This is a genomic window from Streptomyces sp. NPDC031445 (assembly GCF_055581365.1).
Genome location: NZ_JBVIJO010000011.1, coordinates 54,591 through 111,397, shown reverse-complemented (window position 1 = coordinate 111,397; position 56,807 = coordinate 54,591). Strand labels below are relative to the sequence as shown.

The 56,807-nt window shown below is 73.3% G+C and carries 48 protein-coding genes (2 of these 48 cut by a window edge); 15 read left to right on the top strand and 33 right to left on the bottom strand.

Annotated features, from left to right (window positions below; translation table 11 throughout):
* From ACZ5DC_RS27000 to ACZ5DC_RS26990, 3 genes are all read right to left on the bottom strand, one after another.
* Nucleotides 1-150, bottom strand: the 5' portion of a protein-coding gene (locus tag ACZ5DC_RS27000; RefSeq protein ID WP_468656874.1) for a hypothetical protein. It extends 24 nt beyond the left edge of the window; 150 of the gene's 174 nt are visible here — the first part of the coding sequence; its start codon is at nt 148-150; its stop codon lies off the left edge, out of view.
* A gap of 499 nt (nt 151-649) precedes the next feature.
* Complete coding sequence (locus ACZ5DC_RS26995; RefSeq protein WP_468656872.1) at nt 650-1,111, bottom strand: molybdenum cofactor biosynthesis protein MoaE; 462 nt, start codon at nt 1,109-1,111, stop codon at nt 650-652.
* 115 nt (nt 1,112-1,226) lie between these two features.
* A complete protein-coding gene (locus ACZ5DC_RS26990) occupies nt 1,227-2,339 on the bottom strand; it encodes an SDR family oxidoreductase (protein WP_468656870.1) in 1,113 nt (370 codons plus the stop codon).
* A gap of 192 nt (nt 2,340-2,531) precedes the next feature.
* On the opposite strand from ACZ5DC_RS26990, the gene ACZ5DC_RS26985 reads away from it, so the two are divergent.
* Both ACZ5DC_RS26985 and ACZ5DC_RS26980 read left to right on the top strand, forming a co-directional pair.
* Nucleotides 2,532-4,031, top strand: a complete 1,500-nt coding sequence (locus ACZ5DC_RS26985; protein ID WP_468656867.1) for a zinc-dependent metalloprotease — start codon at nt 2,532-2,534, stop codon at nt 4,029-4,031.
* On the top strand, nt 4,028-4,549 hold the full coding sequence (locus tag ACZ5DC_RS26980) for an NUDIX hydrolase (protein ID WP_468656865.1): 522 nt from the start codon (nt 4,028-4,030) through the stop codon (nt 4,547-4,549). The genes ACZ5DC_RS26985 and ACZ5DC_RS26980 overlap by 4 nt, the downstream gene beginning before the upstream one ends.
* Before the next feature lie 48 nt (nt 4,550-4,597).
* Here the strand turns inward: ACZ5DC_RS26980 and ACZ5DC_RS26975 are convergent, their stop codons facing one another.
* From ACZ5DC_RS26975 to ACZ5DC_RS26960, 4 genes are all read right to left on the bottom strand, one after another.
* The gene (locus ACZ5DC_RS26975) at nt 4,598-5,353 is read right to left on the bottom strand and encodes an AIM24 family protein (protein WP_366752016.1); all 756 of its coding nucleotides are present in this window, start codon (nt 5,351-5,353) and stop codon (nt 4,598-4,600) included.
* Between the two features lie 17 nt (nt 5,354-5,370).
* Nucleotides 5,371-6,051: an AIM24 family protein gene (locus ACZ5DC_RS26970; protein ID WP_366752017.1), complete on the bottom strand. Its 681-nt coding sequence runs from the start codon at nt 6,049-6,051 to the stop codon at nt 5,371-5,373.
* 11 nt (nt 6,052-6,062) lie between these two features.
* Nucleotides 6,063-7,715: a TerD family protein gene (locus ACZ5DC_RS26965; protein WP_468656863.1), complete on the bottom strand. Its 1,653-nt coding sequence runs from the start codon at nt 7,713-7,715 to the stop codon at nt 6,063-6,065.
* Between the two features lie 194 nt (nt 7,716-7,909).
* The gene (locus tag ACZ5DC_RS26960) at nt 7,910-8,515 is read right to left on the bottom strand and encodes a M48 metallopeptidase family protein (RefSeq protein ID WP_468656861.1); all 606 of its coding nucleotides are present in this window, start codon (nt 8,513-8,515) and stop codon (nt 7,910-7,912) included.
* A 232-nt stretch (nt 8,516-8,747) separates the two neighbouring features.
* On the opposite strand from ACZ5DC_RS26960, the gene ACZ5DC_RS26955 reads away from it, so the two are divergent.
* Together ACZ5DC_RS26955 and ACZ5DC_RS26950 are read left to right on the top strand one after the other, a co-directional pair.
* On the top strand, nt 8,748-9,962 hold the full coding sequence (locus tag ACZ5DC_RS26955; RefSeq protein WP_468656859.1) for a TOMM precursor leader peptide-binding protein: 1,215 nt from the start codon (nt 8,748-8,750) through the stop codon (nt 9,960-9,962).
* Nucleotides 9,955-11,343 (top strand): ABC1 kinase family protein, encoded by a 1,389-nt coding sequence (locus ACZ5DC_RS26950; protein ID WP_468656857.1) that lies wholly within the window; start codon nt 9,955-9,957, stop codon nt 11,341-11,343. The genes ACZ5DC_RS26955 and ACZ5DC_RS26950 overlap by 8 nt, the downstream gene beginning before the upstream one ends.
* 66 nt (nt 11,344-11,409) lie before the next feature.
* Here ACZ5DC_RS26950 and ACZ5DC_RS26945 read toward each other — a convergent pair whose 3' ends face one another.
* The 5 genes from ACZ5DC_RS26945 to ACZ5DC_RS26925 form a co-directional block, all read right to left on the bottom strand.
* The gene (locus ACZ5DC_RS26945; RefSeq protein WP_468656855.1) at nt 11,410-11,622 is read right to left on the bottom strand and encodes a hypothetical protein; all 213 of its coding nucleotides are present in this window, start codon (nt 11,620-11,622) and stop codon (nt 11,410-11,412) included.
* A 137-nt stretch (nt 11,623-11,759) separates the two neighbouring features.
* On the bottom strand, nt 11,760-12,083 hold the full coding sequence (locus ACZ5DC_RS26940; protein WP_171153015.1) for a hypothetical protein: 324 nt from the start codon (nt 12,081-12,083) through the stop codon (nt 11,760-11,762).
* Nucleotides 12,080-12,448 carry a WhiB family transcriptional regulator gene (locus tag ACZ5DC_RS26935; protein ID WP_103817702.1) on the bottom strand — a complete coding sequence of 123 codons (369 nt, stop codon included), beginning with the start codon at nt 12,446-12,448 and terminating at the stop codon, nt 12,080-12,082. The genes ACZ5DC_RS26940 and ACZ5DC_RS26935 overlap by 4 nt, the downstream gene beginning before the upstream one ends.
* A gap of 174 nt (nt 12,449-12,622) precedes the next feature.
* A complete protein-coding gene (locus ACZ5DC_RS26930) occupies nt 12,623-12,946 on the bottom strand; it encodes a hypothetical protein (protein ID WP_078865124.1) in 324 nt (107 codons plus the stop codon).
* Nucleotides 12,947-13,112: 166 nt separating this feature from the next.
* Nucleotides 13,113-15,335, bottom strand: coding sequence for an ATP-dependent DNA helicase UvrD2 (locus ACZ5DC_RS26925; RefSeq protein WP_468656853.1), 2,223 nt, complete (start codon nt 15,333-15,335; stop codon nt 13,113-13,115).
* Between the two features lie 461 nt (nt 15,336-15,796).
* Here ACZ5DC_RS26925 and ACZ5DC_RS26920 point away from each other — a divergent pair, with 461 nt between their 5' ends.
* Nucleotides 15,797-16,039: a mycoredoxin gene (locus ACZ5DC_RS26920; protein WP_103817699.1), complete on the top strand. Its 243-nt coding sequence runs from the start codon at nt 15,797-15,799 to the stop codon at nt 16,037-16,039.
* 64 nt (nt 16,040-16,103) lie between these two features.
* On the opposite strand, the gene nudC is transcribed toward ACZ5DC_RS26920, so the two are convergent.
* The 5 genes from nudC to ACZ5DC_RS26895 form a co-directional block, all read right to left on the bottom strand.
* Nucleotides 16,104-17,048, bottom strand: a complete 945-nt coding sequence (gene nudC, locus ACZ5DC_RS26915; protein ID WP_468656850.1) for an NAD(+) diphosphatase — start codon at nt 17,046-17,048, stop codon at nt 16,104-16,106.
* A 163-nt stretch (nt 17,049-17,211) separates the two neighbouring features.
* The gene (locus tag ACZ5DC_RS26910) at nt 17,212-18,615 is read right to left on the bottom strand and encodes a dipeptidase (protein ID WP_468656848.1); all 1,404 of its coding nucleotides are present in this window, start codon (nt 18,613-18,615) and stop codon (nt 17,212-17,214) included.
* A gap of 53 nt (nt 18,616-18,668) precedes the next feature.
* A complete protein-coding gene (locus tag ACZ5DC_RS26905; protein WP_468656846.1) occupies nt 18,669-22,259 on the bottom strand; it encodes an ATP-dependent helicase in 3,591 nt (1,196 codons plus the stop codon).
* Between the two features lie 111 nt (nt 22,260-22,370).
* Nucleotides 22,371-25,787, bottom strand: coding sequence for an ATP-dependent helicase (locus tag ACZ5DC_RS26900; protein ID WP_468656844.1), 3,417 nt, complete (start codon nt 25,785-25,787; stop codon nt 22,371-22,373).
* Between the two features lie 257 nt (nt 25,788-26,044).
* Nucleotides 26,045-26,452, bottom strand: a complete 408-nt coding sequence (locus ACZ5DC_RS26895) for an MGMT family protein (protein WP_468656842.1) — start codon at nt 26,450-26,452, stop codon at nt 26,045-26,047.
* Between the two features lie 186 nt (nt 26,453-26,638).
* On the opposite strand from ACZ5DC_RS26895, the gene ACZ5DC_RS26890 reads away from it, so the two are divergent.
* The 3 genes from ACZ5DC_RS26890 to ACZ5DC_RS26880 all read left to right on the top strand — a co-directional run bounded on the left by ACZ5DC_RS26890 (nt 26,639) and on the right by ACZ5DC_RS26880 (nt 32,854).
* A complete protein-coding gene (locus ACZ5DC_RS26890; protein WP_468656840.1) occupies nt 26,639-29,506 on the top strand; it encodes a lysylphosphatidylglycerol synthase transmembrane domain-containing protein in 2,868 nt (955 codons plus the stop codon).
* Nucleotides 29,507-29,601: 95 nt separating this feature from the next.
* A complete protein-coding gene (locus ACZ5DC_RS26885) occupies nt 29,602-31,146 on the top strand; it encodes an alpha/beta hydrolase (protein WP_468656838.1) in 1,545 nt (514 codons plus the stop codon).
* Nucleotides 31,147-31,294: 148 nt separating this feature from the next.
* Entirely contained in the window at nt 31,295-32,854 is a 1,560-nt protein-coding gene (locus ACZ5DC_RS26880; protein ID WP_468656836.1) for an alpha/beta hydrolase, read from the top strand.
* A gap of 65 nt (nt 32,855-32,919) precedes the next feature.
* On the opposite strand, the gene moeZ is transcribed toward ACZ5DC_RS26880, so the two are convergent.
* From moeZ to ACZ5DC_RS26815, 13 genes are all read right to left on the bottom strand, one after another.
* Entirely contained in the window at nt 32,920-34,098 is a 1,179-nt protein-coding gene (gene moeZ / locus ACZ5DC_RS26875) for an adenylyltransferase/sulfurtransferase MoeZ (protein WP_171153032.1), read from the bottom strand.
* Between the two features lie 63 nt (nt 34,099-34,161).
* Entirely contained in the window at nt 34,162-34,911 is a 750-nt protein-coding gene (locus ACZ5DC_RS26870; RefSeq protein ID WP_468656834.1) for a spherulation-specific family 4 protein, read from the bottom strand.
* The gene (locus ACZ5DC_RS26865) at nt 34,899-35,852 is read right to left on the bottom strand and encodes an NAD-dependent epimerase/dehydratase family protein (RefSeq protein ID WP_366752034.1); all 954 of its coding nucleotides are present in this window, start codon (nt 35,850-35,852) and stop codon (nt 34,899-34,901) included. The genes ACZ5DC_RS26870 and ACZ5DC_RS26865 overlap by 13 nt, the downstream gene beginning before the upstream one ends.
* Nucleotides 35,849-35,971, bottom strand: a complete 123-nt coding sequence (locus ACZ5DC_RS26860) for a hypothetical protein (RefSeq protein ID WP_263982449.1) — start codon at nt 35,969-35,971, stop codon at nt 35,849-35,851. Before ACZ5DC_RS26860 ends, ACZ5DC_RS26865 begins: the two co-directional genes overlap by 4 nt.
* Before the next feature lie 66 nt (nt 35,972-36,037).
* On the bottom strand, nt 36,038-37,117 hold the full coding sequence (locus tag ACZ5DC_RS26855; RefSeq protein WP_468656831.1) for a hypothetical protein: 1,080 nt from the start codon (nt 37,115-37,117) through the stop codon (nt 36,038-36,040).
* 350 nt (nt 37,118-37,467) lie between these two features.
* A complete protein-coding gene (locus ACZ5DC_RS26850) occupies nt 37,468-39,249 on the bottom strand; it encodes a DUF3492 domain-containing protein (RefSeq protein WP_468656829.1) in 1,782 nt (593 codons plus the stop codon).
* A gap of 250 nt (nt 39,250-39,499) precedes the next feature.
* Nucleotides 39,500-41,137: a dipeptide ABC transporter ATP-binding protein gene (locus ACZ5DC_RS26845; RefSeq protein WP_468656827.1), complete on the bottom strand. Its 1,638-nt coding sequence runs from the start codon at nt 41,135-41,137 to the stop codon at nt 39,500-39,502.
* Nucleotides 41,134-42,132 (bottom strand): ABC transporter permease, encoded by a 999-nt coding sequence (locus tag ACZ5DC_RS26840; RefSeq protein ID WP_468656825.1) that lies wholly within the window; start codon nt 42,130-42,132, stop codon nt 41,134-41,136. The genes ACZ5DC_RS26845 and ACZ5DC_RS26840 overlap by 4 nt, the downstream gene beginning before the upstream one ends.
* Nucleotides 42,129-43,163, bottom strand: a complete 1,035-nt coding sequence (locus tag ACZ5DC_RS26835) for an ABC transporter permease (RefSeq protein WP_468656823.1) — start codon at nt 43,161-43,163, stop codon at nt 42,129-42,131. Before ACZ5DC_RS26835 ends, ACZ5DC_RS26840 begins: the two co-directional genes overlap by 4 nt.
* A 4-nt stretch (nt 43,164-43,167) precedes the next feature.
* The gene (locus tag ACZ5DC_RS26830) at nt 43,168-44,886 is read right to left on the bottom strand and encodes an ABC transporter substrate-binding protein (RefSeq protein ID WP_468656821.1); all 1,719 of its coding nucleotides are present in this window, start codon (nt 44,884-44,886) and stop codon (nt 43,168-43,170) included.
* Nucleotides 44,887-45,076: 190 nt separating this feature from the next.
* Entirely contained in the window at nt 45,077-45,172 is a 96-nt protein-coding gene (locus tag ACZ5DC_RS26825) for an Ms4533A family Cys-rich leader peptide (RefSeq protein WP_309550493.1), read from the bottom strand.
* Between the two features lie 56 nt (nt 45,173-45,228).
* The gene (locus ACZ5DC_RS26820; protein WP_468656819.1) at nt 45,229-46,695 is read right to left on the bottom strand and encodes a DUF3152 domain-containing protein; all 1,467 of its coding nucleotides are present in this window, start codon (nt 46,693-46,695) and stop codon (nt 45,229-45,231) included.
* An 8-nt stretch (nt 46,696-46,703) separates the two neighbouring features.
* On the bottom strand, nt 46,704-47,702 hold the full coding sequence (locus ACZ5DC_RS26815) for an alpha/beta fold hydrolase (RefSeq protein WP_468656817.1): 999 nt from the start codon (nt 47,700-47,702) through the stop codon (nt 46,704-46,706).
* A 197-nt stretch (nt 47,703-47,899) separates the two neighbouring features.
* On the opposite strand from ACZ5DC_RS26815, the gene ACZ5DC_RS26810 reads away from it, so the two are divergent.
* From ACZ5DC_RS26810 to ACZ5DC_RS26795, 4 genes are all read left to right on the top strand, one after another.
* Nucleotides 47,900-48,142 carry a hypothetical protein gene (locus tag ACZ5DC_RS26810; protein ID WP_468656815.1) on the top strand — a complete coding sequence of 81 codons (243 nt, stop codon included), beginning with the start codon at nt 47,900-47,902 and terminating at the stop codon, nt 48,140-48,142.
* 301 nt (nt 48,143-48,443) lie between these two features.
* Nucleotides 48,444-49,085 carry a TetR/AcrR family transcriptional regulator gene (locus tag ACZ5DC_RS26805; RefSeq protein WP_366752043.1) on the top strand — a complete coding sequence of 214 codons (642 nt, stop codon included), beginning with the start codon at nt 48,444-48,446 and terminating at the stop codon, nt 49,083-49,085.
* Nucleotides 49,086-49,220: 135 nt separating this feature from the next.
* Nucleotides 49,221-49,448 carry a DUF3107 domain-containing protein gene (locus ACZ5DC_RS26800; protein ID WP_366752044.1) on the top strand — a complete coding sequence of 76 codons (228 nt, stop codon included), beginning with the start codon at nt 49,221-49,223 and terminating at the stop codon, nt 49,446-49,448.
* A 167-nt stretch (nt 49,449-49,615) separates the two neighbouring features.
* Nucleotides 49,616-49,885 (top strand): hypothetical protein, encoded by a 270-nt coding sequence (locus tag ACZ5DC_RS26795; RefSeq protein ID WP_014674831.1) that lies wholly within the window; start codon nt 49,616-49,618, stop codon nt 49,883-49,885.
* A gap of 39 nt (nt 49,886-49,924) precedes the next feature.
* On the opposite strand, the gene ACZ5DC_RS26790 is transcribed toward ACZ5DC_RS26795, so the two are convergent.
* Complete coding sequence (locus ACZ5DC_RS26790) at nt 49,925-50,671, bottom strand: ferritin-like fold-containing protein (RefSeq protein ID WP_468656812.1); 747 nt, start codon at nt 50,669-50,671, stop codon at nt 49,925-49,927.
* A gap of 504 nt (nt 50,672-51,175) precedes the next feature.
* Between ACZ5DC_RS26790 and ACZ5DC_RS26785 the strand changes: the two genes are divergently transcribed.
* Entirely contained in the window at nt 51,176-53,899 is a 2,724-nt protein-coding gene (locus tag ACZ5DC_RS26785) for a DEAD/DEAH box helicase (RefSeq protein ID WP_468657195.1), read from the top strand.
* Nucleotides 53,900-54,026: 127 nt separating this feature from the next.
* Complete coding sequence (locus tag ACZ5DC_RS26780; RefSeq protein WP_468656810.1) at nt 54,027-54,914, top strand: alpha/beta fold hydrolase; 888 nt, start codon at nt 54,027-54,029, stop codon at nt 54,912-54,914.
* Between the two features lie 22 nt (nt 54,915-54,936).
* Here the strand turns inward: ACZ5DC_RS26780 and ACZ5DC_RS26775 are convergent, their stop codons facing one another.
* Nucleotides 54,937-55,833 (bottom strand): NYN domain-containing protein, encoded by an 897-nt coding sequence (locus tag ACZ5DC_RS26775; RefSeq protein WP_468656808.1) that lies wholly within the window; start codon nt 55,831-55,833, stop codon nt 54,937-54,939.
* 227 nt (nt 55,834-56,060) lie between these two features.
* On the opposite strand from ACZ5DC_RS26775, the gene ACZ5DC_RS26770 reads away from it, so the two are divergent.
* Nucleotides 56,061-56,213, top strand: coding sequence for a hypothetical protein (locus ACZ5DC_RS26770; RefSeq protein ID WP_171153060.1), 153 nt, complete (start codon nt 56,061-56,063; stop codon nt 56,211-56,213).
* Between the two features lie 73 nt (nt 56,214-56,286).
* Here the strand turns inward: ACZ5DC_RS26770 and ACZ5DC_RS26765 are convergent, their stop codons facing one another.
* On the bottom strand, nt 56,287-56,807 hold the 3' portion of the coding sequence (locus tag ACZ5DC_RS26765; protein ID WP_468656806.1) for a MarC family protein. The gene runs 85 nt beyond the window's last position; the window shows 521 of its 606 coding nt (coding positions 86-606); its start codon lies off the right edge, out of view; its stop codon occupies nt 56,287-56,289.

Here is a 56,807-nt window from a genome sequence, read left to right as displayed (position 1 = left end):
GGACTTCTCCATGGCCTCGCGGAACCGGGCGTATCCGTCCAGCTCAGGGCCGTCGCCCCGCGTCTTGCGAGTCCGATTGGCCCAGGTGCCCCACAGCCCGCCGCCGATCGCGGCCAGAAGCGGGATCAGCAGCCAGACAAGCACCCCCATGCCGACCTCCCATACGCCATGAGCGTCCGCAAATGACTGATCAGCAGATTAACGGTCTGCACGGACAACGCTCACGCTAGGGTCCCGGTTACGCAACCGGAGCAAAGCGTGTGCCGCGTGTGACGCCTTCGGGGGACCCACGACAGCCCAGACGGATCAGCGGACGGGTGTGAGACAGGGGCTGAAACAGGGGTTCGGGCGGGCCGGGCCGGCACCGGGCGGGGCCGCGGGCGCCAGCTCGGGGGGCACCCGGCGGGGGCTGCGGGCGCCGGGGGGGGTCACCGGCGTCGCGCGCAGGACACCGAGCGCAGGCCGCCGGACCAGCGGGCCTCCCGGTCCGGGACCAGCCCGCCGGTCCCGGACCGGGAGGCGTCACAGCGCGCCGGACGGGCAACCGGCTGCCGCCGAGCCCGGGATCGGCGGGCGGCCGTCCGGCGGCGGAGTGCTCCGGACATCCAGCGGGTGCCCGCGCCGGGAGGCGCCGGCGACGGGCCAGGGCTCAGCAGGCGCCGACCCACTCCTCCGTGCCGTCCGAGAACTTCTGCTGCTTCCAGATGGGCACCTCGTGCTTGAGGTCGTCGATCAGCTTGCGGCAGGCGTCGAAGGCCTCCGCGCGGTGCGGGCAGGCCACGGCGACGACGACGGCGAGGTCCCCGATCCGCAGGTCCCCCACCCGGTGCACGGCGGCCAGCGCCCGCACGGGGTGGTCCGCGACGACCTTCTCGGCGACCCGCCGCATCTCGGCCTCGGCGCTCGGGTGGCAGGAGTACCCGAGCGCGTCCACGTCGGCACCCCCGTCGTGGTTCCGCACGGTCCCCACGAACAGCGCGATCCCCCCGGCCGCGTCGTCCCCGACGGCCTGGAACACCTCGTCGACGGAGAGCGGGGTCTCCCGGATGCCGATCAGCTTGATGGGGTCCTGAGCCGCCTGCTCACCGGGGTGATCGTTCGAAAGCGCCATGCCCCCATCGTGCCCCACCGGTGTGACAACACGGAACACGAGTTTCCGCAGGCACGCGCGCGGGCCGTTTGGAGGCTCCTACAGCGGAGCTTCCGCATCGGCTGCTCCCCGCACGTCAGACGCGTCGCCGGGCCTTCCGGGCGCGCCGTACGACGGCTGCCGCGCCCAGCAGGGCGACCGTCGCCCCCGCCGCACCGGCGGCCGTCGCGTCCTTGCGGCCCAGCCGCCGCCCGGCCACCGTGTGCCGGCCGGCCACCTCCTCCAGCAGCTCGGCGAGCACCTGCTCGTTGGTCCACTTCGGCCGCCACCCGGACTCGTGCAGCCGGCTGCCGCTGACCACCCAGGGGTACATCGTGTAGGCGAGGTCCCCCGCCGGGGACGGGGTGAGCCCGATCCGGTGCAGCCGGGCCGCCGCGCCGAGCGCGACCGTCGAGGGCAGCTCCATCCGCCGGATGCCGCTCAGCTCCTCGACCTCCTCCTGCTCCAGCCACCCGTCGCAGCCGACGGCCAGTTCCCCGTCGACCTTCTCCAGCACGGCGTACTCCAGGGCGCTGCACAGGTCCTCGACGTGGCAGAACTGCCACGCGGGCCGCGACCCGGCCACGACCAGCAGCCGCGGCGACTCGAAGTACCTGGTCAGGGCGGTGTCCGTGCCGCCGACCAGAACGGCCGGCCGCACCACGGTGACGTTCAGGCCCGGGTGCGCGCGCGGGGCGCGCCGCGCCAGGCGCTCGATCTCCAGCAGGTCCCCGACGCCGGTCGCCTCGGCGGTGGCGCGCAGCTCGGCGTCCTCCGACAGCGGCAGCTCGTTGTCGGGCAGCGCGCCGTAGACCATCGCGGAGGTGCACAGCACCACCCGGTGCACGCCGGCCGCGGCGGCGGCGGTCAGGACGGTCTGCGTCCCCCGGACGTTGTAAGCGGTGCGCGCGGCCGGATCGGTCTCCAGGTCGAGGTCGAGCGCGAGGTGGACGACGACGTCGGCGCCGCGCAGCTTGTCCGCGATGGCGGGGTCGCGGACGTCGAGGACGTGCCACTGCGCGTCGGCGCACTCGCCGCGCCGTTCGTCGATGGCGAGGACCTGTCTGATCTCCTCGGACGCGGCGAGTCGCTCGGTGAGCAGGGCGCCGACCCCGGTGGCGGCGCCGGTCACCGCGACGACGGGCCCGCGCACGGCGGGAGAGGTTGAGAGGTTTCGCGCTGCGCGAACCTGCGGATCTGGGGAACTCACCGGGCGTCTCCAGCGGTTGTCTTCAGTACGGGCGCGAGTGACGCGCACGTACCAGGTGCATCCATCCTGCCGCAGGCGTTCCGTGGGCGAAGCACCGAGGCCCGATCGGGTCGGGGTGTCTACGCTGGGTGGTGTTGTCGGGCAGCCGCGCCACCGGAGCGAAACCGGTGGCCTTACCAGCCGAGGATTCCCGTGAGTGACACCCCATTCGGTTTCGGCCTTCCGCCGGAGGAGCCGGAAGACGGCGACGAGGGCAAGAAGAAGGACCAGCAGAGCGGTGGTGGGCAGGGACCGGCCAATCCGTTCGGTTTCGGCGGCCTGCCCGGAGCCGGCGGCTTGGGCGGCCCCGGCGCCGACAACCCGCTCGCAGCCATGTTCGGTTCCCTGAACCCCACCGACCTGGGCGCCGCGTTCCAGCAGCTCGGCCAGATGCTCTCGTACGAGGGCGGCCCGGTGAACTGGGACATGGCCAAGCAGATCGCCCGCCAGACAGTCGCCCAGGGCACGGCGGACGGCACGAAGGACGCGAGCGTCGGCCCGTCCGAGCGCAGGGCGGTGGAGGAGGCCGTCCGCCTGGCCGACCTGTGGCTGGACGACGCGACGTCCCTGCCGTCGGGCTCCGGCTCGGCGGTGGCCTGGTCGCGCGCGGAGTGGGTCGAGGCGACCCTGCCCGCCTGGCAGGAGCTGGTCGACCCGGTCGCCGAGCGGGTCGGCGCGGCCATGGGCGACGTCCTGCCCGAGGAGATGCAGGCCATGGCGGGCCCGCTGATCGGCATGATGCGCTCGATGGGCGGCGCCATGTTCGGCACCCAGATCGGGCAGGCCGTGGGCGTGCTCGCGGGCGAGGTCGTCGGCTCGACCGACATCGGCCTGCCGCTGGGCCCGGCCGGCAAGGCCGGGCTGCTCCCGGCCAACGTGGCGGCGTTCGGCAAGGACCTGGGCGTCCCGCAGGAGGAGGTGCGGCTGTACCTGGCGCTGCGCGAGGCCGCGCACCAGCGGCTGTTCGCGCACGTGCCGTGGCTGCGCTCGCACCTGTTCGGCGCGGTCGACGGCTACGCGCGCGGCATCAAGGTCGACACGGCCAAGCTGGAGGACGTGGTCGGCCAGTTCGACCCGCAGAACCCGGAGCAGTTGCAGGACGCACTCCAGCAGGGCATGTTCCAGCCGGAGGACACGCCCGAGCAGAAGGCCGCCCTGGCCCGTCTGGAGACCGCTCTGGCGCTCGTGGAGGGCTGGGTGGACGCGGTGGTCCACGCCGCCGCGAAGCCGCGCCTGTCGTCCGCCGACGCCCTGCGCGAGACGCTGCGCCGCCGCCGCGCGACCGGTGGCCCGGCGGAGCAGACGTTCGCCACGCTGATCGGCCTGGAGCTGCGTCCGCGCCGGCTGCGCGACGCCTCCCGGCTGTGGGCCTCGCTCACGGACGCGCGCGGGGTCGACGGCCGGGACGGCCTGTGGGCGCACCCGGACATGCTGCCGACCGCGACCGACCTGGACGACCCGGACGGCTTCGTCCACCGCGAGCAGCTGGACTTCTCCGAGCTGGACAAGATGCTCGGCGAGGCGGCGGGCGGCTCCGCGGGCAAGCCCGACCTGAACAAGAAGGACGGCGACGAGAAGGACGTGGCCGACGGCGACGGCGACGGGAAGGGCGGCTCCGACGGCGCCGGGGGCAAGGGCGACGACGCCGAGTGAGCCTGTACGACGACGCGGTCCTCGTCCTGAAGGGGTACGAGGGCCAGGAGGAACTGCGCCAGGCCTACCTGGACCATCTGGCGGCCCACCCGGACGGCCTGTGGAAGGCCTGCCACGCGGGTCATCTCACGGCGAGCGCCCTGGTGGTCGACCCGGAGCGCGGCCGGGTGCTGCTCACACTGCACCGCAAGCTGCGGATGTGGCTCCAGATGGGCGGCCACTGCGAGCCGGGCGACCCGACGCTCGAGGCGGCGGCCCTGCGGGAGGCGACCGAGGAGTCCGGGATCACCGGGCTGACGGTGCTCCCCGGCGGGCCGGTGCGGCTGGACCGGCATCCGATCCCGGCGCCGTGCCACTGGCACTTCGACGTCCAGTACGCGGTCCTGGCCCCGCCCGGCGCGGTGCACGGGATCAGCGACGAGTCGCTCGACGTGCGCTGGTACGCCTACGACGAGGTGGCGGGCGTGGCCGACGCGTCGGTCGTCCGCCTGCTGGACGCCACGCGCGCCCGGCTCTGAGCGTGCGGGGGGTGGCCGCCGGGGCGGTCACCCCCCGCCTCGCGCCGCTCAGCTCCAGACGTTGCCCTGGTTCTGCCCGCGCGCGCCCTGCTGCCCCATGCCGAACTGGGCGGCGAGGCCCTGCCCGATCACCGCGTTCTGCGGCGGCAGCAGCTCGCTGGGCTGGACCAGCGCGAACCCGGTGCCCATGAAGCTCAGCTCCCAGCCCTCACCGGTGCTGCCGCGCCGGCGCCACACACCGGAGGAGTGCGTCTGGGCCTGCATCTGCACGCGCAGCCCGGTGGACCAGGCCACGATCGCGTCGGCGTCGCAGTTGACGTACCGGTCGGGTGTGACCTGCATCAGCAGCGGCGCCCCGGAGGTCATGAGGGCGACCCGGCCGCGGCCGGTGATGTTGAGCTGGTACTTCCCGGAGCCGGAGATGCCGTAGAGACTGTCGACGGCGACGACCTCGTGGTGCAGCGAGGAGTCCATGGCGAGGACGTAGGAGCTGTCGACGGTCAGCCCGTCCGGCTCGACGTCCATGATGTGCACGTGCTGGGCGAGGTTCGCGAGGTAGACGGTGCCCTGTCCGTGACAGCGCATCAGGTCCAGGCCCTCGCCGGTGTACGCACGCGCGCGTGCCTGGCCGTTGCTGCGGTACTCGGCGTCGAACTCGACCAGGCCCTGGTAGGCGACCATGGTGCCCTTGCGGGCGAGCAGGTCGTCCTGGCCCTCCAGGGTGACCCGGAGCATCTGCGGGTTCTGCAGGCTCCAGCGCTCCTGCGTCTGGACGTCGTTGTGTGCGAAAAGCGGGCTCTGCATGGTGTTCTGGTTCCCCCTCAGCCCCGGAACCGGAGGCGGTCGGTGCTGTCCTCGCTGGGCTGGACGACGACGATGCCCTGGCCGGAGAAGGCCATCTGGTAGGCCTCGCCGCTGCCCCGGCCGATCAGCGACTGGGCCTTGAAGCTGCGCTTGCCCTTGACCTTCAGGTTCGGCGACCAGGCGACGAGCGCGTCCGGGTCGACGTACGTCTCGTCCTCGCCGCCACCGCAGTCCACGACGATCGGCTTGCCCCGGGAGGTCAGCGCGACCCAGCCCTGTCCGGAGATCCTCGTGTTCCACAGGCCCTGGCCGGCGAACTTCGCGAGCCCCTTCACCCGCTCCACGCCCCAGGTCAGGTGCGCGTCGAAGGCGAGGAGGTTGGTGGCGTTGACGGAGATGCCGTCGCCGTCGAGGTTGATCACGACGACGTCGGCGCCGTAGTCGGCGAGGTAGAGCAGGCCGTCGCCGGAGCACTTCATCAGCGGCGCGCCCTCGCCGGTGACCCAGTCGCGGGCGATCTGACGGACGGCGGGCGGGTTCGGCTCGTACTGGATGAAGCCTTCGTAGGCGACCATCGACCCCACGCGCGCGAGGAGGTCGTTCCCGGTCTGGAGGGCGACCTTCAGCATGTGGTTGCCGTGGTTCTCCATACGGGCGGTGACGGGTGCGGGGGCGAAGCCCGCGAGCGGCTGGTTCATGACGGGCTCCTTCAGACCTCGTAGGGCTGGACGACGATGAAGTTGCCGGGCGCGCCCCGGAACTGGAGGTTGACGCTCTCGCCGGTGTCGCCGGGGTAGGCGTTGCGGCGCATGCGGACCTGGCTGGAGACGATCACCTGGGAGGCGGCCGACCAGGCGACGACGGCGTTGCAGTCGGCGAAGGTGGTCGGCGTGACCGGCAGCACCACGGGTGTGCCGTGCGTCTTGACGACGATCGTGCCGGTGCCCTGGAACTGCATGGTGAACAGCGCGCCGCCGGGGATGCCGTGGCCCTCGATACGGCGGACCTCGTGCTGGAGGCTCTCGTCGAAGGCGAGGACGTTCTCGGCGGACACGCAGATCGCGTCGCCCTGGAGCTCCACCGGGTGCAGATGGGTGGAGTCGTCGGCGAGGAACACCTGGCCCTGGCCGGTGCAGCGCATGAGCTGCATCTCCTGGCCGGTGGCGTTGCCGACGATCCGCCCGGCGAACCCGGCGCCCTTGTAGCTGAAGTCGACCTTGCCCTGGTAGAGCACCATGCTGCCCTGCTTGGCCAGCACGGGCTGGCCGCCGATGCCGAGGTCGACGCGGATCAGCTTCTTGTTCTGCTGGGTCCAGCGCTGCCCGGTCGGCGTCTCCTTGAACGCCTGGAGCGCGGCCGTCACGCCGGCACCGCCCTGGGGGGCGCCCTGCGGCACTGCGTACTGGGCGGGCTGCTGGCCGGGGACCTGCCCGTAGCCCGGGGGCATGGGCTGGGCGGGCTGACCGCCGTAGGGGGCGGGCTGCTGGCCGTAGCCGGGGGGCAGCGGCGCGCCGGGCCGGCCGCCGTACGACGGCTGCTGCGGCGGCTGGCCGTAGGGCGCGGGGGCCGGTGGCGCGGCCGGCGGCGGGACGGTGCCGGCTCCGGGCGGGGTCAGCGGCGCGACGACCGTCGGCGCGGCGTGCACGTCCGGGCCGGGCGCCGGGGCCGGGGCCGGGGCCGGGGTGTGACCGGGCGGCGGGGCGAACCCCTGCGGCGCGCGCGCGGGGGCCGGGGCCGGGGCGCCGAACGCGGGCGGGGGCGTGCTCTGGGCGGGCGGGGCGAAGCCGGGTGCCGCGCCGGCCTGCGGCTGCTGCGGGGCGGCAGGCGCCTCCTCCTCCAGCACCTCGCCGCCGAAGTTCTTCAGCAGCGCCTCCAGACCGCCGTCGAACCCCTGTCCGACGGCGGCGAACCGCCACCCGTCCTTGAAGTAGAAGTCACCGAGCATCACGGCCCGCTCGGTGGAGAACTCCGCGCCGCTGAAGGAGTACCGCGCGACCTCCTCGCCGCCCGCCACGATGCGCAGGTATCCGGGAGCGATCTGGGACATCTGTCCGGCGCCGTCGATGGTCGCCGTGAAGGACAGCTTGCGGATGTGCGAGGGGATCCGGTCGAGCGTGACCCGGAACGACTCCGTGTCACCCGCCTGGGCGCCCAGCAGCTGGAAGGACTCCTCCGGGGACTTCGGCTGGTTGAAGAAGACGAAGTACCGGTCGTCCGAGAGACGCTCGTCGGCGTCCAGACCGAAGCAGCTGATGTCGAAGGTCAGTCCCGGGCCGGAGATCTGCACGCCTACGTACAGATCCGTGCCCGCCGTGAGGTCACTGATCCTGGCCTTGTGGCCGCGTTGGAATTCCCTGGCCATGCGTTACGACCGTCCCCCATCCCGAATGTGAGTGCGTCGCGCCAGGCTAACGGCAAAGACCGGCAGTGACCCCCGAGGGTGCTGGTCGGTACAGACCCGGTACACAACCGCACCCGGCCGCTCACGCAGGCGGCGCCCGGCGCGCGGGGCGGCTCCCGCTCACCCCGGCAGGACGCCGGACGCCCGCAGTCCGCTCAGGTCTCCTGCTCGTCGCGCTCGACCGGCACGTGCGGCAGCCGGGCGGCGGCGACCACCCCTTCCAGGTAGCCGCGGGCCCGCTCCGTACGCGGGTAGGCGTCCAGCAGCCGCCAGAAGCCGGGACCGTGACCGGGGACGAGCAGATGCGCCAGCTCGTGGCACAGCACGTAGTCCACCACGTACTCCGGCATCCCCTGCAACCGGTGCGACAGCCTGATGCTGCCCTCGGCCGGGGTGCACGAACCCCACCGGGTGTTCTGGTTGGTGACCCAGCGCACGGAGGCGGGCCGGGCCCGGCCGTCGAAGTACTGGGCGGACAGCCGCTCGGCACGCTCGGCCAGCTCGGCGTCGCCCAGCACCCGCTTGCTCTCCTGGGCGGCGAGCTTGTCGAGCATGAGGGTGACCCAGCGCTGCTCCTCCGCCTTCGACATCCGGGCGGGGATCAGTACGACGGTGCGGTCGCCCTCGCGGTACGCGGAGACCGTCCGGCGGCGCCGGGCACTCCTGCGGACCTCGATCGCGCTCGTCCCCGGGCCTCGGGGCGGCTGGCTCGTCGTGCTGCGCTGTGGTTCACCGGCACGGTGCAGTGGGTCGGCGGACACGCCCCGACGTTACCCGCTGGACAGGGGCAAAGTCCCGGCCCGGGGACGGGTCACTCCGGATCCCCCACCATGTGTTTGATTCGTACGACCGATCCATCCATCCTTTTTGCACCACTTCGCCCCGCCCGATTCGTAGGATGAACACCGCCAACCTGTGGATAACTCCCGACGCCCCGACCGCACCCCGGGCATGCTGGCGCAGACACGCACTCACGGACACGGGGGACCAGTCATGCATCCGGTGGTGAAGCCCGCGCTGCGGCGCGGCTGGCGCGACCGCAACACCGTGCAGTTCGGGATGACCCCGGCGCACGCCCTGACCCTGGGCCCGGTCGCCACGGCGACCGGCAGCTTCCTGGACCTGCTCGACGGCACCCGCGGACTGCCCCTGCTGCGCGAAGAAGGCCGCCGGGCGGACGTGCCGCCCCACCACGTCGACGCGCTGGTGGAGCGGCTGGCCCGCGCGGGCCTCCTCGACGACGCGCGCGGCGGCGGACCGGCCGCCGACGCGCTGCGGGCGAAGACCGGCGTCCTCGAACGGCTGCGCCCCGACCTCGCCTCACTGTCCCTCCTCACACCCGAGCCGGGCGGCGCGCTCGCGCGGCTCGCGGCCCGGCGCGCGCTGCGCGTCCGGGTGCGCGGCGCGGGCCGGGTCGGCGCCCTGCTCGCGTCGGTGCTCTCCGGCGCCGGCGTCGGCGAGGTCGACGTGTGCGACGTGGGCCGGGTGGAGCCGTGGGACCTGGCACCGGGCGGACTGACCACCGAATCGCTGGGCGACCGCCGGGACGCGGCTGCCCGGGCCGCCGTCCGCCGCGCCGCACCGGACCGTCCACCGCGCCACGCCCACTCCCCGGGCTCCGGCGCCGACGAGCCCGGCCTCTCCATGGTGATCTTCGCCCCCCGCGACGACGTCGCCGTGCACGCCCCGGACCCGTTCACCGCCGAACCGCTCATGGCCACCGGCACCCCTCACCTCTACGCCGGGGTCGTGGAGGGCACGGGTGTCGTCGGCCCGCTCGTCCTGCCCGGCGAGTCGGGCTGCGCCGGCTGCCTGGACCGGGACCGCACGGACCGCGACCCGGCCTGGCCCCGCCTGGTCACCCAGTGGCGGTCCGGAAGGGCCCGCCGGGTCGGGGCCTGCGACCTGACACTGGCCACGGCGGTGGCCGGTCTCGCCGCGGCGCACGCCCTGGCCTTCCTCGACGGCTGTTCACCGTCCGCCGCCGGCACCCGTTGGGAGGCGTCCCTGCCCGGTCTGGACTGGCGCGCCCGGCCGGTCCGGCCGCATCCGGAATGCGACTGCGGGGCGGCCGGGAGAGAGAAACGGCAGCACTCCGCAACCGACGGCGGGACGCGCGCGACAATGGCGGTGCGACGGCCGTCGACGAAGCGGCGACGCGAAGCAGGCGCGGCACGGCCGACTGGCACCTGGAGGGCGCATGTCTGATCTTCCCCGCAAGGCGGTCACCCGTACCGCCAAGCTCGCCGCGCTTCCGCTCGGCTTCGCAGGCCGGGCCACCTGGGGGCTGGGCAAGCGGATCGTGGGCGAGTCCGCGGAGATCGTCGGCCGTGAGCTGCAGCAGCGCACGGCGGAGCAACTGTTCAAGGTGCTCGGCGAGCTGAAGGGCGGCGCGATGAAGTTCGGGCAGGCCCTGTCCGTCTTCGAGTCGGCGCTGCCGGAGGAGATCGCCGGTCCCTACCGCGCGGCCCTGACCAAGCTCCAGGAGGCAGCCCCGCCGATGCCGACCCGCACCGTGCACGCGGTGCTCGAGGAACGGCTCGGGCCGGACTGGCGCGACCTCTTCGAGGAGTTCGAGGACAAGCCGGCCGCCGCGGCGTCGATCGGCCAGGTGCACCGGGCGGTGTGGCACGACGGCCGTGAGGTGGCGGTCAAGGTGCAGTACCCGGGCGCGGGTGAGGCGCTCCTCTCCGACCTCGGTCAACTGAGCCGGTTCGCCCGTCTGCTGGGTCCGCTCATCCCGGGCATGGACATCAAGCCGCTGATCACGGAGCTGAGGGACCGCGTCTCGGAGGAACTGGACTACGGGCTGGAGGCCCAGGCGCAGAGCGCCCACGCGGAGGAGTTCGCGGACGACCCGGACGTGGTCGTCCCGGCGGTGGTGCACCAGTGCGAGCAGGTGCTGGTGACCGAGTGGATCGACGGCATCCCGCTGTCCGAGGTCATCGCGGACGGCACCCGGGAACAGCGCGACCGGGCCGGCCAGCTCCTGGCCCGCTTCCTCTTCTCCGGTCCGGCCCGCACCGGCTTGCTGCACGCCGACCCCCACCCGGGGAACTTCCGTCTGCTGCCCGGCGGCCCCGGCGGTCCGGACGACTGGCGCCTGGGAGTGCTGGACTTCGGCACCGTCGACCGGCTCCCCGGCGGCCTGCCGGCCCCGATCGGCGTCTCGCTGCGGATGACGCTGGACGGCGAGGCGGAGACGGTCTACGAGCTGCTGTGCGCCGAGGGCTTCGTGAAGGAGACCGTCGAGCTGGACCCGGAGGCGGTCCTCGACTACCTGCTGCCCATCATCGAGCCGGCCCGCGTGGAGACGTTCACCTTCACCCGCTCCTGGATGCGCAGCCAGGCCGCCCGCATCGCCGACCCCCGCTCCCCCGCCTACCAGCTCGGCAAACAGCTCAACCTGCCGCCGGCCTATCTGCTGATACACCGGGTGACCCTCAGCACGATCGGGGTCCTGTGCCAACTGGGCGCCGACGTACGCCTCCGTGAAGAACTGGAGGAATGGCTCCCGGGCTTCGCCGCCGACGCACCGGAGGGCACCGGCACCGGCACCGAGGACGCGGAGTCGGCGGAGGGGGCGTAATCGGCGTGCCCTGAGTTCGGGGGGGTGGGGGGCGGGGGCGGGGGGGAGGCCCCCGGAGAACGAATCTCACCACCAGGCCGAGTCCAGCCGCCCCTCGATCGCCCGGAGGTTCTCCCGGGAGCAGGCGTCGCAGAAGTACTGGCGGGCGCCGTTCTCCACCGAGCAGGTCCAGGTGACCGGCTGGGGGCCGTCGGCGGGGGTGCCGCAGCGGGCGCACACCGGACGGTGGCGTTCCGCGGTGGAGCCGCCCTGATCACTTCCGCCGGGAAGACTCGTCACCCGGTGACGATAACCCCGTGACCGGCGGATCGTCGTGCGCAACGCACCGCGGGGGCCGGTCCGTTCGGCCGGACCGGCCCCCGCGGAGAGGCTTCGCCTCCCTGCTCCGGGAGGCCACCGCCGCTCAGGTGTGTTCGTTACTGCATGACGGCCATGGCGAGGGCGCGGCGGGCGCGCAGCGAGGCGCGCTCGGCTCGCCTCTGCATCCGCTGCGCGACCGCCAGGCGTACGGCCCGGCGTTCCTGCGCGGCGTCATGCAGTCGCTCGTGCATATGGGCACGAGCCAGGGCTTCTTGCATGAGTTGCATCTCACGGTTCCTGTTCTGGCGCGCTTCGGTCGCGCCGGTGGTGGTGAAGTCTGTGGTCGCGGAGCCGGCGGGCTCGCTGGTGGACGGCTTCATCGGGGCCTGCTTCTTGGGGTCGTGCGTGAGGGGGCGGTCGATCGTTCCTGCGGTGTTCATGCCGTGACCGGGTTCTTCCGCGGGCGGCCACGGGGCCGCTTCCGGGCAACGACGACGCCCTGGACGAACAGCTCACCACCCCAGACGCCCCAGGGCTCACGCCGCTCCTTGGCGCCGGCGAGGCAGGCCTCCATCAGCGGGCAGGTGCGGCAGAGGGACTTGGCGTACTCCACGTCCGCCGGCGACTCGGCGAAGAAGACCTCCGGGTCGTAGGAGCGGCAGGGGACGGGTACGCCGAGGTTCTCGATGGCGTCGTCGAGCGCGGTGAGCGCGGTGAGGGGGGTCAAGGTGGAGTCCTCCGTGAGGCCGGGCGGGGGAATGGTTTGCGAAGGCGGTACGGACGGGGCGTGCGCTTCGAGTTGCACGGGTGGTCTTCCTCGTCTGGTCGGTCCGGCCGGTTGACCGGGTGTCGGCTGGGTACCGGGTTCTCTTCCTGTCCCGAGGCCCCTTCGCTCCGTCGTCCCCGTTCGGGGAAAACAGAAGGGCCGCGGATCCCGGATGGGGTTCCGCGGCCCTGAAGGCGCCGGCCTGATCGGCGATCAGGCTGGATCACTCCAGGGTTCTGGCCCACGGAAGGCCCACATCAGGTGGTGCTGCGTCGTCTGCTTCCGGAATCCGGCACCGGCCGCCGCAAAGGCATAGGCGTGCGCCTGTGCCGCTACCGCTTCCAGTGCCTTGGTCGGTCGCTCATTGCGCTCACGGACGGGAAGACCCGCGAGGGCAGGGGAGGACGCCGGGCGGACGGCACGGATGCCGGACAGACCGGTGCCCTGGTTCGAGGCGCCGAGCATGCACGTGGAGACGGTCGAGCGATCGGTCAGTTTGGCCGTGCTGACAGTGGTGCTGGTGTTGATGCTGATCACTGGACTCGCCTCCTCTCGGCGTCTCAAGGGACCGGAGTGAACCGGTCCCGTTCGGATGTGCAAGTACATCACGGAATCCGGGCCTCGGAGAAGGCCGCTGCTTCCGTGCCTAGAACCTATGGGGATTCGCGGGGCGTGCGCAAACTATTTTTTCGACGAGTTGGCATCAGTTGTCGCCGTCGTCTCCACCGGGTACTTGACCTGCGCATATGGCCAGAACGTCGGCTCCGTAGCTGCGCAGCTTGCGGTTGAGGACGCCGGGGATGCGGGCGAGTTCGGCGGGGCTCTCCGGGCACGCCTCCGCGATGGCCATCAGCGTCCGGTCGGTGAAGACGCAGAAGTCCGGCTGACCGCTGCGCTCGGCCTGGACCGCGCGCCATTCCCGGAGCCGCTCGTAGAGACCTTCGTCCATGTCCGAGGGGCAGTCCGCGCAGCGCATCAGTTTCATCTCGCCCGCGTCGGTGAGGGTGCGGCCGCAGACCCGGCAGCGGGCGGGGGTGCGCTGGGTGCGCCGAGGGGTGACGGCGGCTCTCGCCGGGGTGCCGCGTTCGACGCCCGCGCCCGTGCCGGCGCCGGTGTGGCCGACGGTGGAGGTGGTGCCGGGGCGCAGCCCGTCGAGGAAGCGGCTCGGCCGCCGGTTGGGGCGTCCGCCGGGTGAGCGGGACAGGGCCCAGGACAGATGGAGCCGTTCCCGGGCGCGGGTCACGCCGACGTAGAGCAGGCGGCGTTCCTCCTCGATCTGCTCGTCGGTGCGGGCGTAGGTGATGGGCAGCATGCCCTCGGCGACGCCGACCAGGAAGACGACGTCCCATTCCAGGCCCTTGGCGGCGTGCAGGGAGGCCAGGGTGACGCCCTGGACGGTGGGGGCGTGCTGGGCGTTGGCCCGTTCGTCCAGTTCCGCCACGAAGTCGGCGAGGGTGACTTTGGGTCTGGCCGCGGCGAGGTCGTGGGCGAGGTTGACCAGGGCGGCCAGGGATTCCCAGCGCTCCCTGACGGCGCCGGAGCCGGCCGGGGGCTCGCTGGTCCAGCCCTCGCCGGAGAGGACGGCGCGCACCTGGGAGGGCAGGTCGACGACGTCGTCGAGGAGGGAGTCGTTGCCGCCGAAGCGGGCCGCGCCGCGCAGGGCGATGCTGGCCTTGCGGACCTCCGGCCGGTCGAAGAAGCGCTCGGCGCCGCGCAGCTGGTAGGGCACGCCGGCGTCGGCGAGCGCCTGCTCATAGGTCTCGGACTGGGAGTTGGTGCGGAACAGGACGGCGATCTCGGCGGCCGGGACGCCCGCGTCGATCAGCTGGCGGATGCGGCGGGCGGCGCCTTCGGCCTCGGACGGCTCGTCGGTGTACTCGGTGTAGACGGGTTCGGGCCCCGGGGGTCGCTGGGAGACGAGTTCCAGCCGGTGGCCGGCGGCGCGTCCCCGGGCGTGGGCGAGCAGGCCGTTGGCGAGGTGGACGACCTGGGGGCTGGAGCGGTAGTCGCGGACCAGTTTGACGACGGTCGCGCGGGGGTGGCGGGCGCGGAAGTCGAGGAGGTGGTCGGGTGTTGCTCCAGTGAACGAGTAGATGGTCTGGCTGGCGTCACCGACGACGCACAGGTTGTCGCGGTCGCCGAGCCACAGGTCCAGCAGCCGCTGCTGGAGGGGGCTGACGTCCTGGTACTCGTCCACGACGAAGTGCTGGTACTGGGCGCGGACCTGTTCGGCGATGTCGTGCCGGTCCTGGAGGATGGCGACGGTGAGCAGCAGGACGTCCTCGAAGTCGATGACGGCGCGGTCGCGCTTGAGGTCCTCGTAGGCGGCGTAGAGGTGGGCGATCTCGGCCGGGTCGCGGGGGGCTTCTCGGCCGGCCTTCGCGGCCGCGTACGGGTAGTCGGCGGGGACGGTCTGGGTGACCTTGGACCATTCGATCTCGGCGGTCACGTCCCGCAGCTCGTTGCGGTCGAGCCGGGTGCCGAGGGCGGCGGCCGCGTCGGCGACGAGCTGGATCTTGCGGTCGACGAGCCGGGGCATGGCGCCGCCGATCGCTTTCGGCCAGAAGTACTGGAGCTGGCGCAGGGCGGCGGAGTGGAAGGTGCGGGCCTGGACGCCCTGGGCGCCGAGCTGGCGCAGCCGGCCGCGCATCTCTCCGGCGGCGCGGTTGGTGAAGGTGACGGCGAGCACGCTGGACGGCTGGAGGATGCCGGCGCGCACTCCGTAGGCGATGCGGTGGGTGATCGCCCGGGTCTTGCCGGTGCCCGCTCCGGCCAGCACGCACACCGGACCGTGCAGGGAGGTGGCCACCTCGCGCTGCTCGGGGTCGAGCCCTTCGAGCACCGCGTCGGCCCCGCTCGGCGGAGCCGCATGGGCAGAGGCGCCGGTGCCCTGCGGGAAAAGGGTGGAATGCGTTGCTGCTGTCACACCGCCATGCTGCCAGGTCGCCCGGGACGGCTGTGCCGGTTGTCCACAGGCTGGGGCTCGCAGTCGTACTAATGCGGCAGGCGTCACAGCCGGGAGCGGATGCCGGGCCCGGCGAGCGGGTCGGCCGGGAATCAAGCCGGTTCGCCTGGCCGGCGGGGCGGGCTGACGTGGCCGGCGGGGCGGACGCATGGGAGTGGCAGAGCGGATGCAGGTGACTGGCGGGGCGGACGCACGAGACCGGAGGCTCCGTCGCATGAGACCTGCGGCCTGGCCGCACAGGACCTGCGGCCTGGCCGCACGGGACCGGCGAGCCGGTCGCACGAAGCAGCAGGGCTGACGCACGGGACCGGAGGCTCCGTCACACAAGACCGGCGAGCCGGTAGCCCGGGAATGGCGCGGCGGTGCCTTACGTTCATGCCACCGGACGACCTTTTCCGAGCTGCCTGAGGAGCGCGAGAGACATGCAGGGCACTGTGACGATGTACAGCACGACTTGGTGCGGCTACTGCCGGCGGCTGAAGAGCCAGCTGGACCGGGAGGGCATCGCCTACACCGAGGTCAACATCGAGCAGGACCCCGAGTCCGCCGCCTTCGTCGAGAAGGCGAACGGCGGGAACCAGACCGTCCCGACCGTGCTCTTCGCGGACGGCTCCACGCTGACGAACCCGTCGCTGGCCCAGGTCAAGCAGAAGCTCGCCGCCTGAGTCCGAGTGCGCCGAACGGCGGCTCCCGAGTCCACAACCGGCTCGGGGGCCGCCGTTCGCCGTTTCAGACGAAGCTGCGGGTCGGCAGGGGCTTGCCGTACCACATCTCGATCAGGCGGGCCGCGATGGAGATGCCGTAGGGCGGCAGCACCTCGCCGGCCTCGAAGGCCGCGTGCAGTTCCTCGCGGGAGAACCAGCGGGCCTCGTGGATCTCGTCCCCGTCGACGTCGATCTCGGTGGAGGTGGCGCGGGCCATGAAGCCGAGCATCAGGCTGGACGGGAAGGGCCAGGGCTGGCTGGCGACGTACTCGACCGGGCCGACGGTGACGCCGACCTCCTCGGACACCTCGCGGCGCACCGCCTGCTCGATGGACTCGCCGGGCTCCACGAAACCGGCGAGGGTGGAGAAGCGGCCTTCGGGCCAGTGGACCTGGCGGCCGAGCAGGATGCGGTCGTCCTCGTCGGTCACGGCCATGATCACGGCGGGGTCGGTGCGCGGGTAGTGCTCGGCGCCGCAGGCGGGGCAGCGGCGGATGTGGCCGGCCGCGGCGATGACCGTGCGCTCGCCGCAGCGGGAGCAGAAGCGGTGGGTGCGCTGCCAGTTCTCCAGCCCGACGGCGTGCACCATGAGCCCGACGTCGCGCGGTGACAGCAGCAGGCCGGCCTCCCGCAGCCCCGCCGGGCGCGCGGACTGGTCGATGCGGCCGGGCAGCGCGTCCTTCTGGAGTGCGAAGTAGCTGACGCCTTCGGCGTCGATGCCGAGGAAGTAGCGGTGGGCCTCGGTGAGCGGGGCCTCGAAGGACGGCGTCATGACGAGTTCGGTCCGGCCGTCCGGGGTCTCGTCGATGAGCACCTGGCCGCCGGAGACCACGAAGCAGCGGGTCGTGGGGTGGCTCCACGCCGCCGCGAGCCAGGCCTCGTCCAGCCGGTGGTGGGCGGCGCGGTCGATGCCGTTCGGGGCGGTCAGTGAGATGGGTCGGTCGGCTGTGTGGTCGGTCCAGGTGGTCACGGGTGCTTCCAACTCCCCCAGTGCGGCGGTTCTTTCGGCGGGCGGTTCGGCGGGACGTAGGGCGGGAGGGCACCGGGCCGGGCGCGGCCGGGGCGGCGGGTCGGTCGGGGCGGTCCCTCCAGTGTGCCCCGCGCGCGGTGCCCGGCCGTACGGCGCCGGCCGGTCAGGGTGCGGTGCGCCAGTTCCGGGCCAGGTCACCCCATAGGTAGGCGCTGGTCTCGACGCCCTTGAGGAGGAGGTCGAGCTCGACCTTCTCGTTGGGTGCGTGCCAGCCGTCGGAGGGGACGGAGATGCCCAGGAAGAGCACGGGTGCGCCGAGGACTTCCTGGAGGTCGGCGGCGGGTCCGGAGCCGCCCTCCCGGGTGAAGCGGACCGGCTCCTGGAAGGCGCGGCCCATGGCGCGGGCCACGGACTGCAGGGCGGGGTGGTCGAGCGGGGTCAGGCAGGGGCGCGTGGCGGAGCCGAAGTCGATCTCGTGCCGGATTCCGGCGGGCACCTGTTCGGCGGCCCAGGCGCGGACGGCCTTCTCGATGTGGTCGGGCTCCTGGCCGGCGACCAGCCGGAAGGACAGCTTGACCATGGCCGTGGCGGGGATGATCGTCTTGCTGCCGGGGCCCTGGTAGCCGCCGCCCATGCCGTTGACCTCGGCGGTCGGGCGGGCCCAAATGCGTTCCAGGGTGGAGTAGCCGGCCTCGCCGTGGAGGGCGGAGGACTTGGCGGTGCGCAGCCAGCGCTCCTCGTCGAAAGGCAGCTCGGCGAAGAGTTCGCGTTCGCGGTCGGTCAGCTCGACGATGCCGTCGTAGAAGCCGGGGATCGCCACGCGCGCGTGCTCGTCGTGGAGGGCGGCGACCAGGCGGGCGGCGGCGGTGGCCGGGTTGGGCACGGCGCCGCCGAAGGAGCCGGAGTGGATGTCCTGGCCGGGGCCGTACAGCCGGATCTCGCACTCGGCGAGGCCGCGCATGCCGGTGCACACGGTCGGGGTGTCCTCGGACCACATGCCGGTGTCGGAGACGATCACGGTGTCGGCGGCGAGGCGTCCCGCGTGCTGTTCCACCAGGGCCCGGAAGTGCGGGGAGCCGGATTCCTCCTCGCCCTCGATCAGCAGTTTGAGGTTGACGGCCGGCGCGGTGCGGCCGGTCGCGGCGAGGTGGGCGCGGACGCCGAGTGTGTGGAAGAACACCTGGCCCTTGTCGTCGGCCGCCCCGCGCGCGTAGAGGCGGTTTTCCCGGACGACCGGTTCGAACGGGTCGCTGTCCCAGCCGTCCTCGGGGGCGGCGGGCTGCACGTCGTGGTGGCCGTAGACCAGGACCGTGGGTGCCTCGGGGTCGCCGGACGGCCACTCGGCGAAGACGGCGGGGGCCCCGGAAGTCTGCCAGACCTCGGCGGTCGGGAAGCCGGTGTCCGACAGCTTGGCGGCGAGCCAGTCCGCGCTGTGCCGTACGTCGTGGGCGTGCTCGGGCTGGGCCGACACGGAGGGGATGCGCAGCCATGCGGCGAGGTCGTCGAGGAAGGCGGCGCGGTGCTGGTCGATGTACGTGCGGACGGCGCTGTCCGGGGTCTGGCTCATGCTTCCGAGCCTAGCCGCCCGCGGCGGCATCCTCGGCGGGCGGTTCGTCACACTCAGCTTGCCTGCGGTGTGCGCTCCGTCTCACCGGTGAGCAGCCGCTCCAGGGCGGCCCGGTCCGGCAGTCCCTCGGGGCGTACGGCCTCGCCGCTGCGCACGTACAGGAACGTGGCGGTGACCGACTCGGGCGGTATGCCCTGCTGCTCGGCCCAGGCCAGCCGGTACACGGCGAGCTGGAGCGGGTCGGCGGTGCCGGTGCGGCCGGTCTTCCAGTCGACGATCTCGTACGTCGCCCCGTCGCCGTCGCCGTGCCGGTAGACGGCGTCGATGCGGCCGCGGACGACGCGGCCGGCGAGGGTGAGCTGGAAGGGGGTCTCGACCCGGTACGGGGTGCGCCGGGCGTACTCGGTGCGTTCGAAGGCGGCCTTGAGGGCTTCCAGGTCGCGTTCGTCGGCGATCTCCGCGTCGCCGCCGGGCAGCTCGTCGGGTTCCAGCAGGGGCAGGGTCAGCTCCTCGAAGCGGGTTTCCACCCAGGCGTGGAACCGGGTGCCCCGGCGGGCGGCCGGTTGCGGGGGGCGAGGCATGGGGCGCGCGAGTTCCTGTGCGAGCCCGTCCGGGTCCTCGGCGAGCCGCAGCAGCTGGGTGGCGGTGAGCGTGGTGGGCAGGGGGACCTCGGTGACCGTCTGCCGGGCGCGCAGCAGCTCTCCGGTGAGCGCGTCCAGGTCGCGGTCCCAGGAGGCGACGGTGCGGGCCTCCTCCGGGGTGAGGGCGGCGGCGAGCCGTGGTTCGGCGGCACGGGGGCGGTCCTGCGGGGCGGGCGCCTGGTGCGGGACCGTGGGCCGTCCGGCGTTCCAGGCGTCCCGGCCGGAGGGCTCGGCTTCGATGGCGCCTGTGGTGGGGTCACCGGCGGGGAGGTCACCGGCGAAGGGGTCGTCGGGCGGACCCTGCTGGGGGAGGTCCGCGTACCGCTTCTCGTCGTACGGCCCGTCGCCGTACGGGTCCTCGCCGTACGGGTCCTCGCCGTACGGGTCCTCACCGTACGGGTCCTCGCCGTACGGGTCGTCCTCCGGTGGGGCGGGCCAGTCCGGGTCCTCGGCGCCGGCGGGGTCGTACGGCGCAGCCGGCCGGTGCCCGTCGGCGGGTCCCGCGGCGAGCGCGTCCAGGTGGGTGAGGACGGTCTCGGCGGCGGCGCGGCGGCGGGCCAGGGCCGCGGCGTCCAGCGGGAGCGGCCACACCTGGTCGGCGGTGGCGGCGTGCAGGGCCGGGTTCTCCTCGCCCTCGGCCGGCGGGTCCGCCCAGACCTCGATCTCGCCGTACCCGGCGGCGCAGTGGTCGTGCAGGGCCGTGAGGAAGTCCGACGGGCCGCGCGGCTTCTTCTGGCTGGGCCCCCACCAGTGGCCGGAGCCGAGCAGGAGCGAGCGGGGACGGGTGAAGGTGACGTAGCCGAGGCGGAGCTCCTCGGTGTGCTGGTGCTCCTTCATGGCCTCGTGGAAGGCCTTCATGCCGCGCGAGTCCCACGACCGCACGTCGGGCAGGGTGTCGGTGTCGCCGCGCAGGGCGTGGGGCACCACCTTGGCCTGGGCGGTCCACTTCTCGCGGCCCTGGGCGCTGGGGAAGGTGCCGGTCACGAGTCCGGGGACGGCCACGACGTCCCACTCCAGGCCCTTGGACTTGTGCGCGGTGAGCACCTTGACGGTGTTCTCGCCGCCGGGCAGGGCGTTGTCGAGGCCCTTCTCGTACTGGGCGGCGGTGCGCAAAAAGCCGAGGAAGGCCAGCAGGGTGGCCTCGCTGTCGCTTGCGGCGAAGGAGGCGGCGATGTCCAGGAAGTTGGACAGGGTCTCGCGGCGGCGGGCGGCGAGCGCGTGCGGCGACGCCGACAGCTCCACCTCCAGGCCGGTGACGGCGAGGACGCGGTGCAGGACGTCCATCAGCGGGTCGGACAGCGAGCGGCGCAGGTCGCGCAGCTCGGCGGCGAGCCGGGCGAAGCGCACGCGCGCGTCCGGGGAGAACGGCAGCCCGTCGTCGTCGCCCTCCTCCATGGGTGCTTCCAGGAAGGTGTCCAGGGCGTCGGCGAGCGAGATCACCTCGGACGGGTCGACGCCCTCCACGGCCTCGGCGAGCCGGCGGTCCGGGTCGTCGGTGCCGTCCACGCGCGCGTGGGCGACCAGCAGCCGGGCGCGGCGGCCCAGCAGGGCGAGGTCGCGGGGGCCGATGCGCCAGCGCGGTCCGGTCAGCAGGCGCACCAGGGCGGCGTTGGCGCCGGGGTCCTGGAGGACCTCGCAGACGGCGACGAGGTCGGCGATCTCGGGCAGGTGGAGCAGGCCGGAGAGGCCGACGACCTCGACGGGGACGTCGCGGGCGACGAGGGCGCCCTGGATCTCGGCGAAGTCGGTCGCGGTCCGGCACAGCACGGCGATCTCACCGGGTGGCGTGCCGGTGCGCACGAGGTGGGCGAGGGAGTCGGCGATCCAGTCGATCTCCTCGGCGTGGGTGGGCAGCAGGGCGCAGCGGACCGTGCCGTCGTACTCGGCGCCGGGGGCCGGGCGGAGGGCCTCCACGCCCGCGTGCATGGCGCGCAGGGGTGCGGCGAGGCCGTTGGCGAGGTCGAGCAGGCGTCCGCCGCTGCGGCGGTTCTCGCTGAGCGCCTGCCGCGTGGCGGGGCTGCCGTCGGTGTGCGCGAAGTGGTCGGGGAAGTCGTCCAGGTTGGCGACGGAGGCGCCGCGCCAGCCGTAGATGGCCTGGCAGGGGTCGCCGACGGCGGTCACGGGGTGGCCGGTGCCGCCGCCGAACAGGCCGGCGAGCAGGACGCGCTGGGCCACGGAGGTGTCCTGGTACTCGTCGAGGAGCACCACGCGGAACTCCTCGCGCAGCAGGCGGCCCACCTCGGGGATGCCGGCGAGGCGGGCGGACAGGGCGATCTGGTCGCCGAAGTCGAGCAGGTCCCGCGCGCGTTTGGCGGCCCGGTAGCGCTGGACGAGCTCGGCGAGTTCCCGGCGGGCCGCGGCGGTCTCCGGGACCTTGCGCAGGTCGGCGTTGGTGAGCTTGGCCCCTTCCAGGGTGCGCAGCAGGCCGGTGTCCCAGGCGCGCAGTTCCTCGGGGTCGACGAGGTGTTCGGCGAGTTCGGAGTCGAGCGCGAGCAGGTCGCTGACGAGGTCGGCGAAGGAGCGGGTCAGCGCCGGGTACGGGCCCGGGGCCTCGCGCAGCACACGCGCGGCGAGCTGGAAGCGGGTGGCGTCGGCCAGGAGGCGGGAGCTGGGCTCCAGGCCGAGGCGCAGGCCGTGGTCGGTGAGCAGGCGGCCGGCGAAGGAGTGGTACGTCGAGATGACCGGCTCGCCCGGAGGGTTGTCGGGGTCGATGACGTCGGGGTCGGTGACGCCGGCCTTGATCAGGGCCTTGCGGACGCGTTCGGCCAGTTCACCGGCGGCCTTGTTGGTGAAGGTCAGGCCGAGGACCTGTTCGGGGGCGACCTGTCCGGTGCCGACGAGCCAGACCACGCGGGCCGCCATCACGGTGGTCTTGCCCGACCCGGCACCGGCCACGATCACCTGCGGGGCGGGCGGCGCGGTGATGCAGGCCGTCTGCTCCGGGGTGAACGGGATGCCGAGGAGCTCTTTGAGCTGCTCGGGGTCGGTGATACGGGCGGACATGTCGAAAGAGGCTAGCGGCGGGGACTGACAACCGGGACCGCATCGGTCGGCCGTGGCGGAAGAAGCGCAGGTCAGCACCTGTGGTGCGGTACGTCACGCGGGCCGTGCGGATCACTCGACCACGTGCTGTCCCTCCGGGCGGGCGCTGCACGACGCCCGGAACGCGCAGTGCGCGCAGTGCTGGCCGGCGCTCGGTGTGAACCGCTCGTCGAGGACCTTTCCGGCGGCGGTGGCCAGCAGCTCGCCGACCCACTCCCCCGTCGGCGGCTCCTGGGTCTGGACCTTGGGCAGGCCGTCGCCCCCGTCGCGCTTGGCGGCGCCCTGTCTGAGGTGGACCAGTTCCGCGCCGCCCGGTTCGGGGCGTGCGCCGTCGAAGGCCGTGTCGACGGCGCCTTCGCGGACGGCGAGCTGGTAGACGGCGAGCTGGGGGTGCCGCTCCACCTCGCCCGCGGTGGGGGCCTGCTTGCCGGTCTTGAAGTCGACCACGTAGGCGCGGCCCTCGGCGTCCGTCTCCACGCGGTCCATCTGGCCGCGGATGCGGACCTGGTAGTCGCCCGCTTCGAGGGTGACGTCGAAGTCGTGCTCGCTCACCACCGGGGTCCGGCCCGCCCGGTCCAGTACGTGCCAGTTCAGGAAGCGTTCGAGCGCCACGCGCGCGTTGTCCTTCTCCTGCCGCGACTTCCACGGCGCGTCGAAGGCCAGCGCGTTCCACACGGAGTCCAGGCGTTCCATGAGGACGTCGAGGTCGGCGGGCGTGCGGCCGGAGGCGACCTCGTCGGCGAGGACGTGGACGACGTTGCCGAAGCCCTGCGCGGTGGTGGCGGGGGCGTCCGCCTTCACCTCGCGGCCCAGGAACCACTGCAGCGCGCAGGTGTTGGCGAGCTGGTCGAGGGCGCTGCCGGAGAGCACCACGGGCTGGTCCCGGTGGCGCAGCGACACCTTGCTCTCGGTCGGGTCGAACATGCCCCACCAGCGGTAAGGGTGTGCGTTCGGCACCAGCGGGCGGCCGTCCTCGTCGGCGAGCGCGGCGAGCCGGGCGAGCCGGCGGGCCGCTGCCTCCCGCAGCGGGGCCGACACGCGCGGGTCGACCGTGGTCGCGCGCAGCTCGGCGACGAGTGCGGCGACGGACAGCGGCCGCCGGGGGCGTCCGGTGACGTCCCTCGGCTCGACGCCCAGCTCGGTGAGGAACCGGGACGGCTGGTCGCCGTCGTCGGCCGGTGCCTTCACCGCGGTGACGACGAGGTGGTCACGCGCGCGCGTGGCGGCGACGTAGAACAGGCGGCGCTCCTCGGCGAGCAGCGCGCCCGGGGTGAGGGGCTCGGCCAGTCCGTCACGGCCGATGCGGTCGGCCTCCAGCAGCGAGCCGCGGCGCCGCAGGTCGGGCCAGAGCCCCTCCTGGACGCCGGCGACGACGACCAGCCGCCACTCCAGGCCCTTGGCGCGGTGCGCGGTCATCACGCGGACGGCGTCCGGGCGCACCGCGCGGCGGGCGAGCGTGTCGGCGGCTATGTCCTCGGCCTCGATCTGCTCCAGGAAGTTCAGGGCGCCGCGGCCGCCGAAGCGCTCCTCCGCGCGCGCGGCGGTGGCGAACAGCGCGCACACGGCGTCCAGGTCCCGGTCGGCGTTGCGGCCGGCGGCGCCGCCGCGCCGGGCGGCCCGCTCCAGGCGTCCGGGCCACGGTGTGCCCTGCCACAGGTCCCACAGCGCCTCCTCGGCCGTACCGCCGCCGGCGAGGCGCTCACGGGCCGTGCGGAGCAGCGCGCCGAGACGCTGCGCCCCGCGCGCGTACGCCGGGTCGTGCACGGCCAGGCGCTCGGGTTCGGCGAGCGCCCGCGCGAGCAGTTCGTCGGACGGGGGCGGCAGGGGGTTCCCGGCGGCCCGCTCCTCCTCGCGCAGGGCGCGCCCGAGGCGGCGCAGGTCGGCGGCGTCCATGCCGGCGAGCGGGGAGGCGAGCAGGGTGAGAGCGGTCTCGGTGTCCAGCCAGGAGGAGTCCGGGGCCGGTTCCGCGGCGGTTCCGGCACGATCCTCGGGGGTTCCGGCGCGTTCCTCGGCGGCGTCGGTATGTTCACCGGCGGCTTCTCCGTCAGCCGGTTCGCCGTCTCCCGCACCCGTCACCGGGTTCTCGCCCCGGTGCCGTGCCTCAGCCGTGGCCACCGCGCGGAGGGCCGTCAGCAGCGGTGCGACCGCGGGCTCGTGCCGCAGGGGCAGCTCGTCACCGTCGATGTCCAGGGGGACGCCGGCCGCGGTGAGGGCCCGGCGGAGGGTCGGGAGGCGGGAGCCCGCGCGGACCAGGACGGCCATGTCGCTCCAGGGAACGCCGTCCTCCAGGTGCGCTCGGCGCAGGATGTCCGCGATGTTGTCCACTTCCGCGCCGGGCGTCGGGTACGTGTGGACCTCGACCCGGCCGCCGTCCCGTACGGGGGCCGGCTCCCGGTGGGCGCGGACCTTCTCGGCGGGCAGCCGGGTCAGCGGCATGCGCTGGGTGATCAGGCGGGTCGCGGCCAGCAGCGCGGCACCGGAGCGGCGCGAGGTGCGCAGCACGGCGACGGGGGCGGGGCGGCCGTCCGCGCGCGGGAAGGCGGCCGGGAAGTCGAGGATGCCGTTCACGTCGGCCCCCCGGAAGGCGTAGATCGACTGGTCGGGGTCGCCGAAGGCGACCAGGGTGCGCCCGCCGCCCGCCAGGGCGCGCAGCAGCCGGACCTGGGCGGGGTCGGTGTCCTGGTACTCGTCGACGTACACGGCGTCGTACTGGGCCGCCAGCCGTGCCGCGGTCTCGGGGCGGCGGGCGAGCAGGACCGCGCGGTGGACCAGTTCCGCGTAGTCCAGGACGCCCTGGAGGTCGAGGGTGTCGAGGTACTCGGCGAGGAACGCGGCGGCCGCCCGCCAGTCGGGGCGGCCGATGCGGCGGGCGAAGGCGTCCAGGGCGTCCGGGCCGAGACCCAGCTCCCGGCTGCGGGCGAGGACGGCACGGACCTCGTCGGCGAAGCCGCGCGTGGTGAGGCAGGCGCGCAGTTCGTCGGGCCAGCGCACATGGGTCAGGCCGAGCCGCTCCAGCTCGGGCTGGCCGGCGAGCAGCTCGCGGACGGTGACGTCCTGCTCGGGGCCGGAGAGCAGCCGCAGAGGTTCGGTGAACCGGCCGCTGTCCTGGTGGGCACGGACCAGCGCGTAGCAGTACGAATGGAATGTGGTGGCCCTGGGGGCGCGGGCGGCGCCCATGCGCAGGGCCATGCGGTCGCGCAGGCCGACGGCGGCCTTGCGGCTGAACGTGAGCACCAGGATGCGCTCGGGGTCGCCGCCCTGGGCGATCCGGGCGGCCACGGACTCGACCAGTGTGGTGGTCTTGCCGGTGCCGGGACCGGCGAGGACGAGGAGTGGCCCGGTCCGGTGGTCAACCACGGCACGCTGTGCCGCGTCCAGACGAGGGGGGTCCACGACGGCCGGAGGGGTACGGACCAGTCGGTAAGCGCCACGGTTCCCCTGCCGCACCGGTGGGTGCGGCGGGCGCCGGGTGGAGGAAGAGGAGCTCACGTGATGTGCCGGTCCTGGTGGTCGTGCTGGCGGGCAGGCGGTCACGCGCGCGAGGCGGTGGCCGCGGGATGACGGGGACACGTGCTGCCGACGCTACGCCGCCGCTCCGGACGGAAGCAGAGCTTCCGCTTCTTCCCTCGCGGCACCGCCGTCACACGCATCCCACATCTCACGAACGTACGGCATGCCACGGACGTCCCCCATGTCCCCCGAACGGGCCACGGCCCCTCCACGACGGCATCCGATGGCGGAAGCTGTCAGGTGTGATCCTCCGCACCCGCGCCGCCGTCCCAGCGGGCACGGCGCATGTCGAGCCGCGGCAGATGGCCCTCGGCGCCGCTGCCCGCCTGCTTCAGCGGGGTGCCCTCCGCGCGGTAGTGGGCGAGCGCGCGCAGCTCGTGTCCGGGCAGCAGCACGCCGTCGGCGCGTACGACCCGCCACCACGGGACCGCGCCGCCGTAGAGGGCCATCACCCGGCCGACCTGGCGCGGCCCGCCCTCCTCCAGCCACTCCGCGACGTCGCCGTAGGTCATGACCCGGCCCGGCGGAATCCGCTCGGTGACGTCCAGGACCCGCTCGGCGTACTCCGGGAGTGCGTCCGCGTGTCCCGGCGGCGCGTCCGCGTCCTCGGCACGGGCGTCCTCGGGAGGGCTCTGCTCGCTCATCCGCCCCATCCTGCCGCACCCCGCCGACGTTCCGGACAGGGCCGTGCGCAACGGTCCGCTCGCTCCCGCCCGGTCCTTGGGGCAGACTGTGCGCCCGCGCATCCGCACCCTGATGCCCGTGAGTATCGGTGGGGCATGCCACCATCGTGCGGGCGGTGACTGGTGATACGAGACCACGAAGAGACCATGAAGGAGCAGGGCGTGCACCCCGAAGGAGCGGCGGGCACCCCTGACGCCTCCGCGCGCCCCGGTCCCGCCGGCGCGGACGGCGGCGGCACCGGCGCGCAGCAGGAAGACAGCGGCCGGCACCCCCAGGAGGACGCCGGTCAGCGCGATGACGACGCCACGCGCGCGGAGGGCGACGGCGCAGCGGATGCCGCCGAGGAGCCGCCCGCCGCCGAGACGGCGCGGATCCCCGCGACCGCGTCCCCGGACCCCCGTCCGTGCGCCGACGACGACCCCCACGCCGAGCAGGTGGAGCGCGACGAACCGCTGCTGCCCGCGCGCGTGCACCGCCCCTCCGACCTGATGCGGCTCCTGGTCGGCCTGCTCGGCATCGTGGTGCTGCTCGCGATCGCCGCCTTCGCGCACGGCACCACCTCGGGCCTCGAACAGGACATCAACAAGGGCACCGGACAGGCCCCGGACCTGCTGATCAAGATCGCCGGGCTGGCCTCCAGCATCGCGATCCTGCTGGTGCCGGTCGCGTTCGCGATCGAACGGCTGATCAAACGCGACGGGCTGCGCATCGCCGACGGCGTCCTCGCGGCCGTCCTCGCGCACGGGGTGACGCTCGCCACCGACCTGTGGGTCGCCCGCGCCGCACCCGACTCGATCCAGGAGGCGCTCACCCAGCCCTCGCCGGGTGACATCCACGCCCTGACCGACCCGGTGCACGGCTATCTGGCGCCCGTGATCGCCTATATGACGGCCGTCGGCATGTCCCGCAGACCCAGATGGCGCGCGGTGCTGTGGATCGTGCTGCTGCTCGACGCGTTCTCGATGCTGGTCACCGGCTACACGACCCCCTTCTCGATCATCCTGACCGTGCTGATCGGCTGGACCATCGCCTACGGCACCCTGTACGCGGTCGGCTCCCCCAACGTCCGCCCGACCGGCCAGACCCTGATGGCGGGCCTGCGGCACGTCGGCTTCCACCCCGTCGGAGCGGCGCGCGAGGAAGTGGTGGAGACGGAGAACGGCGACCGGGGCCGGCGCTACTTCGTCTCGCTGGAGGACGGCCCGCCGCTGGACGTCACGGTCGTCGACCGGGAACAGCAGGCCCAGGGCTTCTTCTACCGCGCCTGGCGCAATCTCACCCTGCGCGGCTTCGCCACCCGCTCCAGCCTGCAGTCACTGCGCCAGGCACTGGAGCAGGAGGCGCTGCTGGCGTACGCGGCGATCGCGGCGGGCGCCAACGCGCCCAAGCTGATCGCCACCTCCGAGCTGGGCCCGGACGCGGTCATGCTGGTGTACGAGCACACCGGCGGGCGCACCCTGGACTCGCTGGCCGACGAGGAGATCACCGACGAGCTGTTGCGGAACGCCTGGCACCAGGTGCGGGCGCTGCAGTCCCGGCGCATCGCGCACCGCAGGCTGGCCGGAGACGCGATCCTGGTGGATCGTTCCGGCAGGGTGATCCTCACCGAACTGCGCGGTGGCGAGATCGCGGCCGGCGATCTGCTGCTGCGCATGGACGTCGCCCAGCTGGTCACCACGCTCGGCCTGCGGGTGGGCGCCGAGCGGGCGGTGGCCTCGGCGGTGAAGGTGCTGGGCCCGGACGCGGTGGCCGACTGCCTGCCGATGCTCCAGCCGATCGCGCTGACGCGCTCCACGCGCGCGACACTGCGCCGACTGGCCCGGGAGCGGGCCCAGCGCGAACGGGAAGCCGTGCTGGAGGCCTCCCGGCAGGCCAAGGCGGCCCGTCTGGAGGAGGCCGCCGAGACGGCCCCGCCCGGGCCCGAGAAGCCCGACAAGAAGGCGGTCCGCGCCGAGCAGCGCGCCGAGAAGCGGGCCATCGACGAAGCCCTCGAAGAGGCCCGCGAGGAGGATCTGCTCACCCAGATCCGGCACCAGGTGCTGCGGATCAGGCCCCAGGCGCCCGTGGAACCGGCCCGCCTGGAGCGGGTCCGGCCGCGCACCCTCATCAGCTTCATCGCGGGTGCGATCGGCGCCTACTACCTGCTGACGCAGCTCACCCACATCGAGTTCGCCACGCTGTTCGCGCAGGCCCAGTGGGGCTGGGTGGCCGCCGCGGTGCTGTTCTCCGCGCTCAGCTACGTCGCCGCCGCGATGGCCCTGCTGGGCTTCGTACCGGAACGGGTGCCGTTCCCGCGGACCGTGGCCGCGCAGGTCGCCGGATCGTTCGTGAAGATCGTGGCGCCGGCCGCGGTCGGCGGTGTGGCGCTCAACACGCGCTTCCTCCAGCGCGCCGGCGTACGCCCGGGACTCGCGGTGGCGAGCGTCGGCGCCTCGCAGCTGTTCGGGCTCGGCTGTCACATCCTGATGCTGCTGTCCTTCGGCTATCTGACCGGCACCGAGAAGACGCCGTCGCTGTCGCCGTCCCGCACGGTCATCGCGGGTCTGCTGACCGTGGCCGTCCTGGTCCTCGTGGTCACCTCGGTGCCGTTCCTGCGGAAGTTCGTCGTCACGCGCGTGAGGTCGCTGTTCGCCGGTGTCGTGCCCCGGATGCTCGACGTGCTCCAGCGGCCTCAGAAGCTCGTCACCGGCATCGGCGGCATGCTGCTGCTGACCGCCTGCTTCGTGATGTGCCTGGACGCCTCCATCCGGGCCTTCGGCGACGGATCGGCGTCGCTGAGCATCGCCAGCGTCGCCGTCGTCTTCCTCGCCGGCAACGCGCTCGGCTCCGCGGCGCCCACCCCCGGTGGCGTGGGCGCGGTCGAGGCGACCCTCACCGTCGGCCTGATCGCCGTGGGTCTGCCCAAGGAGGTCGCGGCTCCGGCCGTCCTGCTGTTCCGGTTGCTGACCCTGTGGCTGCCGGTGCTGCCGGGCTGGCTGGCCTTCAACCACCTCACCCGCAAGGGAACCCTGTAAGAGGGCCTGCCCGGCAGGTTCCGGCCCCGCCGGCGGGTTACCTCTTACGGCCCGCGTCCCGCGCGCCCCGGCGTACGCGCCCCCACGATGGGGGTATGGCGAACCCGTTCCGGCTGCGCGCCGCCGCGCTGACCACCACCGCTGTGCTGCTCTCCGCCGTACTGGCCGGATGCGGAGGCGACGGCAAGGACGGGGATCTCACGGCGCAGACGCTGGACTGGAAATCCTGTCCGGCCCCCTCGGAGGCGGAGGGCGGCGGCAGCCCTCCCTCGCCGCTGCCGAACGGCGGGGAGTGGCAGTGCGCGACCATGCGGGCGCCGCTGGACTGGAGCAGGCCGAAGGGCGACACGATCGGCATCGCCCTGATCCGCGCCCGGGCCAGTGGCCCCGCGAGCAGGCGGATCGGCTCGCTCGTGTTCAACTTCGGCGGCCCGGGCGGCAGCGGCGTGACCACGCTGCCCGCGTTCGGCGCGGACTACGCGGCCCTGCGCACCCGCTACGACCTGGTCAGTTTCGACCCGCGCGGGGTCGGCCGCAGCGCACCGGTGAAGTGCGAGAGCGACGCCCAGCTGGACGAGTACTTCCAGCAGGACGCGATCCCGGAGGACCACGCCGAACAGGTCCAGCTCCTGAACCGCACCAAGCAGTTCAACGCGGCCTGTGAGAAGAACTCCGAGACGATCCTGCCGCACGTGCGCACCACGGACGCGGCCCGCGACATGGACCTGATGCGCCGGGTCCTCGGCGACGACAAACTGCACTACTTCGGCATCTCCTACGGCACCGAGCTCGGCGGTGTCTACGCCCACCTGTTCCCGAAGAACGTCGGCCGGGCCGTCCTGGACGCGGTCGTGGACCCCACGCAGACCCCGGAGCAGGGCGCGCTCGGGCAAGCCAGGGGCTTCCAGCTGGCGCTCGACAACTTCGCCAGGGACTGCACCTCGAAGACCGAGGAGTGCCCGATCGGCAGCACCGAGCAGGAGGTGAAGGACCGCATCGCCAAACTCCTCGCCGACCTGGAGAAGAACCCGATCCCCGGCATCTTCCCGCGTCAGCTGACACAGACCGCCGCCACCAACGGCATTGCGCAGTCCCTGTACTCGAAGGACTTCTGGGAGTACCTCACCGAGGGCCTGGAGCAGGCCTACGACGGCGACGGCAAGATCCTCATGCTGCTCTCCGACTCGATGAACGGCCGCAACGAGAACGGCGAGTACAGCAACCTCACCGCGGCCAACACCGCCATCAACTGCTCCGACGAGAAACCCCGGTACACCGCGGACGACGTCCGGCGGAAGCTGCCCGAGTTCCGCGCCGCCTCCCCGCTGTTCGGCGACTTCCTGGCCTGGGGCATGGTCAGCTGCACGGACTGGGCGGTGCCGGGCGCGGCCGACCACCCCGACGTCAGCGCCCCGGGGGCGGCGCCCATCCTCGTCATCGGCAACACCGGCGACCCGGCCACCCCCTACGAGGGCGCGCGGAAGATGGTGGAGGCACTCGGCAAGGGGGTCGGCATCGAGCTGACGTACAAGGGCCAGGGGCACGGCGCGTACGACAGCAAGAACAAGTGCGTGCAGAGCGCGGTGAACGGCTACCTGCTGGACGGAAGGAAGCCGAAGGCCAACACGGTCTGCTCCTGACAGACCTCCGACAACGACAGACCCTCACGGCAGGTGAATCCCCAGGTCACAGGGTTATCCACAGGCCCGGCAGGCCGGGCCCGGGGCGCCTACGATGGCCTGAACGCCCGGCGCGGCACGATGCGGCGGGCCTGTCAGGGGGGTGCGCATGACGCGATTGCCGCGGTGGACGGCCGCGCTGGCGGCAGGGCTGCTGCTGGCCGGGTGCGGGGGCTCGTCCGACGGGGGCGGGAGCGGGGACGAGGGCAAGGGGACGGGCTCGGCTCCCCCGTCGCCGTCGCGCTCCACGACCGCGCCGACGCAGGCGGCGCTCCCGAGCTCCCTCACCTCCCAGCGCCTCGACTGGCACCGCTGCGAGGCCACCGGGACCTCGTCCGCGCCGGGCGACGCCTGGCGGTGCGCGACGCTCAAGGTGCCGCTGGACTGGAGCAGGCCGGACGGCGGGACGATCGGGCTCGCCCTCGTCCGCGCGCGGGCGACCGGCGGCGACCGCATCGGCTCGCTGCTGTTCAACTTCGGCGGCCCGGGCGGCTCCGGCGTGTCGACGATGCCGTACTTCGAGCCCTCCGTCTCCTCCCTCCACGAGCGCTACGACCTGGTGAGCTGGGACCCCCGAGGGGTCGGCGCGAGCGAGGGCGTCCGCTGCCGCGGCGACCGGGAGATCCAGGCCGCCGAGTCCGTGGACGCCACACCGGACACCCCGGCCGAGGAGAAGGCGTACCTCCAGGACGCCACCGACTTCGGCAAGGGCTGCCAGAAGGCCGCCAGCCCGCTGCTGGCCCATGTGTCCACCACCGACACCGCACGCGACATGGACCTGATGCGCCAGGTCCTCGGCGACGAGGAGCTGCACTACTTCGGCATCTCCTACGGCACCGAACTCGGCGGTGTCTACGCCCACCTGTTCCCGCAGCGGGTGGGCAGGCTGGTCCTCGACGCGGTGGTCGACCCGGCCGCGGACACGGTGGGCCACGCCGAGAACCAGGCGCGCGGCTTCCAACGGGCCCTGGACGACTACCTCAAGTCCACCGGCCAGGACCCCGAGCTGGGCTCCCGGAAGGTGGCCGGCCTGCTGGCACGGATCGACGCCGAACCGCTGCCGGCCTCATCCGGCCGGAAGCTCACCCAGACGCTCGCTGTCACCGGGATCATCCTGCCGCTGTACAGCGAGTCGATGTGGCCGAGGCTGACCGGCGCCCTGAAGTCGGCGGAGCGGGGCGACGGTTCGGGGCTGCTGGCGCTCGCCGACGAGTACAACGACCGGGACGCCTCGGGGCGCTACGGCACGACGACGCACTCCCAGCGGGTCATATCGTGCCTGGACGACAAGCAGCGGCCCACGCTCGCCGAGACCAAGCGGCGGCTGGCGGAGTTCAGGCGGATATCGCCGGTCTTCGGGGACTTCCTCGGCTGGGACACGGCGGGCTGGTGCCACGACTGGCCGGTGCCGGGCCAGTACGACACTCCGGAGGTCAGCGCACCGGGTGCGGCGCCGATCCTGCTCGTCGGCAACACCGGCGACCCGGCCACCCCGTACGAGGGCGCCCGCAGGATGGCCGACGAACTGGGCCGGGACGTGGGAGTCGAACTCACCTGGAAGGGCGAGGGACATGGGGCGTACGGCAACGGGAGCGACTGCGTCGACTCGACGGTGGACGCCTACCTGCTGAACGGGACGGTGCCGAAGGACGGCAAGGTCTGCTCCTGACGCGAACGGGGGCTCCGGACGCCGTACGCACCCGAAGCCCCCGCCACGCACACCGGGTCACCGGGTCAGTAGACCGGCTTCTCCGGTTCGATCTGGTTGACCCAGCCGATCACGCCGCCGCCGACGTGGACCGCGTCGGAGAAGCCCGCGGACTTCAGGACCGCGAGGACTTCCGCACTGCGGACACCCGTCTTGCAGTGCAGGACGATCTTCTTGTCCTGCGGGAGGCCCTCCAGAGCGGTGCCCATGAGGAACTCGTTCTTCGGGATCAGCTTGGCGCCCGGGATGGAGACGATCTCGTACTCGTTCGGCTCGCGGACGTCGATGATCTCGATGTTCTCACCGTCGTCGATCCACTCCTTGAGCTGCTTCGGAGTGATCGTGGAGTCGGCCGCCGCCGCCTGGGCCTCCTCGGAGACGACGCCGCAGAAGGCCTCGTAGTCGATGAGCTCGGTGACCGTCGGGTTCTCGCCGCAGACCGCGCAGTCGGGGTCTTTGCGGACCTTGACCTGGCGGTACTGCATCTCCAGGGCGTCGTAGATCATCAGCCGGCCGACCAGCGGCTCACCGGTGCCGGTGAGGACCTTGATCGCCTCGGTGACCTGGATGGAGCCGATGGACGCGCACAGCACGCCCAGGACGCCGCCCTCGGCGCAGGAGGGGACCATGCCGGGGGGCGGGGGCTCCGGGTAGAGGCAGCGGTAGCAGGGGCCGTGCTCGGACCAGAACACCGAGGCCTGGCCGTCGAAGCGGTAGATCGAGCCCCACACGTACGGCTTGTTGAGCAGCACGCACGCGTCGTTGACCAGGTAGCGGGTCGCGAAGTTGTCGGTGCCGTCGACGATCAGGTCGTACTGGCTGAAGATGTCCATCACGTTGTCGGCTTCGAGCCGCTCCTCGTGAAGGATCACGTTCACGTACGGGTTGATGCCCTTGACGCTGTCGCGCGCGGACTCGGCCTTGGAGCGGCCGATGTCGGACTGGCTGTGGATGATCTGACGCTGCAGGTTCGACTCGTCGACCTCGTCGAACTCCACGATGCCGAGAGTGCCGACGCCCGCGGCGGCCAGGTACATCAGCGCCGGCGAGCCCAGGCCGCCGGCGCCCACACAGAGCACCTTGGCGTTCTTCAGCCGCTTCTGCCCGTCCATGCCCACGTCGGGGATGATCAGGTGGCGGGAGTACCTGCGGACCTCGTCTACGGTGAGCTCAGGAGCTGGCTCGACCAGGGGTGGCAGCGACACGGGGACTCCGTTGGTCGGTCGATCACTACGGTTGTTCTTCTCGTAACACTGCCACGCCCTTCTTCATTCCGAGACACCCGTTCCGAGGCGCGAGACGATGTCGTCCCAGTAGCCGGGCACGGTCTCCCAGGGGTTCACGCGACCGTCCCTGTCCGTACGGTCCGTGAAGTAGATCGTGGCCGCTCCCTGCCAGCGGGCGATCCGCAGCGCCTCGTCCAGGTGGCCGCGGGGCACACCGTGCACGAAGTGGCAGAAGCGGTCGGACGGGTAGTCGGCGGTCCACTCGGCCGCCTGGGACCAGCGGTAGTCGGACCAGGGGCCGGAGAAGGTCACGAGCTGGTCGGCGTTCTCGGCGTAGCCGGGGTGCGGGTGGCGGCCGTGGCCGAGGACGATGTGGGCGCTGTCACTGATCGCGCGGAGCGTGGTGATCGCGCGCCGCACCTCGGGGAGCGCGGTGCGTTCGGTGGGGCAGCGGTCCAGCAGGAAGCCGCCGACGCCGTACCAGTCGAGGTGCCGGTGGGCGTCGGAGAGCAGGTCGCCGAAGGCGCGGGCGCCGTAGGTGAGGTCCAGGTGGCCGAGGACGCGGACGCCGGCGGCGCGGAGCCGGCCCGCGGCTTCCAGGCAGTGCGGGTCGGGGCGGGTGCCGGGGCCGGCGGCGACGTCGAGGACCACCCAGTCCAGCGGGGTGCCGGGGCGGACCAGTTCCGCCCACTGGGCCGGGGCGACGAGCGGGTGGGCGTAGCCGGGGATGCCGAGGGCGGTGCGGACGCCGGTGCCGGTGGTGCCCGCGGCGGTGCTGGTCAGATGCGGCATGCCGCCTCCATCCAGATGTCGGCCAGGGATTCCTCGAGGTTGATGCGGGGCCGCCAGCCGAGCCGGTCGCGCGCGGTGCGTACGTCGGCCTGCTGCCAGCTGCCGCAGCCGTCCGGGTACGCCACCGGGACCGCGTGCTCGGAGTCGCCGCGGGGGTGCCCGATGGCGGCACGCAGCGGACCGGGCGGGGCGTCGAGTTCGTGGAGGGCGCCGCCGTATCCGGCCACGCGCGCGAGGACGGCGGCGGCGTCTCTGAGCCGGACGGCGCGGCCGGAGCCGATGTTGATCACGCCCTGCGCGGCGGAGAGCGAGGCGGCGTGCACGGCCCGGGCCACGTCGCGGACGTCGACGAAGTCGCGCTGGACGCCGAGGCCGCCGAGCTTGAGTTCGCCGTCGCCGGACTGCATGGCGCGGCGCATGGCCTCCGCGAGCCGGCCGAGCGGGGAGCCGGCCGGGGTGCCGGGGCCGGCCGGTGAGAAGACCCGCAGGACGACGGCGTCCAGTCCGGAGCCGAGGACCAGTTCGGTCGCGGCGAGCTTGCTGACGCCGTACGGGCCGCCCGGACGCGGCACGGCGTCCTCGGCCGTGGAGGAACCGGGCTGGCTCGGGCCGTACTCGGAACCGCAGCCGATCTGCACCAGGCGGGCACCGCAGCCGCTGCGGCGCAGGGCCTCGCAGACGGTGGCCACGGCGACCGTGTTGTGCCGGGTGAGGTCGCGGGCGCCCCCGCGCGTGGCGCCGGCGCAGTTGATGACGACTCCGGGGTGGACCGCGTCGAGGAAGCGGGTGAGTGCGCCCGGGCTGCCGGTGGCGAGGTCGAAGCGGACGTCGGCGTCGTCGCCGCGGCCGAGTGCGGTGAGCTGGACGGCCGGGTCGGCGAGCAGGCGGTCGGCGACGAAGCGGCCGATGAATCCGTTGGCTCCGATCAGCAGGACCCTCATCGGGCGGCTCCCGGGGTGTGCGCGCCGGTGGTACCGGCCGTCTCGACGGCTCCTTCGGCTGCGCCGGGCGCTCCGGTGGTTCCGGGGGTGCCGGGCGCTCCGGGTCGGGAGGTGGTCATCTGGTGTTCTCCTTCAGGGGGTGATGCGGTTGCCTCCGGCGGTGCGTAGGGCCGGTGGCGGAAGGTTCAGCCGGGGGCTCCCGTCGGCGCGTGGGCCGATGCCTGGGTGAGGGTGCGGCCGGCGTGCCAGAGCAGGGCCAGGGCCGCGGTGCCGCAGGCGAGGGCCGGAACGGCGGCCTCGCCCGAGGCGTCGACGAGGATCTCGACGGGAGTCGCCAGGAAGGCGCAGCCGGGCAGCCGGCCGGCCAGTGGCAGCGCCAGGGCCGCCGCCTCCGTGGCCACGGCGGCGCCCAGCGCCAGGGCGGGGGCGTGCCGGTGGCGGTGCACGGTGAGCAGGCGGGCGAGCAGGAGCAGGGCGCCCAGGGAGAGTGCCTGCGGGTAGGCCGCGGGCGCGTGCAGGAGGGTGCCGCAGAGCGCGATCAGCGCGGTGAGGGCGCCCAGGAACACGGCGAGGACGCCGAGCAGCAGGGGTTTCGCGGCGGCCGTGAAGTCCGCCAGGCCCCGGCTGCGGGCGAGCCTGCGGCGGGCGCCCGCGGCGAGGAGGTGCGCGGAGCAGGCCGCCGGGGCGCAGGCCAGCAGGAGGGCCAGGACGGGCGCGGCGGTCGTGGGCCAGGGGCCGTGCGGGGCCACGGTGGGCGGGGCGTCGGGGCCGCCCGTCAGGACGGCGTGCAGGAGGCCGTCGCCGAGGAGGGCGTATCCGAGCAGCCAGACCGTCCACGCGCGGGTGGCGATCCGGGCGCCCCACGCGCGTGTGCCGGGCGGGCCGGCGAGCGGGCCGTGGCGCAGTGCCGCGCCCGTGGCGAGGGCGACGGCGAGGAGGCCGCCGAGTGCCACCGACTGGCGGGGGTGTCCCTGGGTGAGGCGCACTCCGGTCTCCGTGGCCGCGCCGAGCACTCCGGGCAGGAGGGTGAGCAGGACCCAGCCGGGGCGGACGCGGGGGGCCGGCCGGGGCCCGGGTCCCGGGCGTGGCTCGGCGGTGCGCGGCACGCGCGCGTACAGCTCTTCGGCGAGCGAGAAGACGTCACGGTGCCGGAAGCGGGCGGCGGTCCGGTCGGTCAGGCCGTGCGCCTCAAGCCCCGCGGCGATCTCCAACGGGTCCACGGCCCGCTCGCACAGTTCCCGGTGCCGGTGCAGCAGCGATTTCACCGGGTCGACGGGCCCACGGCGGGGCCCGGGTGCTCCTCGACGTCGGCTCCCCTCCCCCGGGTTCGCGTCCGGTACGGCGCGGGCGCCGGGCGGGGCGGGTGAGGGAGAGGGCTGCCCGGCCGGGACGAACGGCGATCCCGTGGCTCGCGCGGAGCGCTCGTCGGGTACGTCCGCCGGCCACTGCCCCGACCGTGTGTCCCACGGATCGGCTCCGCTCGGCATCCCCGGCCGGTCCGCTCCGGCAGGCTCGCTCCGGTCCGGCGTACCGCCGCCCCTGACGAAGCCGGCGCCACCCGGCTCACCTGCCGGGCCGGTGCCCGGCCCGTCCGCCGGACGGGCGTCCAGCCCGCTCATCGGGCGCCCTCCGTCGCCAGCGGGGTCGCCCGGACCGGGGTGTCCGTGGCCCAGGTGGGGAGGCCACGGGGGAGGACGCGGGGGGTGGGGCCGGTCCAGCGGCCGGGGACGTGGGACTCGGCGGGGGCGGCGAACGGCAGGGGTTCACCGGACTCGTCCAGGACCACCCGGCGGACCGGGCAGTGCGAGACGATCTCCAGGTAAATGCCGTGAAATGCCGTGATGTTCTGCTCGACGGTGAACAGTTCGAGCGCCCGGGCGCGCGCGGCGGCACCGAGGCGCTCACGGCGCTCGGGGTCGCGCAGCAGGGCCAGGCACGCCTCGGCGAGCGCCCTGGGGTTGCGCGGTGGGACGACCAGTCCCGTGCCGCCGATGACCTCCACCACCGCGCCCACGTCCGTGGAGACGGTGGCCCGGCCGCAGAACATCGCCTCGACGAGGCCGATCGGGAAGCCCTCCACGACGCTGGAGAGGACGACGACCGCACCGGCGGCGTAGGCGTCGGGCAGCGTCGGGAGGTCGGGTCCGCCGATCTCCTCGAAGGAGACGGGGTTGTCGCCCACGGCGTGCGCGCCCTCCGCCTCGTCCGGGAACAGCTGCGCGGCGAGCGCCCGGCAGTGGCCCAGGTAGGCCCCTCCCTCGGGGCCGGAAGGCGTGCCGACGATCCGCAGACGGGTCTCGGGCTCGGCCTTGCGCACCTGCGCGAAGGCGTGCAGCAGCGACACCAGGTCCTTGGCGGGGTCCACGCGTCCCACCCAGACCAGGGTGTGCGGGTCGGCGCGGTCCGGGCCCTCGCCGGCCTCGGTGAACCGGTCGGCCGGCATGCCGGGGTACACCGTGCGGACACGGGAGCGGTCGGCGCCGCAGCGTTCCTGCCAGCGGCGGGCGTGGGCGTTGCCCGGGGTGAGGATCTCGGCCCCCCGGTAGACCTCGGCGGCGAGCCGCCGGTGGAAGGAGCCGAGCAGGGCGCGTACGGCGGGGGCGGCGGTGTCGGGGCCGAGGGTCAGGTAGTGCGAGCGGAGGTGCACGCCGTATTCGGTGACCAGCAGCGGTACGCCGGAGAAGTGCCGGGCGAGGAGGCCGCAGAGGGCGGCCGGGCCGCCGGAGGTGGCGTGGCAGAGGTCGGCCGCGCCGAGGCCGTCGTCGCCGTACCAGTCGAGGGAGAGGGGGCGCAGGGCGCGTTCGAGGTGCGCGGCGACGGTGAGCAGATCGGGTACGCGCGCCTCGCGCGCCGTGCGCAGCGCCCGGGGGGCGCGGCAGGCGCGTTCGAGTGCGCGCACGGCGGCGTCGGAGCGCAGGGCGCCTACGAGTCCGCCCTGCTCGCGGGCGAGTTCGGCGAGCGCGTACAGGGCGCTGCCGAAACGGTCCGCCAGATCGGCGGAAGCGTCCTGCGACCGGATGTCCGACGCCGTTCCGGGCCCGACCCCAAGCCCGGGCCAGGCCCCGGCCGCGGTGCTTTTCGCAGACCCGGCCCCTCCCCCGTCGGCCCCGGCGCACACCGCCGCCACCAGCTCCCCGTAGCACTCGGCGAAGCGCCGGCGTGCGCGTCGTCCGTACGCGACCCCGTCGTCCGCGGCGGTCCACAGCGGCGCCGTGCACACCCGGCTGACCTGCGGTGGGAGCGGAACGCAGCCGCCGGCCTCCTGGTCCGGGCCGCGGCTGAGCGCGTAGACGTCGAACGCGTGCCGGTCGAGCCCGTGCACGAGCCGGTCGCACCAGAGCATGGCGTCACCGCCCACATAGGGATAGCCACCCTCGGTAACCAGTCCTATGCGCACGTGTGCACCCCCGATCTCCCGTCTGGGGAGCCGCCGTTGTCCTGGCGGCTCGCAGCGGGACGAACGTAAGGGGACAAGGCGGTGGTGCGACGGACGGTTGTCCGTCGCACCACCAAAAGGGGTGAACGGTCGTAACTTTCGCGTGCGGGTCGCGTTCCGTCGCGCTAAGGGATCAGACAGTGATCACCCGAGCGCGAAACGTTACGCCGGTCCGCGGAGCTGCCGGCGCGGCCGCCACGGCGCCGCGCCGCTACACCGCCGCCGGCCGGCGCCGGGCGGCGCGCCGCCGGGACGCCAGTTCCGGGTCGAGCGCGGGTACGGCGGCCAGGAGCTGCTTGGTGTACGGCTCGCGGGGGCTGTCGTACACCTCGTCGGCGGCCCCGTACTCGACGAGCCGGCCGCGCCGCATCACCGCGACCCGGTCGCTGACCTGGCGGACGACGGCGAGGTCGTGCGCGATGAAGACCAGCGCGAGGCCGAGTTCCCGCTGGAGTTCGCCGAGCAGGGCGACCACCTGCGCCTGCGTGGTGACGTCGAGCGCGGAGACGGGCTCGTCGCAGACGATGGCGCGCGGCTCGGCGGCGAGCGCCCGCGCGATGCCGATGCGCTGGCGCTGACCGCCGCTGAACTCGTGCGGGTACCGGTCGTAGTGCGCCCTGTCGAGCCCGACGCGCTCCAGCAGTTCCCGCACGCGCTCCCGGATGCGCTCCTCGTCCCGTTCGCCGCGCGCGCGGATCGGGTCGGCGATGGACTCACCCACGCTGCGGCGCGGGTTGAGGGAGGAGACGGGGTCCTGGAAGACCATCTGGACGGACGGGTCCACGCCGGTGTGCGGGCGCCCCTCGTAGCGGATCTCCCCGGCGATCGGCTCCAGCAGCCCGACGAGCATGCGGCCGAGCGTGGTCTTGCCGCTGCCGCTCTCGCCGACCACGCCGAGGGTCTCGCCGCGCCGGACGGTCACCGAGACGTCGTCCACGGCCGCGAACGCCCGCTTGCCGCGTCCGAACTCGCGCCGCACGCCGGTGGCCTCCAGCACGACCTCCTCGCCGGCCGGGGAGCCGGTGCGGCGGGCGTCCACGCGCGGGACGGCGTCGAGCAGTTCCCGGGTGTACGGCTCGGCGGGTGCCGTGAGGATCGTGCCGACGGGGCCGCGCTCGACGGCCCGGCCGTGCCGCATGACGAGGACGTCGTCCACGGACTCGGCGGCCACACCCACGTCATGGGTGACGAGGAGCAGGCCCATGCCGGTCTCCTCCCGCAGCCCGTGCAGCAGGTCGAGGATCTGCGCCTGGACGGTGACGTCGAGGGCGGTGGTCGGCTCGTCGGCGATCAGCAGGTCGGGCTCGCAGGCGAGGGCCATGGCGATGAGGGCGCGCTGGCGCATGCCGCCGCTGAACTCGTGCGGCCGGGACCGGGACCGGCGGGCCGCGTCCGGGATTCCCACCCGGTCCAGCACCTCGACGGCACGCGCGCGTGCGGCACGGCGCGACACGCGCGTGTGGACGCGATGGACCTCGGCGATCTGGTCGCCGATGGCGTAGTACGGGTCGAGCGAGGACAGCGGGTCCTGGAAGACCATGGCGGCCCTGGCGCCGCGCAGCCGGCGCAGCTCCTCGTCGGAGGCCGCCTGTACGTCGGTGCCGGCCACCCGCACCGAGCCGCCGATCCGGGCTCCGGTGCCCCGGTGCAGGCCCAGCAGGGCGCCCGCGACCGTGGACTTGCCGGAGCCGGACTCGCCGACCAGGGCCAGGGCGGCGCCCTTCGCCAGGCGGAAGGAGAGCCCGTCGACGGCGCGCAGGGCGCCGAACTCGACGGTCAGGCCCGACACCTCCACCAGGCTGTCGTCCGCCGCTTCCAGGCTCGTGCCGGCCGCTTCCACCAGGCTCATGCGAGCACCACCCGTCGGTCGGCCACCGCGTACAGGACGTCCGCGACGGCGTTGGCGAGGACCACGAAGAAGCCGGTCACCAGGACCATGCCGACGACCACCGGCAGGTCGACGACCTTCACCGCGTGCACCAGCTCCTGGCCGATGCCGGGCAGGCCGAAGAGGGTCTCGGTGAGGACGGCGCCGCCGACGGCGGAGCCCACGTTGTTGGCGTTCAGCGCGATCACGGGCGCGAGGGCGCCGCGCAGGGCGTGCCGGCCGACGATGGAGCGCTCCGGGACGCCGTACGCGCGGAAGGTGCGGATGTGGTCCTCGGCGAGGGTCTCCAGCATGGACGCGCGGGTGAGGCGGGCGAAGGCCGCCGCCTCGATCAGGGCGAGCGAGAGCCAGGGCAGCAGGAGGTTCCACGCCCACTGCTCGGGGTCGTCCGAGAAGTTCACGTACTGCGGGAAGGGCAGCAGGCGCAGTTGGCCGCAGACGACGATCATCAGCACGAGGCCGATGACGAAGACGGGCGTGGCCGTGCCCGCGAGGGTGACGGCGGTCAGCACGCGCTCGGAGACCCGGCCGCGTCGCCAGGCGGACAGCACTCCGGTGCCGATGCCGAGGAGGAGCCACAGCACCATGGCGCCGACGACCAGCGACACACTGACCGGGAGCTTCGCCAGGATGATGTGCAGGACCTGCTGGTCGGTCTGGTACGACTGCCCGAGGCAGGGCGCGGCGCAGTGCTCGACCGAGGTGCCCGTGGAGAAGTCCTGGCCGACGAACAGTCCCTGGAGGAAGTGCCAGTACCGCAGGTAGAGGGGGTCGCCCAGCTTGAGCTGCTCGGCGACCTGGTGCACCTGCTCCGGAGAGCAGCGCGGGCCGCAGGTGATCTGGGCGACGTTGCCGGGGGTGACGTAGAAGACGACGTAGACGATCACCGAGATGGCGAGCAGGGTGACGACGGCGCCGGCGGTACGGCGCAGCAGGAATCCGCCGAAGCCGCTCATGCGGAGGCCTCCTTCTCGGTCGCGTTCCCGGTCGCGTTCCCGGTCCCGCCGGCGTTCTTGCGGCCGGTGCCGACGCGCAGGCGGGAGGCGGCGCGCGGGTCGAGGGCGGTGCGCACGCCGTCGCCGAGGACGGTGAGGGCGAGGACGGTGACGAACAGGGCGCCGGCCGGCAGCAGCAGGTACTGGGGTGCCGCCTGGTACCAGACGTCCGCGGCGGTCAGCATCTGGCCCCAGGACGGGGTGGGCGGCTTCACGCCGACGCCGAGGAAGGACAGCGCCGCCTCAACGGAGATGTTCGTGGGCACCAGCAGCGCGGCGTACGTGATGACGGGCGCGGCGAGGCCGGGCAGGAGTTCGCGGCGTGCGATCCGCCAGGTGCCCCAGCCGCTCAGCCGGGCGGCGGAGACGTAGTCGAGGCCCTTCAGGGAGAGGGTCTGGGCCCGCACGATCTTCGCGATGGTGCCCCAGGCGATCAGACCGATGACCAGGGTCACCAGGACCGGCCGGGGGAAGCTGGACGGCACGATGGCCAGCAGCGCCAACGACATGATCATCAGGGGCATCGAGACGATGATGTCCGTGGCCCGGCTCAAGAGTTGATCAACCCATCGGTTGCCGAGCGCGGAGGCCACGCCGACCGCGACGCCGATGGCGACCTGGACCACCGTGGCGGCGAGCGCCACACCCAGCGAGACCCGCGCGCCGTAGACCAGCCGGGCGAACATGTCGCGTCCGGTCTGCGGTTCGACGCCCAGCCAGTGGTCGGCGCTGACGCCGCCGAGGGAACCGATGGGCACGCCGCCGCGCGCGGAGTCGATCAGGGCGGGGTGGTACGTGGTGGGGTCCTGGCCCTCCAGCGCGGTGAGCAGCGGCGCGGCGAGCGCCACCAGGACGAGCAGCGCGACGACGGCCGCGGCGACCAGGGCGGCGCGCTGCGCCCGCAGCCGCCGCCAGAACTGACGTGCCCCCGAGACCGCCGGGACGGAGGCGCCCGTCCCGGCGGTCTCGACGACGGCAAGTGCCTCGCTCACGGTGCTACTTCACCGCGACCTGGGAGATGTCCAGGACGCCGGTCCAGTCGCTGATGACGATGTTCTTGACGTCCTTGCCGTACAGGCGCTTGTACACCGGGTGGAACAGCGGCACGACGAGGGCCTTGTCGCCGATCTTCTTGTCCAGTGCGCCCCAGCGCTGGGCCGCGGCGTCAAGGTCGGTCAACTTGTTGATCGCGTCAATCTCGTCGTTGACCGACTTGTCGTTGAGCAGGCCCGTGTTGAAGTTCGCTCCGTCCTTGACGATCTGCCGGCCGTCGAAGATGGGGGCGAGGAAGGGGCCGCCGGAGGGCCAGTCGGCACCCCAGTGGGCGAGGAAGAGACCGGGCTCGGTCTTCACGCTGTGGATCTTGTCCCGGTAGTCGTTGTCCTCCAGGCCCTGCAGCTTGACCGTGATGCCGGCCTTCTTGAGCGCGTCCTGGACGGCGGTGGCGATCTCCGGGCTGGTCTCGAAGTCCTTGCTGTTGGAGTGGGTCAGCGTGATGGTGAGACCGTTCGCGTAGCCGGCCTGCTTCAGCAGTTCCCTGGCCTTCGCCGGGTCGCCGGACTTGCCCGCCGGGAACGGGTCGTAGGGCGTGTAGCCGAAGGACTTCTGGTTCGGCAGGAACGTGGTGGCGGGCTCGGCGAGAGCGCTGCCGCCGGCCGCGTTGACCACGGAGGACCGGTCGATGGCGTACGCGACGGCCTGGCGCACCTTGGGGTTGTCGAACGGCTTCACCTTCGGGTTGAAGGCGAGGTAGTTCGTGTAGCCGAAGTGGCCGGTGCCCACACGCGCGGCCAGGTCCTTGTCGCCGGACACCTTGGCGAGTTCGGCCGGGCCGAGGTTGGTGTCCGTGGTGACGGCGGCGGCGTCCGCACCCTGGGACGCGGACAGCCGCTGGTTGATCACCGAGGAGTCCAGGCCGGAGCGCACGTCGATGCGGTCCGGGTACGCCTTGCGCTCCTCGTCGGTCGCCGCCGACCAGTGCCTGTTGCGCTCCAGGACGAGGTGCTCGCCGTCGTTCTCGTTCTTGACGACCTTGTACGGGCCGGACGAGACCGGGTGCGACTCGTACTTGGTGCCCGTGTCCTTGCTCCGGGGCACCGGGGTGAACTGCGTCTGCGTGGCGAGGTACGGGAACTCGCCCTCGGGCTTGTTCAGATGGAAGACGATCGTCCGGGAGTCCGGCGTCTCGATCGCGGACAGGCCCTTCTTGTCCTTGTACGGCCCCTGGTAGTCGGCGGCGCCGACCAGCCAGTCCCGCAGGTAGGGGGCGCCGCCGGACAGCTCGGGGGCGAAGGAGCGCTCGATGCCGTACTTGATGTCGGCCGAGGTGATCGGCGTGCCGTCCTCGTACGTCAGGCCCTTCTTCAGGGTGTACGTCCACACGGTCGCGTCCTTGTTGGGGCGCCCGGTGTCGGTGGCGAGGTCGGGGACGACCTTGGCGCCGGCCGCGCCGTTCTCGCGGTTGCGCGTGGTGAGGGTGCGGAACACCAACGAGGGCACGTTGCCGCCGCCGGAGGTGTACAGGCGCGCGGGGTCGAAGTCCGACTGCGGCTGTGAGTTCAGGACCGTGAGCGTGCCGCCCTTGTGGGGCGTGGAGTCGCCACCGGAGCCCTTGGCATCGTTGTCCTCCGGGCCGCAGGCGGCGGCGCCCGCTGCCACGACCAGGCTGACGGATGCCACTGCCACGCGGCGCGCTATGACGGACGGTTGACGCATCGGAATGACGACCTCTCGGGGTGACGTGGTGGGGCTCGTCGAGGGTTTCTCGACTGATGAGACATGTGGACGAGGAGTGAGACGCCTGCGGACAGACGTCGGCCCCGGCGCCGGGTCGTCGAAGAAATCCGTGACGCGGTCACGGAGAGAAGGAGGAGAAGGTCGCGACGCGAACGCCGGGGAGGCGGCGTCAGCGACAGTGGATGTCGGCCACGCAGAGCGCGGTCACGCCGATGAGCGCCAGCTCGATGGCGGCGCTGCTGCAGACGGCATGACTAGACCACATGGGCAGAAATATGGACGACCGTGCGGCTGATGTCAATGTGACATATGCGGTGCATGTCAACTCGTGGGGTAGGGCCAGGGGTTGGGCCGGCAGTGGATCCCGTCGTGGTCCAGGAACTTGGTCTGCTGCTGCATGACGGGCGCCAGCTCGCCGTCCTTCTGGCAGCTGACGTGTCCGTGGCCGAGCCGGTGGCCGACCTCATGGTTGATCAACATCTGCCGGTACGCATGGATCCGGTCACCGTACGTCTTGCTTCCTTGAGCCCACCGGTACGCATTGATCATGACGCGTTCGGTCGCGGCCGAGTCGCAGGAAACGTTGTCCTGCGTGGTGTCCAGGCCCGACTTGGCACACCACGTCGCCGTGGTGCCGGGGCTGGCCAGCGTGATCACGAAGTCCGGCTTGCCGGAGGAGATCCGCTCGAAGGTACGGGCGCCGCCGTGGGCCCAGCTGCGCTTGTCGTTCAGGGTCCGCTGCACGGCCTCGGCGAACAGCGCGCCGTCCAGTCCGAGCCCCTCCTCGACGTCGACGCGGTACCGGTACTTCTGCCCTGTGCCGGGCGCCTTGTCGGACCCGGGCACGGCGTCGAACTTCCCGGGGCCCTTCAGCGTGGCGTCGAGCGGGTACGTCCGGCCCATCTTCTGGTCGTACGTCAGTGTCACCGCGCTCGGCGCGGCGGAGGGCGTCGGCACGTCCCCCGGGAGACGCGCCTCACCGGTCGCGGCGGCGGCCGACGGCGCGCCGGTGCCGTCCTGCCCCTGGGTCACCTGTCCGGCGACGACCACCGCGAGCACGGTGGTGACGGCGGCCGCCGCGATGCCGGTGAACGCCCACCCCTTGGTCCCGCCGCGCTGCGCGGGCACACCGGCGCCGGGCGCGGGGGCCGCGGCGTTCCCGGTGTCCCGCGGGCCGTCTCCGGAGCCGCCGGCGTCGAAGGCTTCGAGGTATTCCTGACGGGGCCCGGGGCGGCGCCGTGCCCCGCCCGGGCCCGGGGCACCCGGTTCGGCCTGCCGCTGCCGTGGCAACACCACACCGGGCCCGCCGCTGCCGGCCCGCCGCCCGGTCAGCTCGCCCCAGCCCCCGCCGGCTTCCCGCTGCTCGGGATGGCCGCCTCGGGCAGCCCGAGCCGACGCGTCACCGGCCGGCCCCGGCACGCCGTGGGCGGGGGTGGCGTCGGCGACCTTGGACGCACCCCGCGCCGGAGTGCCGTCGGCAAGCTTGGACGCACCCCGCGCCGGGGCGCCGTCGGCAGCCCTCGGAACCCCACGGGCCGCGGTGCCGTCGGCAACCCTCGGCACACCGCGCGCAGGGGTGCCGTCGGCCGGACGGGCCGCGCCGCCGCCGCCGTCTCCCCGGTCGTCGCTGTCACGCCGGTCGGAACTGCCGGGCCCGTCGCCCCTGTCGTCCGCCGAGCGCGCGCCGCGCCCGTCATCGGAGCGCGCACCGCGCCGCTCCTCCCGCCGTGCGGCTATGTCCGCGGACTCGCCCTTCGGGGCCGGTCCGCGGCGGCTGTGGCGTCCCACCCCGGACCTCAGCTCCTCGTGTCCGTGACGGCCGGGCGGCCGGCCTCGCCGGCGCCGGCCGTCTGCGTCAGCAGTTCCCGGAACGCGCCCGCCACCACGTCGGGGTACTCCATCATCGCGACGTGCCCGGCGTCCGGCAGGGTCAGCAGCCGGGAGTCGCGGAAGGCCCGGGCGGCCTTGCGGGCCATGCGGAAGCCGACGAGCTGGTCCCGGCCGCCGTAGACCAGCAGCGTGGGGGCCAGCACCCGCTCGGCCTGGCGCCACAGCCCGTGCTGGCCGCCGAGCGTGTAGGCGTTGACGATGCCGCGCGCGGAGCGGGTCATGGCGTCCCAGAAGTACGGAAGGCGCTGCCGCCGCTCCAGTTCCTCCACCGCGTACCGGAACGCCTCCGGCGAGACCCGGCCCGGGTCGCCGTAGCAGAGCGCCATGACGCCGCGCACGCGCTGCTCCGCCGTCCACTCCCTGGTGAGCCGGGTGAACAGCGCGGCGATGCCCGGGACGCCGAGCAGGGCGGTCGGCACCGCGCTGCGCTGCACCCGCAGTTCGGGCAGGGCGGGCGAGACGAGCGTGAGCGTGCGGACGAGGTCGGGCCGCACGGCGGCGACGCGCGTGGCGACCGCGCCGCCGAGCGAGTTGCCGAAGAGGTGGACCGGGCCGCGGCCGGCCGCGTCGAGGTAGCGGATCACCGCGCGCGCGTGCCCGGTGACGGAGTAGTCGCCGTCGTCCGGGGGCGGGGAGTCGCCGAAGCCCGGCAAGTCGAGTGCCTCGCCGTCGACGACGCCGTCCAGTTCCGCCATGAGCGGCGACCAGTTCTGCGAGGAACCGCCGAGCCCGTGGACGTACAGCGCGGGCGGCAGGTCCTCGCGCGCGGGGGGCCGGGAGCGGACCGTCAGGGTGACGCCGGGCAGGCCCACGGACCGCAGCCGCTCGCCCTCGCCGACCCGGACGGGCGCCACCCTGGGCAGCACACTGGCGGCCGGCACGGAGGGCGACTCGGTCGAAGACATGCGGCAATGTTACGAGGTGATCACGTCACGGTTGATGTGTTCGCCGTCACAGACTGAACCGGCCGGATCCGGAGAACCAGGCACCGAACGGGCCCGACGGCATGGCGTCCGGATCAGCCGTCTCCTAGTCTCGTACAGAGGGCACCCGCGTGTGGCCCCTGTCGATTCCGGGGACGTTCGTAGGAAGGGAGCCCACCATGGCCTATGACCCCACCGAGCCCGACGCGATCGAGGACATCGAGGACATCGAGGACCTGGAGCCCGACGCGGCAGTGGAGAGGGACGTCGAGGCGCCCGAGGTGGACGCCGCCGAGCAGCACGCGGACATCGCGCCGGACCGTGACGACCCGCTGACGGACGTGGACCCGTACCGGGGGAACGAGGCCGACCTCGTCGAACAGGCGCGCGTGGTCTCGCTCGACGAGGACGACTACCGCTAGCCGCGCCGAGGCCGGCCACCGCCGAAGTCGAAGACGGCCACCGCCGCGCCGGGGAGGGCCGCCGCCCCCGGGGAGGGGCACCGTCGCGCCGGCGACGGCCGGCGTCCGGGCCGGCGAGGGGCGCCCTGCGCCGACCTCGCAGGACCGCGCGGGCGCCGCCCGGCCCCGGCCGGCGGCCCGTACGGCTTTCGCCACCCGTCCGGTACGTGAAATTCTGCGCTCGCACCGCGCACACCACGGTTACCGAAAAGTACGATGGCCGCGCGGCCTACACCGCATGTGGACGACTTTGGGAGGCGGCGTGACAGCCATCGAGCAAACTGAGGCGGCACGCCCACGGGGCACGCGTCTGCCGCGCCGGGCCCGGCGGAACCAGTTGCTGGGCGCCGCCCAGGAGGTTTTCGTCGCGCAGGGCTACCACGCCGCGGCGATGGACGACATCGCCGAGCGGGCCGGCGTGAGCAAGCCGGTGCTCTACCAGCACTTCCCCGGCAAGCTCGACCTCTACCTCGCGCTGCTGGACCAGCACTGCGAGTCGCTGATCCAGGCGGTGCGCACCGCGCTCGCGTCGACGACCGACAACAAGCAGCGCGTCCGGGCGACGATGGACGCCTACTTCGCCTACGTGGAGGACGACGGCGGCGCCTTCCGCCTGGTCTTCGAATCGGACCTGACGAACGAGCCCGCGGTGCGCGAGCGCGTGGACAAGGTCACCAACGAGTGCGCCGAGGCGATCTGCGACGTCATCGCCGAGGACACCGGCCTCTCGCGCGCGGAGTCGATGCTGCTCGCCTCCGGTCTCGGCGGACTCGCCCAGGTGGTCGCCCGCTCCTGGCTGCACAGCGACCGCAGCGTGCCGCGCGACCAGGCGGTGCAGCTGCTGACCTCGCTGGCCTGGCGCGGCATCGCCGGTTTCCCGCTGCACGGCAGCGAGCACCACTGACGGCCGTTTGTTCCCGCGCGGTGTTCGCTCCTGGCGTTCCGGCCCGCAACGTGTACGCCCCCCTCACCGGGCTAATGTGTGCAGCGTAGGGCGCGGAAGATCGCGCACATCACTGACCGTCGGAGGGACATAGCCGTGGAGGTCAAGATCGGCGTGCAGCACGCGCCCCGCGAGATCGTTCTGGAGAGCGGTCAGAGCGCCGAGGAGCTCGAGCGCGTGGTGGCCGAGGCGCTGGCCGGCAAGACGGGGCTGCTCAGCCTCCAGGACGAGAAGGGCCGCAAGGTCCTCGTGCCGACGGACCGTCTGGCGTACGTGGACATCGGCGAGCCGACCGTGCGCAAGGTCGGCTTCGGCACGCTCTAGGCCGCAGTCGTGGGAAGGGCCCGGCGGCCGTGTGCCGCCGGGCCCTTCCGCGTGACCTGCACACGGATGGAGCACAGGTCCCTCACAGGCAGGATTGCAATTCGCAGGTCACGGGTAAGACGGGCTACGACCGTCGAGCCAGACCGGCCGTGGGAGGGACCCCCGACATGATCCTCGAAGCACTCGGCTCCGCCGTGCTCGGTCTGATCCTCGCCTGGGCGGCGGCCCAACGCCTCGCCCACCGGCTGCCGGCCCGCCCGCTGGTGTACTGCACGGGCATCGCCGGAGCCCTCTTCGGCGACTTCGTCACCCACACCGCCCTGGGCCCCGGCACGGCCCTGCTCAGCCTCCTGGGCGCGGCGGTCATCTCGGTCGCGTCCCTGTCCCTGCTCCTGCGCCCCGCGGGCCGCCTGCGCCGCCGGTCGGCGACGGCGTGAGGGCTGTTCCCGAAGGGCGCGACCGCCCCCGCCGGAGCGCTACGCCGCCAGGCCGAGCGCGGCCATCCGCTTCGTGTGCGCCTCGGTGATCCGCGAGAACATCCTGCCGACCTCGGCGAGGTCGAAGCCGTCGGCCACCCCGCCCACGAGCATCGTGGACAGCGCGTCCCGGTCGGCGACCACCCGCTGGGACTGCGACAGCGCCTCCCCCATCAGCCGCCGCGCCCACAGCGCCAGCCGGCCGCCCACGCGCGGGTCGGCGTCGATGGCGGCCCGCACCTTCTCCACCGCGAACTCGGCGTGCCCGGTGTCGTCGAGGACGGCGAGCACCAGCTCGCGCGTGTCGGAGTCGAGCCGGGCCGCGACCTCGCGGTAGAAGTCGCTCGCGATCGAGTCGCCGACGTACGCCTTGACCAGCCCCTCCAGCCAGTCCGAGGGCGCGGTCTGCCGGTGGAAGCCGTCGAGCGCGGCGACGAACGGGTCCATCGCGGCCGTGGGCTCCTCGCCGATCTCGGTCAGCCGGTTCCGCAGCCGTTCGAAGTGGTGGAACTCGGCCGAGGCCATCTTCGCCAGCTCCGCCTTGTCCGCGAGGGTCGGCGCCAGCTTGGCGTCCTCCGCGAGCCGCTCGAACGCCGCCAGCTCCCCGTACGCGAGGGCGCCGAGCAGATCCACGACCGCGGCGCGGTACTGCGGGTCGGCGGACGCCTGCGCCCAGTCCTGGGCGGCGACACCGGTGGGTTCGGCGGGTTCGGCGGACGCGTTCTCAGGCTTGTCAGAGCTAGTCATGAGGCGCACAATAGCCCGCTCTACGCCCCGCTCAAGCCCTGGTCAACGAGTGTGACCACGACTACGTGACCAAATCGGCCATCGCATGTGCGCGATTCCGGGGTATGGTGGTAATGCGCCTGCCAGAGTGCGTCGACGATGCTCGACGTGTCACGACAGGCCGCACGCATGAGGATGCCCGGTCGGTGGCCCGATCGGCTCCGACCCGACAGCCCTCCAAGGCCGTACGGCAGTGCCCGTACGACGGCAGGAGGGAACCCTCAGCGGTACGAGCGCTAGAGCGTCGGCAGAGGTCCCGTGTCATACGGCTTGCCCGAGTGGTTCGTCCGTACGGCAGCCGACGTCCCCGGCACGGTCAGACATGACCCCCGCTCGCTCGCCTCGCACCGCGCACACAGAAGAGGCAGCACCCTGACTACGACGTTTCGAGAACTCGGAATCCTCCCCGAGACCGCCGAGGCCCTGGAGGCCGTCGGCATCACCACCCCCTTCCCCATCCAGGAGATGACACTCCCCGTCGCCCTCTCCGGCACGGACGTCATCGGCCAGGCCAAGACCGGCACCGGCAAGACGCTGGGCTTCGGTCTTCCGCTCCTGGAGCGCGTCACCGTCCCCGCCGACGTCGAGGCCGGACGCGCCACCCCCGAAGACCTCACGGACGCCCCGCAGGCGCTCGTCGTCGTCCCCACGCGCGAGCTGTGCACCCAGGTCACCAACGACCTGCTGACGGCCGGCAAGGTCCGTAACGTGCGCGTGGTCGCGATCTACGGCGGCCGGGCCTACGAGCCCCAGGTGGAGGCCCTGAAGAAGGGCGTCGACGTGGTCGTCGGCACCCCGGGCCGCCTGCTCGACCTCGCGGGGCAGAAGAAGCTCGACCTGAAGCACGTCAAGTGCCTGGTCCTCGACGAGGCCGACGAGATGCTCGACCTGGGCTTCCTGCCCGACGTCGAGAAGATCGTCAACATGCTGCCGGCCAAGCGCCAGACGATGCTGTTCTCGGCCACGATGCCGGGCGCGGTCATCGGCCTCGCCCGCCGCTACATGTCCCGGCCCACGCACATCCGCGCCACCGCGCCGGACGACGAGGGCGTTACGGTCGCGAACATCAAGCAGTTCGTCTACCGCGCGCACAACATGGACAAGCCGGAGATGGCCGCCCGCATCCTCCAGGCCGAGGGCCGCGGACTCGCGATGATCTTCTGCCGCACCAAGCGCACGGCCGCCGACATCGCCGAGCAGCTCCAGCGCCGCGGGTTCGCCTCCGGCGCGGTCCACGGCGACCTCGGCCAGGGCGCCCGCGAGCAGGCCCTGCGGGCCTTCCGCAACGGCAAGGTCGATGTCCTCGTCTGCACCGACGTCGCCGCGCGCGGCATCGACGTCGAGGGCGTGACCCACGTCATCAACTACCAGTCCCCCGAGGACGAGAAGACGTACCTGCACCGCGTCGGCCGCACCGGCCGCGCGGGCGCCAAGGGCACGGCGATCACGTTCGTCGACTGGGACGACATCCCGCGCTGGCAGCTGATCAACAAGGCGCTGGAGCTGGACTTCAACGACCCGGTGGAGACGTACTCGAGCTCCCCGCACCTGTTCTCCGACCTCGGTATCCCCGAGGGCACCAAGGGCACCCTGCCCCGCTCCGCGCGGACCCGCGCCGGGCTGGACGCGGAGGTGCTGGAGGACCTGGGCGAGACCGGCGGACGGGGCGGCGGTCGCGGCCGGGGCGGCCGCGGTGGCCGCGCCGAGTCGGCCCCGGCCGAGCCCGAGCGCCCGGCGCGTACGCCGCGCCGCCGTCGGCGCACCCGCGGTGGCGCCGTGCTGGACGCCTCCCCGGCCGCGCCGGCCACGGAGACCTCCGGTGAGGAGACCCCGGGCGCGACCCGCACCCCGCGCCGCCGTCGCCGTACGCGCGGCGGAGCGTCGGCGGAGCCGGTGACGGCCGCCGCCACGCCGACGACGGCTCCCGAGGCCGCCGTCGAGACGGTGACCACGGCCGAGGGTCCCGCGGGCCTCGACACCCCGGACAAGCCGCGCCGCCGGCGCACCCGCCGGTCGGCCGCGGCCGAGTCCCCGGTGACCGAGTCCGCCGTGGCCCCGGCCCAGGCCGAGCCCCCGGCGACCGAGCAGACCGTGGACAGGGCCCCGGTGGCCGAGCCCGTCACCGCGCCCGTGACCGCGGACACCCCGGCGACGGAGCCCGCCGCCGAGGCCGCCCCGGCCCCGGAGACCAAGCCGCGCCGCCGTACCCGCAAGACCGCCGAGCCGGCCGCCCCGGCGGATGCGGCGCTGGACACGGCCGAGGCCGCCGAGGCCAAGCCGCGCCGGACCCGCAAGACCGTCGCCGCCGCGCCGGAGGTCCCCGAGGCCGAGGTCAAGCCGCGCCGCACGCGGAAGACCGCCGCCGCCGAGCCGGAGACGGCCGAGGCCACCGAGGTGAAGCCCCGCCGCACCCGCAAGGCGGCGGAGCCGGCCACGCCGGACGCCCCTGAGGCCGAGGCCAAGCCGCGCCGCACCCGGAAGACCGCCGCCGCCGAGCCGGAGACGGCCGAGGCCACCGAGGTGAAGCCCCGCCGCACCCGCAAGGCCACGGTCGCCGAGCCGGAAACGGTCGAGGCCGAGGCCAAGCCGCGCCGCACCCGGAAGACCGCCGCCGCCGCCGAGACCGCCGTCGACACCGCCGAGGCCACGGAAGCCAAGCCGCGCCGGACCCGCAAGGCCGCCGCCACGGCACCCGAGGCCACCGAGACGGAGGCCGAGGCCAAGCCGCGCCGCACGCGGAAGGCCGCGGTCGCCGAGCCGGAGACGGCCGAGGCCACCGAGGTGAAGCCCCGCCGGACCCGCAAGGCCACGGTCGCCGAGCCGGAAACGGTCGAGGCCGAGGCCAAGCCGCGCCGGACCCGCAAGACCGCCGCCGCCGAGCCGGAGACGGTCGAGGCCGAGGCCAAGCCGCGCCGGACCCGCAAGACCGCCGCCGCCGTGGACGCGGTCGACGGGGAAGCGGTCACCGCTCCCAAGGCCCGGCGGACCCGCAAGGCCGTCGCCGAGGCGGCTGCTCCGGAGATCCCGGCGCAGGCCACCGGGGAGCCGGAGGTCAAGCCGCGGCGCCGGACCCGCAAGACCGCGGTGTCCGCTGCCGAGGCGTCCGCTGCCGGTGAGGCCGTCGAGACGACGCCGAAGCCGCGCCGGACCCGCAAGGCCACCGCGGCCGTGGAGGCTCCCGAGGCCTGACCGGCCCCGCGCCACGATGGCCGGGTTCACGACAGTGGACCCGGCCATCGGCGTTTCCGGAGGTGCCCGGCGCCACCCCGCCCGCTCCCGATCACCCGGCCCCGCCCCCTCCCGATAACCTCTCCCCATGAGCAGGCCCCCCACCTTCGTCCCGCCCCCCGGTGCCCGCGCGTACCCCCTTCGGACGGCGCGCGGTGAGTTCGCCGTGGTCGACGCGCCGGTGGCCGCCGGTGTCGAGCCGAGGGGCGTCGCGCTGCTGCTGCCGGGGTTCACCGGCAGCAAGGAGGACTTCAACCCGCTGCACGTGCCGCTCGCCGAGCGCGGATACCGGACCGTCGCCGTGGACGGGCGGGGGCAGTTCGAGTCGGACGGACCGGCGACGGACGAGGCGGCCTACGCGCAGGAGGAGTTGGCGCGGGACGTGCTCGCGCAGGCGGAGGCGATCGGCGGCCCGGTGCACCTGCTGGGCCACTCACTCGGCGGCCAGATCGCGCGCGCGGCCGTCCTGCTCGACCACGCCCCCTTCCTGTCGTTCACCCTGATGGCCTCGGGCCCGGCGCAGATCTCGGCGCACCAGCAGGAGCGCGTGAAGCTGCTCCGGGACGCGCTCGCGGTGCTGAGCATGGCGGAGGTGTGGGAGACCATCCAGGCGATGGAGCCACCGGAGGAGACGGAGACCCCGGCGCTCGACGCGGGCCTGGACGACCGGGCCGACCTGCGGCGCCGCTGGCTGGGCACCAAGCCGGCGCAACTCCTCGCCACCGGCCGCCAGTTGTGCACCGAGCCGGACCGCGTCGCGGAACTGGCGGCCGTACCGCTGCCGTTCCACGTGCTGTCGGGCGCGCGGGACGACACCTGGCCGCTGCCGCTGCTCGACGGCATGGCGGTGCGGCTGGAGGCGCGCCGGACGGTGGTCGAGGGCGCCGAGCACTCCCCCAACACCGACCGCCCGCTGGAGACGGCCCGCGCGCTCGCCGACTTCTGGGACGGCACCGCCCCGGGCACCGCACGGTGAAGGGTGCTGCGGACGACGGGGCCTAGTACTGCGACTGAAGATGCTCCCAGAACCCGTCCCTGAGCGCCCGTCGCAGGTCCGCCTGGCCGCGCAGGGAGTACTGGAGCAGTTCCTCGGCCTCGACCAGCAGGTCCTGGTCGACGGAGCCGGGCAGGTACGGGTGGCCGGGGAACAGCTCGACCATCGCGTCGCGGCCCCGGGAGGCGAGCCATCGCGCCGCGATCTGGGCGCCGACGAACCGGACGTCCTCGCGGCTGGGGCGGGCCCCGCCGGCGGGCTCGAACGCGGCGGCCGTGCGCCGGGAGACGTACGGCTTGAAGAACTGAAGGTCGAAGGTGCGCTGGCTGTCGACCTCCCAGAGCAACGGCTCGGCCTGGTTGCGGCCTTCGGGCGCCTCGATGCCCCACAGGTGGACGCGGGCGCCGTAGCCCTGGGCCGCCTCGACCGCCGAGACCAGGTCCTCGTCGCCGCCGAGGAGGGCCGCGTCGCTGATCGCGCGGTGCCGCGCCAGTGACTCCAGGTCGGTCCGGATCAGCGAGTCGACGCCCTTCTGCTGGTTGTTGGCGTTGAGGTTGCCGAGGCGGACCTTGACGTCGGGCAGTTCGGCGATGACCTGCTGCTCGGCGGTGTGAATGCGGCGCCGGGCGCCGTCGTACCAGTAGACGCGCAGCAGCCGGCTGTCCGCGAAGATCGTGCGCGCCTTGTCGATGAGGGCGTCGATCAGGCCCTCGGCGTCCAGGTCGAAGGCGCGGCGGTCCTCGGTCCCGGCGACCAGCCGGCCGACGGCCGCGTACAGGTAGCCCGCGTCGACGAAGATCGCGTGTGTCGAGGGCGTCTTGGCCACCTCGGCGAGCATGCGTTCCAGCAGCTCGTTCGTGCGGGCGATACGGGCACCGAGGCCGGCCAGGTCGTCGTTCATCGCCTCTATTGTCCCGGTGGTCACCGTGCGGACACAACCGGTCCCGGTGGGTCCCGTCCCGGCGTCCGCCATGTCGCTTACCGGTCGGTAATTAGTTGTTCGAAAAATTTCTTTAGCGTAGGGAATGTTTGTAACACGCGGCGCGTTGACTACGTACGACGCTGGATACACCAGAGGTCACCCGAAGTAGTTCTCCGCAGGAGGATGACCAGACGAAGGGAGAAGCCATGCGCTTCGAGATCATGCGACTCGACGAGGTCGACGGCACCGCCGTGGACAGCACCGTCGTGGACGCCGCCTCCGTCAACCGGATCGTTCAGCAGGCCGCCGCCGTAGGGCAGCGCCTGTGGATCCGCCCGGCCGAGACCCCGGCCTCGTAACCCGCACCCGGACGGCCCGCGCACGGGCCCGTCCGCCACTCGAGCTTTCCGGGGGAGCCGAGCCGCCGACGGCTCAGCTCCCCCGGATCACCTGGGTGACCCCGTTGATGATCTGCTGCACGGCGATCGCGGAGAGCATCATGCCCGCGAGCCGCGTCACCAGGACGACACCGCCGTCCTTGATGATCCGGATGATCAGCAGCGAGTAGCGCATCACCAGCCACAGCACCACGTGGATCGCGAGGATCGCGGACCACACCGAGAGCTGTGCCGGCACGCTGTCGGCCTTCTGCACAGCCAGGATCACGGACACGATCGCACCTGGCCCCGCCAGCAGCGGCATGCCCAGCGGCACGAGCGCCACGTTGACGTCCTTGGTCTGCTGGGGCTCGTCGTTCTTGCCCGTCAGCAGGTCCAGCGCGATCAGCAGGAGCAGCAGCCCGCCCGCGATCATGAGGGCGGGCACGGACACGTGCAGGTAGTTCAGGATCTGGTGGCCCAGGACGCCGAAGACGGCGATGACCCCGCCCGCGACGCAGACGGCCTGGAAGGCCATCCTCCGCTGTACCTTGGCCGGCCGCCCGGCGGTCAGGG

What these genes read in the sequence shown, in the direction of transcription:
- ACZ5DC_RS26995 (WP_468656872.1), bottom strand. Translation starts at nt 1,111, where the DNA reads ATGGCGCTTTCGAACGATCACCCCGGTGAGCAGGCGGCTCAGGACCCC.
- ACZ5DC_RS26975 (WP_366752016.1), bottom strand. Translation starts at nt 5,353, where the DNA reads ATGCAGAGCCCGCTTTTCGCACACAACGACGTCCAGACGCAGGAGCGC.
- ACZ5DC_RS26970 (WP_366752017.1), bottom strand. Translation starts at nt 6,051, where the DNA reads ATGAACCAGCCGCTCGCGGGCTTCGCCCCCGCACCCGTCACCGCCCGT.
- ACZ5DC_RS26965 (WP_468656863.1), bottom strand. Translation starts at nt 7,715, where the DNA reads ATGGCCAGGGAATTCCAACGCGGCCACAAGGCCAGGATCAGTGACCTC.
- ACZ5DC_RS26955 (WP_468656859.1), top strand. Translation starts at nt 8,748, where the DNA reads ATGCATCCGGTGGTGAAGCCCGCGCTGCGGCGCGGCTGGCGCGACCGC.
- ACZ5DC_RS26950 (WP_468656857.1), top strand. Translation starts at nt 9,955, where the DNA reads ATGTCTGATCTTCCCCGCAAGGCGGTCACCCGTACCGCCAAGCTCGCC.
- ACZ5DC_RS26940 (WP_171153015.1), bottom strand. Translation starts at nt 12,083, where the DNA reads ATGAACACCGCAGGAACGATCGACCGCCCCCTCACGCACGACCCCAAG.
- ACZ5DC_RS26920 (WP_103817699.1), top strand. Translation starts at nt 15,797, where the DNA reads ATGCAGGGCACTGTGACGATGTACAGCACGACTTGGTGCGGCTACTGC.
- ACZ5DC_RS26910 (WP_468656848.1), bottom strand. Translation starts at nt 18,615, where the DNA reads ATGAGCCAGACCCCGGACAGCGCCGTCCGCACGTACATCGACCAGCAC.
- ACZ5DC_RS26905 (WP_468656846.1), bottom strand. Translation starts at nt 22,259, where the DNA reads ATGTCCGCCCGTATCACCGACCCCGAGCAGCTCAAAGAGCTCCTCGGC.
- ACZ5DC_RS26895 (WP_468656842.1), bottom strand. Translation starts at nt 26,452, where the DNA reads ATGAGCGAGCAGAGCCCTCCCGAGGACGCCCGTGCCGAGGACGCGGAC.
- ACZ5DC_RS26890 (WP_468656840.1), top strand. Translation starts at nt 26,639, where the DNA reads ATGAAGGAGCAGGGCGTGCACCCCGAAGGAGCGGCGGGCACCCCTGAC.
- ACZ5DC_RS26885 (WP_468656838.1), top strand. Translation starts at nt 29,602, where the DNA reads ATGGCGAACCCGTTCCGGCTGCGCGCCGCCGCGCTGACCACCACCGCT.
- ACZ5DC_RS26880 (WP_468656836.1), top strand. Translation starts at nt 31,295, where the DNA reads ATGACGCGATTGCCGCGGTGGACGGCCGCGCTGGCGGCAGGGCTGCTG.
- ACZ5DC_RS26870 (WP_468656834.1), bottom strand. Translation starts at nt 34,911, where the DNA reads ATGCCGCATCTGACCAGCACCGCCGCGGGCACCACCGGCACCGGCGTC.
- ACZ5DC_RS26865 (WP_366752034.1), bottom strand. Translation starts at nt 35,852, where the DNA reads ATGAGGGTCCTGCTGATCGGAGCCAACGGATTCATCGGCCGCTTCGTC.
- ACZ5DC_RS26860 (WP_263982449.1), bottom strand. Translation starts at nt 35,971, where the DNA reads ATGACCACCTCCCGACCCGGAGCGCCCGGCACCCCCGGAACCACCGGA.
- ACZ5DC_RS26845 (WP_468656827.1), bottom strand. Translation starts at nt 41,137, where the DNA reads ATGAGCCTGGTGGAAGCGGCCGGCACGAGCCTGGAAGCGGCGGACGAC.
- ACZ5DC_RS26840 (WP_468656825.1), bottom strand. Translation starts at nt 42,132, where the DNA reads ATGAGCGGCTTCGGCGGATTCCTGCTGCGCCGTACCGCCGGCGCCGTC.
- ACZ5DC_RS26830 (WP_468656821.1), bottom strand. Translation starts at nt 44,886, where the DNA reads ATGCGTCAACCGTCCGTCATAGCGCGCCGCGTGGCAGTGGCATCCGTC.
- ACZ5DC_RS26825 (WP_309550493.1), bottom strand. Translation starts at nt 45,172, where the DNA reads ATGTGGTCTAGTCATGCCGTCTGCAGCAGCGCCGCCATCGAGCTGGCG.
- ACZ5DC_RS26815 (WP_468656817.1), bottom strand. Translation starts at nt 47,702, where the DNA reads ATGTCTTCGACCGAGTCGCCCTCCGTGCCGGCCGCCAGTGTGCTGCCC.
- ACZ5DC_RS26810 (WP_468656815.1), top strand. Translation starts at nt 47,900, where the DNA reads ATGGCCTATGACCCCACCGAGCCCGACGCGATCGAGGACATCGAGGAC.
- ACZ5DC_RS26795 (WP_014674831.1), top strand. Translation starts at nt 49,616, where the DNA reads ATGATCCTCGAAGCACTCGGCTCCGCCGTGCTCGGTCTGATCCTCGCC.
- ACZ5DC_RS26790 (WP_468656812.1), bottom strand. Translation starts at nt 50,671, where the DNA reads ATGACTAGCTCTGACAAGCCTGAGAACGCGTCCGCCGAACCCGCCGAA.
- ACZ5DC_RS26785 (WP_468657195.1), top strand. Translation starts at nt 51,176, where the DNA reads ATGACACTCCCCGTCGCCCTCTCCGGCACGGACGTCATCGGCCAGGCC.
- ACZ5DC_RS26780 (WP_468656810.1), top strand. Translation starts at nt 54,027, where the DNA reads ATGAGCAGGCCCCCCACCTTCGTCCCGCCCCCCGGTGCCCGCGCGTAC.
- ACZ5DC_RS26775 (WP_468656808.1), bottom strand. Translation starts at nt 55,833, where the DNA reads ATGAACGACGACCTGGCCGGCCTCGGTGCCCGTATCGCCCGCACGAAC.
- ACZ5DC_RS26770 (WP_171153060.1), top strand. Translation starts at nt 56,061, where the DNA reads ATGCGCTTCGAGATCATGCGACTCGACGAGGTCGACGGCACCGCCGTG.